The 47,123-nt window shown below is 68.5% G+C and carries 44 protein-coding genes; 18 read left to right on the top strand and 26 right to left on the bottom strand.

Features of this window, described 5'->3' with window-relative positions; genetic code table 11:
* Nucleotides 1-575 (bottom strand): hypothetical protein (locus AC1DQJ_RS19790; RefSeq protein ID WP_477606494.1); only part of this gene is annotated, 575 nt, incomplete at its 3' end.
* A 172-nt stretch (nucleotides 576-747) separates the two neighbouring features.
* Here AC1DQJ_RS19790 and AC1DQJ_RS19785 point away from each other — a divergent pair.
* A complete protein-coding gene (locus AC1DQJ_RS19785) occupies nucleotides 748-1,908 on the top strand; it encodes a YihY/virulence factor BrkB family protein (RefSeq protein WP_477606492.1) in 1,161 nt (386 codons plus the stop codon).
* A 1-nt stretch (nucleotide 1,909) separates the two neighbouring features.
* Here the strand turns inward: AC1DQJ_RS19785 and prfA are convergent, their stop codons facing one another.
* The 8 genes from prfA to ptsP all read right to left on the bottom strand — a co-directional run bounded on the left by prfA (nucleotide 1,910) and on the right by ptsP (nucleotide 9,994).
* On the bottom strand, nucleotides 1,910-2,986 hold the full coding sequence (prfA, locus tag AC1DQJ_RS19780; protein WP_477606490.1) for a peptide chain release factor 1: 1,077 nt from the start codon (nucleotides 2,984-2,986) through the stop codon (nucleotides 1,910-1,912).
* Between the two features lie 122 nt (nucleotides 2,987-3,108).
* Nucleotides 3,109-3,402 (bottom strand): hypothetical protein, encoded by a 294-nt coding sequence (locus AC1DQJ_RS19775; protein ID WP_477606488.1) that lies wholly within the window; start codon nucleotides 3,400-3,402, stop codon nucleotides 3,109-3,111.
* 107 nt (nucleotides 3,403-3,509) lie between these two features.
* Complete coding sequence (locus AC1DQJ_RS19770; protein WP_477606486.1) at nucleotides 3,510-3,983, bottom strand: hypothetical protein; 474 nt, start codon at nucleotides 3,981-3,983, stop codon at nucleotides 3,510-3,512.
* Nucleotides 3,980-4,456: a hypothetical protein gene (locus tag AC1DQJ_RS19765; protein ID WP_477606484.1), complete on the bottom strand. Its 477-nt coding sequence runs from the start codon at nucleotides 4,454-4,456 to the stop codon at nucleotides 3,980-3,982. Before AC1DQJ_RS19765 ends, AC1DQJ_RS19770 begins: the two co-directional genes overlap by 4 nt.
* A 70-nt stretch (nucleotides 4,457-4,526) precedes the next feature.
* Entirely contained in the window at nucleotides 4,527-5,669 is a 1,143-nt protein-coding gene (ispG, locus tag AC1DQJ_RS19760; RefSeq protein ID WP_477606482.1) for a flavodoxin-dependent (E)-4-hydroxy-3-methylbut-2-enyl-diphosphate synthase, read from the bottom strand.
* 58 nt (nucleotides 5,670-5,727) lie between these two features.
* Complete coding sequence (locus tag AC1DQJ_RS19755) at nucleotides 5,728-6,510, bottom strand: LOG family protein (protein ID WP_477606480.1); 783 nt, start codon at nucleotides 6,508-6,510, stop codon at nucleotides 5,728-5,730.
* A 58-nt stretch (nucleotides 6,511-6,568) separates the two neighbouring features.
* Nucleotides 6,569-7,567 carry a helix-turn-helix domain-containing protein gene (locus AC1DQJ_RS19750; RefSeq protein WP_477606478.1) on the bottom strand — a complete coding sequence of 333 codons (999 nt, stop codon included), beginning with the start codon at nucleotides 7,565-7,567 and terminating at the stop codon, nucleotides 6,569-6,571.
* A 168-nt stretch (nucleotides 7,568-7,735) separates the two neighbouring features.
* Nucleotides 7,736-9,994, bottom strand: a complete 2,259-nt coding sequence (gene ptsP / locus AC1DQJ_RS19745; RefSeq protein ID WP_477606476.1) for a phosphoenolpyruvate--protein phosphotransferase — start codon at nucleotides 9,992-9,994, stop codon at nucleotides 7,736-7,738.
* A gap of 193 nt (nucleotides 9,995-10,187) precedes the next feature.
* On the opposite strand from ptsP, the gene AC1DQJ_RS19740 reads away from it, so the two are divergent.
* Complete coding sequence (locus tag AC1DQJ_RS19740) at nucleotides 10,188-11,909, top strand: alpha/beta hydrolase (RefSeq protein WP_477606474.1); 1,722 nt, start codon at nucleotides 10,188-10,190, stop codon at nucleotides 11,907-11,909.
* Here the strand turns inward: AC1DQJ_RS19740 and AC1DQJ_RS19735 are convergent.
* Both AC1DQJ_RS19735 and AC1DQJ_RS19730 read right to left on the bottom strand, forming a co-directional pair.
* A complete protein-coding gene (locus tag AC1DQJ_RS19735) occupies nucleotides 11,839-12,453 on the bottom strand; it encodes an N-acetyltransferase family protein (RefSeq protein WP_477606472.1) in 615 nt (204 codons plus the stop codon). The genes AC1DQJ_RS19740 and AC1DQJ_RS19735 overlap by 71 nt on opposite strands.
* On the bottom strand, nucleotides 12,426-13,067 hold the full coding sequence (locus AC1DQJ_RS19730; RefSeq protein ID WP_477606470.1) for a helix-turn-helix transcriptional regulator: 642 nt from the start codon (nucleotides 13,065-13,067) through the stop codon (nucleotides 12,426-12,428). The genes AC1DQJ_RS19735 and AC1DQJ_RS19730 overlap by 28 nt, the downstream gene beginning before the upstream one ends.
* A gap of 72 nt (nucleotides 13,068-13,139) precedes the next feature.
* On the opposite strand from AC1DQJ_RS19730, the gene AC1DQJ_RS19725 reads away from it, so the two are divergent.
* The gene (locus AC1DQJ_RS19725) at nucleotides 13,140-14,540 is read left to right on the top strand and encodes an MFS transporter (protein ID WP_477606468.1); all 1,401 of its coding nucleotides are present in this window, start codon (nucleotides 13,140-13,142) and stop codon (nucleotides 14,538-14,540) included.
* Here AC1DQJ_RS19725 and AC1DQJ_RS19720 read toward each other — a convergent pair.
* A complete protein-coding gene (locus tag AC1DQJ_RS19720; protein WP_477606496.1) occupies nucleotides 14,537-15,787 on the bottom strand; it encodes an aspartate kinase in 1,251 nt (416 codons plus the stop codon). The two genes, AC1DQJ_RS19725 and AC1DQJ_RS19720, sit on opposite strands and share 4 nt — an antisense overlap.
* A gap of 175 nt (nucleotides 15,788-15,962) precedes the next feature.
* Here AC1DQJ_RS19720 and ubiG point away from each other — a divergent pair, with 175 nt between their 5' ends.
* The 9 genes from ubiG to AC1DQJ_RS19675 all read left to right on the top strand — a co-directional run bounded on the left by ubiG (nucleotide 15,963) and on the right by AC1DQJ_RS19675 (nucleotide 24,294).
* Complete coding sequence (gene ubiG, locus AC1DQJ_RS19715; protein ID WP_477606466.1) at nucleotides 15,963-16,715, top strand: bifunctional 2-polyprenyl-6-hydroxyphenol methylase/3-demethylubiquinol 3-O-methyltransferase UbiG; 753 nt, start codon at nucleotides 15,963-15,965, stop codon at nucleotides 16,713-16,715.
* Between the two features lie 25 nt (nucleotides 16,716-16,740).
* Nucleotides 16,741-17,544, top strand: coding sequence for an FkbM family methyltransferase (locus AC1DQJ_RS19710; RefSeq protein ID WP_477606464.1), 804 nt, complete (start codon nucleotides 16,741-16,743; stop codon nucleotides 17,542-17,544).
* 1 nt (nucleotide 17,545) lies between these two features.
* The gene (locus AC1DQJ_RS19705) at nucleotides 17,546-17,962 is read left to right on the top strand and encodes a thiol-disulfide oxidoreductase DCC family protein (protein WP_477606462.1); all 417 of its coding nucleotides are present in this window, start codon (nucleotides 17,546-17,548) and stop codon (nucleotides 17,960-17,962) included.
* The gene (locus AC1DQJ_RS19700; RefSeq protein ID WP_477606460.1) at nucleotides 17,959-19,578 is read left to right on the top strand and encodes a DUF4166 domain-containing protein; all 1,620 of its coding nucleotides are present in this window, start codon (nucleotides 17,959-17,961) and stop codon (nucleotides 19,576-19,578) included. The genes AC1DQJ_RS19705 and AC1DQJ_RS19700 overlap by 4 nt, the downstream gene beginning before the upstream one ends.
* A 59-nt stretch (nucleotides 19,579-19,637) precedes the next feature.
* The gene (locus AC1DQJ_RS19695; RefSeq protein ID WP_477606458.1) at nucleotides 19,638-21,251 is read left to right on the top strand and encodes a long-chain fatty acid--CoA ligase; all 1,614 of its coding nucleotides are present in this window, start codon (nucleotides 19,638-19,640) and stop codon (nucleotides 21,249-21,251) included.
* Nucleotides 21,252-21,353: 102 nt separating this feature from the next.
* Entirely contained in the window at nucleotides 21,354-22,271 is a 918-nt protein-coding gene (locus tag AC1DQJ_RS19690; protein WP_477606456.1) for an alpha/beta fold hydrolase, read from the top strand.
* Nucleotides 22,272-22,334: 63 nt separating this feature from the next.
* Nucleotides 22,335-22,730: a hypothetical protein gene (locus AC1DQJ_RS19685; protein ID WP_477606454.1), complete on the top strand. Its 396-nt coding sequence runs from the start codon at nucleotides 22,335-22,337 to the stop codon at nucleotides 22,728-22,730.
* A gap of 129 nt (nucleotides 22,731-22,859) precedes the next feature.
* The gene (locus AC1DQJ_RS19680; RefSeq protein ID WP_477606452.1) at nucleotides 22,860-23,942 is read left to right on the top strand and encodes a Zn-dependent alcohol dehydrogenase; all 1,083 of its coding nucleotides are present in this window, start codon (nucleotides 22,860-22,862) and stop codon (nucleotides 23,940-23,942) included.
* 157 nt (nucleotides 23,943-24,099) lie between these two features.
* Complete coding sequence (locus AC1DQJ_RS19675) at nucleotides 24,100-24,294, top strand: hypothetical protein (protein WP_477606450.1); 195 nt, start codon at nucleotides 24,100-24,102, stop codon at nucleotides 24,292-24,294.
* Nucleotides 24,295-24,403: 109 nt separating this feature from the next.
* Here the strand turns inward: AC1DQJ_RS19675 and AC1DQJ_RS19670 are convergent, their stop codons facing one another.
* From AC1DQJ_RS19670 to arsC, 3 genes are all read right to left on the bottom strand, one after another.
* Entirely contained in the window at nucleotides 24,404-25,633 is a 1,230-nt protein-coding gene (locus tag AC1DQJ_RS19670) for a TetR/AcrR family transcriptional regulator (protein ID WP_477606448.1), read from the bottom strand.
* A 127-nt stretch (nucleotides 25,634-25,760) separates the two neighbouring features.
* The gene (locus tag AC1DQJ_RS19665; RefSeq protein ID WP_477606446.1) at nucleotides 25,761-27,119 is read right to left on the bottom strand and encodes a peptidoglycan DD-metalloendopeptidase family protein; all 1,359 of its coding nucleotides are present in this window, start codon (nucleotides 27,117-27,119) and stop codon (nucleotides 25,761-25,763) included.
* A gap of 143 nt (nucleotides 27,120-27,262) precedes the next feature.
* Complete coding sequence (gene arsC, locus AC1DQJ_RS19660; RefSeq protein ID WP_477606444.1) at nucleotides 27,263-27,631, bottom strand: arsenate reductase (glutaredoxin); 369 nt, start codon at nucleotides 27,629-27,631, stop codon at nucleotides 27,263-27,265.
* A 193-nt stretch (nucleotides 27,632-27,824) separates the two neighbouring features.
* Between arsC and AC1DQJ_RS19655 the strand changes: the two genes are divergently transcribed.
* Complete coding sequence (locus tag AC1DQJ_RS19655) at nucleotides 27,825-28,427, top strand: YceI family protein (RefSeq protein ID WP_477606442.1); 603 nt, start codon at nucleotides 27,825-27,827, stop codon at nucleotides 28,425-28,427.
* 3 nt (nucleotides 28,428-28,430) lie between these two features.
* Here AC1DQJ_RS19655 and AC1DQJ_RS19650 read toward each other — a convergent pair whose 3' ends face one another.
* Together AC1DQJ_RS19650 and ctrA are read right to left on the bottom strand one after the other, a co-directional pair.
* Nucleotides 28,431-30,815, bottom strand: coding sequence for a M20/M25/M40 family metallo-hydrolase (locus tag AC1DQJ_RS19650; protein ID WP_477606440.1), 2,385 nt, complete (start codon nucleotides 30,813-30,815; stop codon nucleotides 28,431-28,433).
* A gap of 282 nt (nucleotides 30,816-31,097) precedes the next feature.
* Complete coding sequence (ctrA, locus tag AC1DQJ_RS19645; protein ID WP_477606438.1) at nucleotides 31,098-31,793, bottom strand: response regulator transcription factor CtrA; 696 nt, start codon at nucleotides 31,791-31,793, stop codon at nucleotides 31,098-31,100.
* 319 nt (nucleotides 31,794-32,112) lie between these two features.
* Here ctrA and AC1DQJ_RS19640 point away from each other — a divergent pair, with 319 nt between their 5' ends.
* From AC1DQJ_RS19640 to AC1DQJ_RS19625, 4 genes are all read left to right on the top strand, one after another.
* A complete protein-coding gene (locus tag AC1DQJ_RS19640) occupies nucleotides 32,113-33,255 on the top strand; it encodes an SDR family oxidoreductase (protein WP_477606436.1) in 1,143 nt (380 codons plus the stop codon).
* A gap of 82 nt (nucleotides 33,256-33,337) precedes the next feature.
* Nucleotides 33,338-34,675, top strand: coding sequence for a flagellar protein export ATPase FliI (gene fliI, locus AC1DQJ_RS19635; protein WP_477606434.1), 1,338 nt, complete (start codon nucleotides 33,338-33,340; stop codon nucleotides 34,673-34,675).
* Nucleotides 34,672-35,088, top strand: a complete 417-nt coding sequence (locus tag AC1DQJ_RS19630; protein WP_477606432.1) for a flagellar export protein FliJ — start codon at nucleotides 34,672-34,674, stop codon at nucleotides 35,086-35,088. The genes fliI and AC1DQJ_RS19630 overlap by 4 nt, the downstream gene beginning before the upstream one ends.
* Complete coding sequence (locus AC1DQJ_RS19625) at nucleotides 35,085-36,134, top strand: endo-1,4-beta-xylanase (protein ID WP_477606430.1); 1,050 nt, start codon at nucleotides 35,085-35,087, stop codon at nucleotides 36,132-36,134. The genes AC1DQJ_RS19630 and AC1DQJ_RS19625 overlap by 4 nt, the downstream gene beginning before the upstream one ends.
* Here AC1DQJ_RS19625 and AC1DQJ_RS19620 read toward each other — a convergent pair.
* Nucleotides 36,131-36,517 (bottom strand): DUF4282 domain-containing protein, encoded by a 387-nt coding sequence (locus AC1DQJ_RS19620; RefSeq protein WP_477606428.1) that lies wholly within the window; start codon nucleotides 36,515-36,517, stop codon nucleotides 36,131-36,133. The two genes, AC1DQJ_RS19625 and AC1DQJ_RS19620, sit on opposite strands and share 4 nt — an antisense overlap.
* Nucleotides 36,518-36,612: 95 nt before the next feature.
* On the bottom strand, nucleotides 36,613-36,960 hold the full coding sequence (locus tag AC1DQJ_RS19615) for a hypothetical protein (protein WP_477606426.1): 348 nt from the start codon (nucleotides 36,958-36,960) through the stop codon (nucleotides 36,613-36,615).
* Nucleotides 36,961-37,108: 148 nt separating this feature from the next.
* Here AC1DQJ_RS19615 and AC1DQJ_RS19610 point away from each other — a divergent pair, with 148 nt between their 5' ends.
* Nucleotides 37,109-37,615 (top strand): GNAT family N-acetyltransferase, encoded by a 507-nt coding sequence (locus AC1DQJ_RS19610; RefSeq protein WP_477606424.1) that lies wholly within the window; start codon nucleotides 37,109-37,111, stop codon nucleotides 37,613-37,615.
* Here AC1DQJ_RS19610 and flhA read toward each other — a convergent pair.
* The 7 genes from flhA to AC1DQJ_RS19575 all read right to left on the bottom strand — a co-directional run.
* Nucleotides 37,612-39,708 (bottom strand): flagellar biosynthesis protein FlhA, encoded by a 2,097-nt coding sequence (gene flhA / locus AC1DQJ_RS19605; protein ID WP_477606422.1) that lies wholly within the window; start codon nucleotides 39,706-39,708, stop codon nucleotides 37,612-37,614. The genes AC1DQJ_RS19610 and flhA overlap by 4 nt on opposite strands.
* 79 nt (nucleotides 39,709-39,787) lie before the next feature.
* Complete coding sequence (gene flbD / locus AC1DQJ_RS19600) at nucleotides 39,788-41,155, bottom strand: sigma-54-dependent transcriptional regulator FlbD (RefSeq protein ID WP_477606420.1); 1,368 nt, start codon at nucleotides 41,153-41,155, stop codon at nucleotides 39,788-39,790.
* Between the two features lie 29 nt (nucleotides 41,156-41,184).
* The gene (gene fliN / locus AC1DQJ_RS19595) at nucleotides 41,185-41,523 is read right to left on the bottom strand and encodes a flagellar motor switch protein FliN (RefSeq protein ID WP_477606418.1); all 339 of its coding nucleotides are present in this window, start codon (nucleotides 41,521-41,523) and stop codon (nucleotides 41,185-41,187) included.
* Nucleotides 41,524-41,528: 5 nt separating this feature from the next.
* Nucleotides 41,529-42,179, bottom strand: a complete 651-nt coding sequence (locus AC1DQJ_RS19590; RefSeq protein WP_477606416.1) for a FliH/SctL family protein — start codon at nucleotides 42,177-42,179, stop codon at nucleotides 41,529-41,531.
* Nucleotides 42,179-43,204: a flagellar motor switch protein FliG gene (gene fliG, locus AC1DQJ_RS19585; RefSeq protein WP_477606414.1), complete on the bottom strand. Its 1,026-nt coding sequence runs from the start codon at nucleotides 43,202-43,204 to the stop codon at nucleotides 42,179-42,181. The genes AC1DQJ_RS19590 and fliG overlap by 1 nt, the downstream gene beginning before the upstream one ends.
* Nucleotides 43,201-44,853 carry a flagellar basal-body MS-ring/collar protein FliF gene (gene fliF, locus AC1DQJ_RS19580; RefSeq protein WP_477606412.1) on the bottom strand — a complete coding sequence of 551 codons (1,653 nt, stop codon included), beginning with the start codon at nucleotides 44,851-44,853 and terminating at the stop codon, nucleotides 43,201-43,203. The genes fliG and fliF overlap by 4 nt, the downstream gene beginning before the upstream one ends.
* Nucleotides 44,854-45,004: 151 nt before the next feature.
* Nucleotides 45,005-47,123 (bottom strand): serine hydrolase domain-containing protein (locus tag AC1DQJ_RS19575; RefSeq protein WP_477606410.1); only part of this gene is annotated, 2,119 nt, incomplete at its 5' end.

Here is a 47,123-nt window from a genome sequence, read left to right as displayed (position 1 = left end):
GCCGCGTCGCGCGCCAGCATCCGGAAGTCCTGCGTGTACTTGCCCTCGGAATTGCCGGTGCCGCGCTTGTCGTAGACGAAGACGCCGACTCCGTTGGCCGGCCAGGCGCGCTGCTCGAAGTAGCGATCGCGGCCGGAATAGTCCTCCGAGCCATGGACCAGAATCGAGATCGGGACCGCGCCGGCGCCCTGCGGCAGCACCAGCCGCCCGGCCAGTTTCACGCCGTCGCCCTGGAAGGTGGTGTCGACCACCTGGAACTTGAGCTTCTGGCCCGTCTGGCGGCCGAAAGAGATCTTGGCCTCGTCGCAGGTTCCGAATGCGACCGGGACCTGATCGGGCTGCTCGCTCCAGCCGCGGCGGCTGACCCAGCCCCCGGCGGCGTCCGGCTTCAGTTCGCCGGTGCGCCCGTCCATTAGCCGCCAGCGTAGCGCGTCCTTGGTCGGCGCCACGTCGACAAGCGCGCCGTCAGCCAGCCGATAGGCGCCGACGTGGCAGGCGCCGGCAGGCTCGGCGGCTTGAGCGCCGGCCGCCTGGGCAACGGTCATCGCTGCGGCGATTGCGATCCAGGTTTTCATGCGGTCTGCTCCTATCCGGGCAATCAGGGCCTCGACCGTGCTGGGAGTCCAATGACGGATCGGTAAGGCTTGTCGGGAACGGGTGGCAAGCAGGGGTGTTTCTGGCGCTCGGCTGTCGGAAGACGGGGAATAAATGGCGCAAAACGACGACAGGAGCCTGAGGAGCCGCGCCGTGTCGTTGTTCTGGCGAGCGGCCCCGTGGGTCGGCCTCGTCGCCATGACCGAACTCTGGCGGCGCGGTCGCGGCGGGGCTCCCGGCGGGCTCAGCGTCGACGCCATCGCCCATCCCGAGGCCTTCGACCAGGCCGAGCCGGGCAGGGGGCGCGTCGCCCCCGGTCCGCATCGCATCCCACCGCTCGGCTGGAAGGATATCGCCTGGCGGACCTATCAGGAGATCGGACGCGACCGCCTGCCGTCGGTGGCCGGCGGTGTGACTTTCTTCACCCTGCTGGCCCTGTTCCCGGCCATCGGCGTGTTCGTGTCGCTCTATGGGATCTTCGCCGATCTCGACGCCGTCCGGCGCCAGCTCGACGACCTGTCGGTGGTGTTTCCGGATGAGGTGATCAGCATCGTCGGCGACCAGATGCTGCTGCTGGCCAGCCGCCCGCCCGCGACGCTCTCGCTGGCGTTCCTGATCAGCTTGGCGCTATCGGTCTGGTCGGCCAACGCCGGCATGAAGGCGCTCTTCGAGGGGCTGAACATCGCCTATGACGAGGACGAGAAGCGCAACTTCGTCAAACGCACGGCCCTGACCTACGGCTTCACCTTCGCGGCGCTGGTCTTCCTGGTGCTGATGACCGCCATCCTGGTGGCCGCGCCGCTGGGCTTCGACCGCCTAGGTCTGCAGCAGCTTGCGGCGATCTGGATCCCGCTGCGCTGGCTCAGCTTGCTGCTGCTGGCGGTCTTCGCTTTCACCATCGTCTATCGCTATGCGCCGTGCCGGGCGCGGCCGCGCTGGCAGTGGGTGGTGGTCGGGGCGACGGCGGCGGCGGTGTTCTGGCTGGGCGGCTCGCTGGGTTTTTCCTGGTACCTCAACAACATCGCCCATTTCGACGTGACCTACGGTTCGCTGGGCGCGGTCGTGGCCTTCATGTCCTGGATCTGGTTCTCGGTGATGGTCGTGCTGCTGGGCGCCGAACTCAATGCCGAGATCGAGCACCAGACAGCGCTCGACACCACGACGGGTCCGCCGCAGCCCATGGGCGAGCGCGGCGCGGCCATGGCCGACAGCGTCGGCCTAGCCTTCCATCTCAATATCTCGCGGATCACCGAGAAGGCCGTCGCCGACAGCCGCCGCCAGGCCGACAAGGTGCGCCGGGCGTTCAGGCGCTAGGCTAGTTGAACTCGTCTTCCAGCGCCGCGAGGCGGGCGGCCTGGTCCTCGGCGATCAGTGGATTGATCACGTCGTCGAGCGACTCGCCCTCCATGACCTTGGCCAGGTTGTAGAGGGTCAGGTTGATCCGGTGGTCGGTGACCCGGCCCTGCGGGAAGTTGTAGGTGCGGATGCGCTCGGAGCGGTCGCCGGAGCCGACCTGGCTCTTGCGCGCGTCGGCGCGAGCGCTGTCCAACGCCTCGCGCTGCTGATCGTACAGCCTGGCCTGCAGCACCTTCATCGCGCGGGCCCGGTTCTGGTGCTGCGATTTCTCCGATGAGGTCACCACGATGCCGGTCGGCAGGTGGGTGATGCGCACGGCGGAGTCGGTCTTGTTGACGTGCTGGCCGCCGGCCCCTGACGAGCGGTAGGTGTCGATGCGCAGGTCCGCGTCGCGGATTTCGATCTCGACGTCCTCGACCTCGGGCAGCACCGCAACGGTGGCGGCCGAGGTGTGGATGCGGCCGCCGGCCTCCGTCTCCGGCACCCGCTGCACGCGGTGCACGCCGCTCTCGAACTTCAGGCGGCCGAACACGCCGTCGCCGGTGATCGAGGCGATGATTTCCTTGTAGCCGCCCATTTCGCCCTCGGAGACGCTGTCGATCTCCACCCGCCAGCCCTTGGTCTGGGCGTAGCGCTGGTACATGCGGAACAGGTCGCCGGCGAACAGCGCCGCCTCGTCGCCGCCGGTGCCGGCGCGCAGTTCGAGGATAGCCGAGGCGTTCTCGTCCTTGTCCTTGGGGGCCAGCAACAGGGCGACGTCGCGCTCCAGGCCGGGCAGGCGTTCATTCAGCGCGGCCAGCTCGTCCTGCGCCAGGGCCGCCATGTCGGCATCGCCCGCCTTGGCCATTTCTTCCAGCTCGGGCAGCTCCTCGCGGGCCCGGGCGACGGCGGTCACCGCGTCGGCCACCGGCTTGAGCTCGGCGTGCTCCTTGGACAGGCGGACGATCTCGACGCCGTCGGTCGCCGCGCCCATGCGCGCTTCGATCTCGCGGAAGCGGTCGAGGACCTGATCGAGTCTGGCCTGGGGAAGTCGCACGAGTGTCCAGTCGCCGTTGAAAAGGGAAGGGACGCCTCTTAGCGCCCTCGCCACCCGCCTCCAACGAAAAAGGCCCCCTCCTTGCGGAGAGGGCCCTTCCGATCCGTGTGAACGGATAGGTCTTAGACGCGGACGCCCGTGAGCGGGGCCGAGCCGAAGGCGCCGAGCTTCACGTTGCCGCTCATGCTGTCGCCGGCCACGGTCGCGCTGAACTCCAGCGTCATCGGCATCGGTTGGGTGATGGCGGTCGACCAGGTCAGGGTGTCGCCCGCGACCTTGCCTTCGATGGTTTGCTCACCCATGCGGCCCTTGGTCGAGCCGGTGAAGGTGTCGCCGCTGGTCGTGATGGAGGCCTCGACCTCCTGCGCGCCCATGGGCGAGTTGATCGTGATCTTCCAGTTGCCGTCCGCGGACATATGTCCCTCCCTGGGTTTAGGCGGGCACCTAACCAAGGCTACGGGTTGAGCGCAAGAGGTGACGCGGGCGTCATCTTTGACAAAACTCAAATCCGAAAAGCGCGGCGTCACGCCGCAGGCTGGGGCCGCAGAGCTTCGAACTCGAAACCGACCGCCCTGAGCGCCCGGCCAAGGCCAAGCATTCGGTCGTAGAACTCGTTCGCCGCGTCCATCATGTCCGGCGAGGTGAAGACCGCGGACGGCGCGATCAGGCCGCCCTGGACGCGCTCGACGATCCCCAACTGCAGGAAGGCGTCGACATAGCGGGCGATGATCTCGGCAGGCGCGCCGATCGCCTTCTGCAGGGCGGCGTCGGTGATCGGCATGCTGCCCTTGTCCGGGCCGATGCGGTGGAGCCCGGCATAGCGCTCGTCGCCGAGCAGGTTCTCGCCGTTGGCGCTCCAGATCGTCGTGAAGACCAGCAGGGCGAACATGTCGCCGCCGTGCAGGCGGGCGAAGGAGTGCAGCGCGTTGAGGATCTCGAAGGTGCCGGTGCGCAGCACCGCCCGTCGGTTGTCGGCCTCGGAACTGAACACGCTCATGACCGCTCCGCCGCAGCCTGATCGCCGAACGAGAAACCGGCGGCCCGCATGGACTGCACCATGGTCACCACATGGCTGTAGAGCTCGTTGGCCCCGTTGAGCATGTCCGGCTGGGTGAAGACCGCCGTCGGAACCACCAGGCCCCCGGACCGCTCCTCGGCGTAGCCGCGCTTCAACAGCCGTTCGACATAGGTCTGCAGGATCTCGTCCGGCATCGGCACGGTGCGGCGCAGGTCGTCCATCGCGGCGGGCTTGCGCTGGGCGTCCGGTGGAATGTTCTTGAGCTCGCCGTAGCGCGGATGGCCGATCAGGTGCTGGGTGTTCAGCACCCAGAGCGCCGTGAAGACCAGATACTCGATGACGTCGTCGTCATGGACCCGCGCCATGGAGGACGAGATCCGCGTCATCTCGTAGGCGACGATGCGGACGACAGCCCGGCGGTTATCGGTCGCTGCGGGGGAAATACTGGTCACGACACACACACCTCGGCACTCACATCCGAAGTGAGCCTAACCCGCTGTTAGCGAACAATAAGTGAAGCGATTACTCCGCCGCTTCCAGTGCGGCCGCCTCGGCCTTGGCCAGCTCGGCGGCCTTGGCTTCGACCAGTTCGACGATGTGGTCGACCATCCGCTCGTTGTCCATCTTGTGGTCCGGCTTGCCGGCCAGATAGACCATGCCCGCGCCCTTGCCGCCGCCGGTGAAGCCGACGTCGGTCATCAGCGCCTCGCCCGGGCCGTTCACCACGCAGCCGATGATCGACAGGCTCATCGGCATGGCGATGTGGGCCAGTCGCTGCTCCAGCGCCTCGACCGTCTGGATGACGTTGAATCCCTGCCGCGCGCAGGACGGGCAGGCGATGATGTTGACGCCCCGGTGGCGCAGACCCAGCGACTTCAGGATGTCGAAGCCGACCTTGATCTCCTCGACAGGGTCGGCGGCCAGGCTGACGCGGATGGTGTCGCCAATGCCGGCCCAGAGCAGCGAGCCCATGCCGATCGACGACTTCACGGTGCCGGTTCGCATGGCGCCGGCTTCGGTGATGCCGACATGCAGCGGGCAGTCGATGGCCTCGGCCAGTTGCTGATAGGCCGCGACGGTCATGAAGACGTCCGACGCCTTCACGCTGATCTTGAACTCGTGAAAATCGTTGTCCTGCAGGATGCGGGCGTGATCGAGGGCGCTCTCGACCATGGCCGCCGGGCACGGCTCGCCGTACTTCTCCAGCAGGTGCGGCTCCAGCGATCCGGCGTTGACCCCGATCCGCATCGAGCAGCCGTGGTCGCGGGCGGCCTGGATGACTTCCTTCACCCGCGCGGCCGAGCCGATGTTGCCCGGATTGATCCGCAGGCAGGCGGCGCCGGCCTGGGCCGCCTCGATGCCGCGCTTGTAGTGGAAGTGGATGTCGGCCACGAGCGGGACCTTCGACTCGCGGGCGATGGTCTTGAAGGCCTTGGTGGAGTCCTCGTCGGGGCAGGACACCCGCACGATGTCGGCGCCGGCCTCCTCGAGCTGACGGATCTGCCCGATCGTCGCCGCCGCGTCCGCCGTCAGCGTGTTGGTCATCGACTGCACGGTGATCGGCGCGTCGCCGCCCACCTCGACATTGCCGACGCGGATCTTGCGCGAGACGCGGCGGTCGATGGCGCGCCAGGGACGGACGTGGGTGTGGTCTTGAACGCTCATGGCCTGCGAAAATAAGGGTTCTTCCGGCAAAACGCGAGGCCGCTGCGCGCCGCAGGGCCTAGCGGGCGGGCGGCGGCTGCTCAATAACCTCGCCGGGCTTGAGCCCGCAGGCGAGAAGCGAGGCCCAGACCTGCTCGGCGGTCTCGGCGAAGCGGAACAGGTCGAGGTCGCTGGCCTTGATCATGCCCTCGGAGATCAGCACGTCGAAATTGATGGCTGCGCGCCAATAGGCTTCGTCGAACAGCACCACCGGCATTTTCGGGGCCTTGTCGGTCTGGCGCAGGGTCAGGATCTCGAACAGTTCGTCGAAGGTGCCAAAGCCCCCCGGGAACACCACCAGGGCGTTGGCGCGCATGGCCAGGTGCATCTTGCGCATGGCGAAGTAGTGGAAGCGGAAGGTCAGTTCCGGCGTCGAATAGGCGTTGGGCTCCTGCTCGAACGGCAAGGTGATGTTGAAGCCCACTGACGGGGCCCCGGCCTCGGATGCGCCGCGGTTGGCCGCCTCCATGATTCCCGGGCCGCCGCCGGTGGCGATGACGTTGTCGCGCGGCTGGCCGTGCAGGGCGCCGCCGCGTTCGGAGGCGATCTTGCCGAACTCGCGGGCGGCCTCGTACCAGCCGGCGTGGCGTCCCGGGCCGTTCGGCGCGATGCGGGCGCTGCCGAACACCACGATGGTCGAGCGCACGCCCCAGGCGCGCAGGGCCTCCTCGGCCTTGGCGTATTCCAGCAGGAAGCGCACGCCGCGCATCGAGTCGCCGAGCAGGAAGTCTTCGTCCAGCGCCGCCAGCCGGTAGGAGGGCGAGTCGATCTGAGCCCTGTTGCCGAGTTTGTCGCCAGCCACCATGCCTTGGCCTCCGTGAACGCCGAGGGGCCAACTACGCCGATCCCGGGCGCCTAGGCTAGCCGGCGAGTTTGACCGCGGTGGTCGCGGGTTCCGGCATCAGGCCCTTGCTCTGGCCGCCCAGGAACACCTGGAAGGCCGCTGGGTCGGTGACCTCAATGTTGATGCCCTTGAGGTTGGGCACGCGATAGGCCTCGCCGGCCGAAAGCTGGCGGGCGAAATACGTCGCCCCGCCGTCGCCGCGCACGATCAGCGAAGCGCCCTTGCGGGCCTGCAGGGTGACGATGGAGCCGGTCGACTCGGCGCCGTAGACCGTGCCCTTGGCGACGAAGATCGGCGGCAGCGGCTGGGCCGGCGCCGCTTCGACCTGCGGGTTGGCGGCGGCCGCCTTCCTGGCCGCCGCGACGGCGTCGGACGAGCCGCCGGCGGCGGTCGCCTCGGCCAGGCCGGGCGTTTCGTAGGGCGTCGGCGTGGTGGATTCGACCGGGGCCGGCAGCGGCGCGCCCAGGGCGACCGGCCCGGCGGGCGCGGCGCTCAGCTCGGCCTTGGCGATCGCGGCCGGAGGCGCGGTGTGCGGCGGCGGCGCGTCCTGGCTCATGGCCCGTTGCGCGACGTTCCAGAGGATGATGGCGGCGACCACCAGCATGCCGCCGGCGACGATCAGCGTCAGGCGCGGATCCTTGCTGTCGCTGACCCCGATCGGGGCGCGAAGCGAGCTGTCATGCACCGGCTCGTCGCGCCGAAAGCGCTCGACGGCGGCGTCGCCGTCCAGGCCCAGCGAAATGGCGTAGGCGCGGATGTAGCCGATGGTGAAGGGGCGCGAGGGCAGTTCGTCCAGCCGCATCTCTTCGATCGCCGCCAGATAGCTGCGGCGAATGCGGGTGGAGTCAGCCAGGACTTGCAGGTTCAGGCCGCGGAATTCGCGCGCAGCTTTCAGCGCAGCGCCAATATCGGGACCAGCTTCCAAGGTGGGCGTGATTGCGTCGCGGCCGCTCGTTTGGCGATCGCCATCCATCCGCAAATCCAGATTGGTAACCCCGCCAGTATCGAGCGGCATGGCTACTTGGCGCCTCTTGCTAGCGTTACGATCTAAAGGCGAATTCCCGCCTGATCGCGATTACAGTAAAGATGTTAATATTCCATTGTGGGGTATCATTCGAGGCATTGTGATTCAATGCGCTATTCAGACGCGGGCCCGAATGGTCAAGCCTGTTTCGGCTGAAGTCTAGATCGCCAAATACAATTTGCGGGCGAGGGTCTCGATCTCGTTGCGGACCGAGCCGGCCGAGGTGCGCAGCAACGCCGTGACGCCGCGGCGGGCGGCCTCGCGATCGCAGGACAGCACCATCTGCTTGACTGGCCCGATGCCGGCCGGAGGCATGGACAGCCGGTCGAAGCCCAGCGCCACCAGGGCGAAGGCTTCCAGCGGCCGTCCGGCCATCTCGCCGCAGACCGAAACCGGCGTGCCGGTCTCCTCGCAGCCCTTCTGGATCATCTCCAGCGCGCGCAGGGCGGGCGGAGAGAGGAAGTCGTAGCGGTCGGCGACCCGCGGGTTGCCGCGGTCGGCGGCGAACAAATACTGCATCAGGTCATTGGTGCCGACGCTGACGAAGTCGGTCATCGGCAGCAGCGCGTCCAGGTGCCAGACCACGGCCGGCGCCTCGATCATCGCTCCGACGTCCAGGCGCGAGGGGGCCGGGCGGCCCCGGCGCTGGGCCCAGGCGACCTCGTGGTCGACCATGGCGCGGGCGGCGCGGAACTCGTCGACGCTGGCGACCAGCGGGAACATGATGCGCAGCGGACGGCCGCGCGACGCCGCGATCAGCGCGCGCAGTTGCAGGCGCAGCAGCGCCGGGCGGTCCAGGCCCATGCGGATGGCGCGCCAGCCGAGGGCTGGGTTCTCTTCACGCTCCGCCTCCAGATAGGGCAGCACCTTGTCGCCGCCGAGGTCGAGGGTGCGGAAGGTCACCGGCCGGTCGCCTGCGGCGTCCATCACCCGGCTGTAGAGCGCCGTCTGGGCGTTCAGCCGCGGCATCTCCTCGGCGACCATGAACTGGAATTCGGTGCGGAACAGGCCGATGCCTTCGGCGCCGGTCTCTTCCAGGATGTCGAGATCGACGTCGAGCCCTGCGTTCATCAGCAGGGTGACCTTGGCGCCGTCGCGGGTGAAGGCTGGCGTGTCGCGCAGCTTGGCGAACTCGGCGCGGCGTTGCTTGCGCACCTCCAGGCGGGCCTGCAGGGCCTTCACAACGTCGGGGCGGGGCCGCAGATAGGCCTCGCCGGTCTCGGCGTCGACGATCACCGGGTCGCCTTCGGAGACCTTGTCGCGCAGCCCGGCCAGCCGTCCGACGCAGGGAATGTCCAGGGCGCGGGCGACGATGGCGGCGTGGCTGGCCGAAGAGCCTTCCTCCAGCAGCAGTCCGGCCAGCTTGGTGCGGTCGTATTCCAGCAGGTCGGCCGGCCCGAGGTTGCGGGCGATCAGGATGGCGTTCTCGGGCAGGTCGCGCGCGGTGTGGCCGTCGCCGGAGAGGTGGCGCAGCAGCCGGTCGGCGAGGTCCTCGAAGTCGTGCAGGCGTTCGCGCAGATAGGGATCGCGCGCCTGGCCCAGCCGGGCGCGGTGTTCGGAGCGCACGCGTTCGACCGCGGCCTCGGCGGTCAGGCCGTTGCGAACCGCGTCCTCCAGACTGCGGTTCCAGCCGCGGTCGTGGGCGAACATCTTGTAGGTCTCAAGCACCTCGTACGAGGCGTCGACCAGCCCGTGCTCGCCGCCCAGCATGTCGTCGATCTGGGCCTGCAGGCCCAACACCGCGGTTTTCAGCCGGGCCGCTTCGGCGACCACGTCCTCGGCCAGCAGTTGCGAGGGGGCGACCGGCGGTTCGTGCAGGACGGCGACGCCCAGCGCCAGGCCGTCGGCGAACTTGGAGCCGATCAGACGCTCGGGGCGGTGCGGGGCGATCTCGACGCCCTTCAGCTCGCCTTCCAGCTCGCTGCCGGCCACCATCTCGGCCAGCACCATGGCGACGATCTGCAGGTCCTCGACCTCGTCGTCGGTATAGACCCGCTCGGTGCGGTTCTGGACGACCAGCACGCCGATGGCGCGGCCCCCGCGCAGCAGCGGCACGCCCATGAAGGCGTGGAACGGGTCTTCGCCGGTCTCGGGCCGGTAGGAGAAGGCCGGGTGGTTGGGGGCGTCCGACAGGTTCAGCGGCCGGCCCAGGCGCATGATCTCGCCGACCAGGCCCTCGCCGGGCTTCATGCGGGTGACGTGGACGGCGCCGGGGTCGAGGCCCTCGGTGGCGAAGAGTTCCATGTCGCCGCTGGCGCGCCGCATGTAGAGCGAGCAGACCTCGGCCACCATCGAGCGGGCGATGATGCGCACGACCATGTCCAGGCGCGACTGGGCCGGCCCGCCGGAGGCGAGCGCTTCGCGAATCTGCCGTAGCAGGCTGCGTTGTCCCCGAACCGCGACGCCCGGCATGGCCATCGGACAGCTTCTCTCCCTGGTCTCTTTCTTCGCTCCTAGCAGCTTTGAACGTCAGAACGGAGACGAAAAGGGCCAGGGGCGAGTTTGTCGAACCTGACTGCATATTCGTCATACAGCAGAGCCCCTGGCGCCGCCCTGGCGGGGGCCGCATAGTCCACTCCAAAGAACATGGTTCGGCCCTGGGGAGGCGTCGATGGGCAAGGGATGGCTGGGTTTCCTGGTCGGCTGGGTGGTGATTCTCGTCGGCGGGCTGCTGGCGCACCAGGTGCAGACCGCCGGCGGGGTCAGGGTCGAGGACGTCCGCTTCGCCGGCGACAAGGGCACGACGATGGCGGCGCTGGTCTACACGCCGCCGGGCGCCAGCGCGGCCGATCCGGCCCCCGGGGTGCTGGTCAGCCATGGCTACATCAACACCCGCGAGATGCAGTCGGCCTTCGCCATCGAGCTGGCGCGGCGCGGCTTCGTGGTCGTGGCCATGGACCAGCCCGGTCACGGCTATTCGACTGGGATCGTCGGCTCCAACGACTTCGGCGGCGCCGCCGCGTTGCGCTACATCCGCAGCCTGCCGCAGGTCGACAAGGCCAATATCGGACTGGAGGGGCACAGCCTCGGCGGCGGCCCGGTGGTCGGGGCGGCCGCTTCCGATCCGCAAGGCTACCGCTCGGCGGTCCTGGTCGGCTCGACGCCGGCCATCGGCGCGGTGTTCGGATCGGCGGCCAGGGCCGAGCTTCGCAACCTCGCCGTGGTGTTCGGCGGCTATGACGAGTTCGCCCCGCTGATGTGGCAGGTCGAGCGCGGCTTCGACGTCCCGACCTCCAAGGCCATGCAGGCGCTGTTCGGGACCACGGGGCCGATCAGGCCGGGCCAGGTCTATGGCGACCTCGCCGCCGGGACCGCCCGGGTGCTCTACGTGCCGCCCGTCACCCATCCCTGGGAGCATTTCTCGGTCGGCGGCGTCGCCCCGGTGGTGGACTGGTTCCAGCAGACCCTCGACGGCGCGGCCAGCCCCCTGCCGGCGACCGACCAGATCTGGATCTGGAAGGAGGTCGGGACGCTGGCGGCCTTCGCCGGCTGCATCATCCTCATCCTGGCGAGCTTCAACCTGCTGCTGTCCGCGCCATGGCTGCGGACGCTGGCCCAGCCGCCGCAGGGCGGCGTCGAGCGGCGCGACGGGCGCTGGTGGCTGTCTTTTGCGATCACGGCGGCGCTGCCGGCGGCGACCTTCTTTCCGCTGATGAAGCTGGGGATGCTGTTCTTCCCGATGCAGCTGTTTCCGCAGTGGATCACCAACCAGCTGCTGGTCTGGGCGCTCATCGGCGCTGTGCTGACCCTGATCCTCGGCGTCGTCCTCAAGTCGTCCAGGCCGGCTGTGCGCGCCGACTGGCCCCGCGGGATCGCCGTTGCCCTGCTGAGCGTCGGCGTCGGCTACCTGTCGCTGCATCTGGTCGACCGGCTGTTCCACGTCGACTATCGCTTCTGGGTGCTCGGCCTGAAGCCGCTCGACGCGCTGCATGCCGGCTACGCCCTGGCCTACCTGCCGCTCTGGACCGCCTTCTTCGTCGTCGCCCTGCGGGCGCTGCACGCCAATCTCGCGGTGAAGGGCGACAGCCGCCTGGCCCAGTACGCCGGCGGCGTGCTGGCCATGGGCCTGGGCTTTGCGGTGCTGCTGGCGATCCAGTACGGGGCGCTGTTCACGACCGGCCGCCTGGCGATGGCCGAGCCGCTGAACACCATCATCGCCATCCAGTTCGTCCCGCTGCTGGCGGTGGTCGGGCTGATCGCCGTGTTCACCTGGCGGCGAACTGGCAGCTACCTGCCCGGGGCGCTGATCTGCGCGCTGCTCGTCACCTGGTACGTGGTGGCGGGAACGGCGACGCATTGGTCGCCGCAGTTCCAGTTGCCGATGCCGGGCTAACCGGGCTCACCCGCTTGGCCATCAGCAGGTCGGGCTTGCCCGGGCCGTTGGCGTCGGGCAGCACGCCGACCGGTTCGTAGCCCAGGCGGCGATAGAAGAAGAAGGGGTGGCCGGTCGTCGGCCTGATCGCCGCCAGCTTGGCCAGGGTGTCGGGGAACAGGTCCGCCCCGAACAGGCTGGTGCCGCCGACCTCGTCGTCCGTGCCCAGATAGACGGTCAGCTTGCCCATGGCGGCGACCCGCGACTCCAGCGCCGCGGTCAGGGCTGATCCGACGCCCTTGCCTTGATGGGCGGGATCGACGGCCAGCGGATGCAGCTCGGCGGCGTGGCTATAGGTGTCGATGCCGCCGATGAGGCCCAGCACGACGTCGCCATCCAGGGCCGCCAGCGCGAAGCGCTCGGGCACGGTCAGGAAAGTTTCAACCTCGGCTTCGGCGTCGCCTTCCTCCTCGTAGGCCGGAATGTGGGCGAACGCCTCGCGCAGGATCCGCGCGCACTGGGCGCGTTGGTCGGCCGTCAGATATTCGAAGGCGACGATATGCATGGGGTGACAAGGTAGGCGCAGCGGCGCGCGCCCGCCAGGATGTGGTCCACCCGTTCGACCTGGGCCGGGGCCAGCATGGTCCTGAAGAGGTCCAGCTCCGAGCGGCAGAAGCCTTGGCAGGCGCTGGCCGCCGCGCAGATCGGGCAGTGGTTCTCGACTAGGAGGTAGGTCCCGCCAGCGGTGTGGGTCCACTCGGCCATGTAGCCTTCGCTGATCCGGATCTGGGTCAGCCGGTCGATGCGCTCCTCCAGCGACGCCGAGCCGTCCAGGGCGTGCGAATAGGCGGTCTGGGTCGAGGCTTCCCGGCGTTTGACCAGCCGCTCCAGGCCCTCGGCGCCGAACTCGCTGCGCACAGCGTCGAGCAGTTCGACGGTCAGTTGGGCGTGGGTGTTGGGGAACCGCTCGTCGCCCTTGGCGGTCAACGACCACGAGCGGCGCGGCCGGCCGACCCCCATCCGCTCGGTGACGTGCTCGACCAGGCTCTCGCTGGCCAGCTTTTCCATTTGCAGGCGCGCGGCCTGGCGGGTCACACCCATGGCCTCGGCGATCGCCCTGGTCTGGGCGGGCCCCTTGCTCTTCAGCAGCAGCAGGATCTGGTCGGAGGTCGAGCGCATTTGACAACAGGAAGATTGCAAAACCTGCGGTCCGGGTCTAGTGCGGAATATGTAAAGTAGGATGTTGTCAAAATGACCGCAGCGGCGCGCGCCGATGGCAGTTGGACCGACGTGGTCGGCGAGGGCAGGCTGCCGCGCTTCATCCTCATCTGCCTGGGCGTCTGGATCAGCGCCGCGGACTCGATGGTCACCGCGACGATCATGCCCAGCGTCGGCGCGGACCTGGGCGGCTACGCCTATTTCGGTTGGGCGACGGCCGGCTTCCTGCTCGGCTCGGTGCTGGCGGGCGCGAGTTCGGGGCTGTTGGCCCTGCGGTTCGGCCTGCGCCGGGCGACCGCGGCCGCGGCACTGCTCTACGCCATCGGTTGCGCCTTGAGCGCCTGGGGTCCCGACATCGCCAGCTTCCTGATCGGCCGGGTGCTGCAGGGCATGGGCGGCGGCTGGGTCGTCGGGTTCTGCTCGGTCGCCATTGGCCTGATGTTCCCCGACCGCCTGCTGCCCAGAGTCTACGCCTCGGTCACCGCGATCTGGGGCGTGGCCAGCCTGCTGGGACCGATGATCGGCGGGATCTTCGCCGACCTGAACGCCTGGCGCTGGGTGTTCTGGCTGTTCGCGGTCCAGGGGCTGGGCGTGGCCTGGGCCGCCTTCGCCATGCTGCCGCGCGGCGACCAAGGGGACGAGGGCGCAAGGGTCGCCTGGCCGCAGCTCGGGCTGATCGCGGCGGGGGTTGTGGCCATCGGGCTGGCCGACATCGCCCACGACTTCGTCCGCTCGGCGCTTTTGACAAGCCTGGGCGTGTCATTGCTTTTGGCCATGGTCTGGCTGGACGCCCGCGCCAGCGTCAGGTTGTTGCCGCGCGGGGCTGGAAACCTGACGACAATTCCCGGTTCCGGCTTCGCGACGATGTTCCTGCTGACCGTCGCCTCGATGGGCTTCTCGATCTACGGCCCGGCCATCCTGCAGAAACTCGCCGGCCTCTCGGCGCTCGGCGCCGGCTACGTGGTCGCGGTCGAAGCGGCGGCCTGGACGGTCGCCGGATTGATGGTGGCGCACCTGACCGGCGCCTGGCCGGTGCGGATGATACGCCTGGGCGCGGTGGTCGCCACCCTGGGCGTAGCCCTTAGCGCGCTTGTGTTTCCGCCGGCCTCGGTGGTCGGCGTGGTGATCGCCGGGGCCCTGCTGGGCTGCGGCTTCGGGCTGTCCTGGGCGTTCATGAGCCAGCGGCTACTGGCCTCGCTCCCGGCCGAGGAGCGGGCGATCGGGGCTGCGGCTATGACCACCGTGCGCCTGACCGGTTCCGCGGTCGGCGCGGCCAGCGCCGCAGCCGTCGCCAACCTGGTCGGCTTCTCGCAAGGCCTTACGGCGCAAAGCGCCCAGGCCGCAGGGCTCTGGGTCTTCGCCTCGATCGTACCGGTGGCTATGCTCGGAATCTGGTGCGCCTGGCGGCTGACCGCCAAGCGCCCCGCCGGCTAGAGCTGGTCGAGGCCGAAGCCGGCGTGCAGGGCGCGCACGGCCAACTCGGTATAGGCCGCGTCGATCAGCACGCTGATCTTGATCTCGCTGGTCGAGATGACCTGGATGTTCACGCCTTTGTCGGCCAGCGACTGGAACATGGTCTTGGCGACGCCGGTGTGGCTGCGCATGCCGACGCCGATCACCGAGACCTTGGCGACGTCCTCGTTCACCTGCACGTCGTCGAAGCCAATCTTCGGCTGGGCGGCGCGGACGATCTCGACGGCGCGCTGGGCGTCGCGCTTGCCGACCGTGAACTCCATGTTCGCCGTGTCGGCGGTGCGCGCATGGCTCTGGACGATCATGTCGACATTGACGTTGGCGTCGGCCAGGGCGCCGAAGATCTCGGACGACACGCCCGGATGATCGGGCAGGCCGAATAGGCTGATCTTGGCTTCGTCACGGCTATAGGCGACGCCGCTCACGATCCGCTTTTCCATGATCTCTTCCTCGTCGCACACGATGGTGCCTTGGCCGGGCGCTTCGCCGGGCTCGACAAAACTGGACAACACCCGCACCGGCACGTTCTGGGCCATGGCGAGTTCGACGGAACGGGTCTGCAGGACCTTGGCGCCCAGCGAGGCCATCTCGAGCATCTCCTCGTAGGAGATCTTGCCGAGCTTGCGGGCCTTGCTCTCGATGCGGGGGTCGGTCGTGTAGACGCCGTCGACGTCGGTGTAGATATCGCAGCGGATCGCCTTCACCGCCGCAGCGATGGCCACGGCGCTGGTGTCGGAGCCGCCGCGGCCGAGCGTGGCGATGCGGCCGTCGCGAGTGACGCCCTGGAAGCCGGCGATCACCGCCACTTGGCCGGCGTCTAGGGCGGCGGCGAGCTTGTCGGGTTGAATGTCGTCGATGCGGGCGCGGCCGTGCGCGTCGTCGGCGATAATCGGGATCTGCCAGCCCAGCCACGACTTGGCGGGCAGGCCCATGTTGCGCAGGGTCATGGCCAGCAGGCCGGCGGTCACCTGTTCACCCGAGGCGACCACGGTGTCGTACTCGTCGTCCGACGAGGCCAAGCCCTGGGCGGCCGGGCCGGCGCCGTCTGTCCAGGCGACCAGCTCGTTCGTCTTGCCGGCCATGGCCGAGACCACGACGGCGACCTTGTGTCCGGCGGCCACTTCGGCGGCCACAAGCCGGCCGACACGCCGGATACGCTCAAGGTCGGCCACCGAGGTGCCGCCGAATTTCATCACTAGCCGAGACAGCGCAGGAGCTCCGCTTGATAGGGAAGGCTGCGCCTAATAGCGGGGTGGGCCGCGAGGGGCAATGTCTGCCTTTGGCGGGGCGAAAACGACGCGCCCCGCGCAAGATGGCGCCCAGGACGAGCGCCCCCAATCATAGGGGCTGGCGTCCCGGCGCGCGTGGGGGGAAAAGGGTTTCATGTCGCACGCGTCCACCTCCTCGATCGACCCGAAAGAGGTCGAACAGTTCTCGCGCATCGCCGCCGAATGGTGGGATCCGAAGGGCAAGTTCGCCCCCCTCCACAAGTTCAATCCGGTGCGCCTGGCGTTCATCCGCGAACAGGCGCTGCTGCGCTTCGGGCGAGACGCCAAGGGGCTGCGGCCGTTCGAGGGCCTGCGGCTTCTGGACATCGGCTGCGGCGGCGGCCTGCTCAGCGAGCCGATGACCCGGCTGGGATTCCAGGTGACGGCCGTCGACGCTTCGGAGCGCAACATCGGCACGGCCAGCGCCCATGCGGCCGAGCAGGGCCTCTCCATCGACTATCGGGCCACCACAGCCGAGGACCTGCTGGCCGCGGGCGAAAAGTCCTTCGACGTGATCCTCAATATGGAGGTGATCGAGCACGTGGCCGATCCGGGCGAGTACCTGCGCAACTGCGCGCGGCTGCTGGCCCCCGGCGGGCTGATGATCGTTGCGACCCTCAACCGCACCCTGAAGGCGTTCGCCCTGGCCAAGGTCGGCGCCGAATACGTCTTGCGCTGGGTGCCGGCCGGGACCCACGACTGGACCAAGTTCCTCAAGCCGGAAGAACTGCGCGGCTTTCTGGACGGCGAGCCGGTGGCGGTCCAGGGGCCTTTCGGAGTCGCCTACGATCCGCTCAGCGGCCGCTGGTCACGCTCTTCCGACTGCGACATCAACTACATGGTGACGGTTACGCGAGACGCAGCGTAAAGAGGCGGCCCTATAAGGAAGCGCCATGTCCTCTCTACGGGTGCTCGGTCACGCCTTCCGCGCTTGGCGCCGGAACAGGATGTGGGCCAAGCACGAGCCTGAAACGCCCTATCTCGCCGACTTGCTGAGCGGATCGCCGGTCTGCCTGCATGTGGGCGCGAGCGATGGACGTCACTCCTATGTCATGACCCAGGTCGCGCCGGCGGCGCAGATCCACGCCTTCGAACCGTCTTCGTTCACCTTCCAGGTCTTGAAGACCTGCCTGGCCTGGCATCGGATTTCGGCCCAGGTCACGCCGGTTCAGGCGGCCATCGCCAACATCCGCGGCGACCTGCTGTTGGTCACCCCGATCAAGTCCACCGGGCGCCTGGCGCGCGGCTACGCCTTCGTGTCCATCGAACCGCCCGAAGGGCCGCTGCGCCCGGACTTCAATGACGCTGGCCAGGAAATTGAGCCGATCGACGTCATTACGCTCGACGCCTACTGCGAAGGCCAGGGCCTGGGCCGCATCGACTTCATCCGGATGGACGTGGAGGGCGCGGAGCTCTGGGCGCTGCATGGCGCCCAAGGGATCATCGATCGCGACCGCCCGCATGTGTTGATCGAAATCCATCCGATGATGCTGGAAGCCCGCTTCGGCGGCACGGCCGAGGCCGTGGTCGAGATCTTCCAGTCGCGCGGCTATCGGATGTTCGCCCTGAACGGCGACCGTCTGGAGGAGCGCACCTGCGTCGAGGCCGACGTGCCCTGGAAGGACTACTTCTTCGTCCACCCAGCCCGGGCCGGTGAATTGCCCGACGGGGTGTTCAAGGCGCGGATGGCGGCCTGATATGGCTCCTGATGCAGACGGCGTCTGGGTTTTCGACGGCGTCTGCAATTTCTGCTCGGGCTCGGTGCAACTGGCCTTGGCCCTGGACCGGGCCGGAGCACTGAGGTTCACGCCGATGCAGTCGCCCTATGGCCGTGACTTGGCGATCCAGGCGGGCATCGATCCCGACCTTCCGAACAGCTTCATCTTCATGGACCGCGGCCAGGCCCTCCAGGGCTCGGATGCGGTGATCGCCTTGTTGCGGCGGCTTCCGGCCCCGTGGCGCTGGCTGGCTGCCGTGCGCGTTGTACCCAAGGCCTGGCGCGACGCCGGCTATGACTGGATCGCTCGCAACCGGTATCGGCTCATGGGCAAACGCCGCGAATGCATGGTTCCCACGCCTGAGGTCCGGGCGCGCTTCATCCTGGAGCGGCCATGAGCGCCCGCGTCATCCTGGTCGGCGCGACCGGCGCGTTCGGCGAGCGGTTGGCGCGGATGCTCGCGACCTGGCCGCAGGTCGAACTGGTTCTCGCCGCACGTGGCGTCGCGCGGGCCGAAGCCTTGGCGCGCGAGCTTGGCTGCCAGGCGATAGGCTTCGACCGCGACCATCCTGAAAACCTTCGAAGCCTCAGGCCCTGGGCGGTGATCGACGCGGCGGGCCCGTTTCAGCAGGGGAATTTCGGCTTGGCGCACGCCGCGTTGACGGCCGGCGCGCACTACATCGACATCGCCGACGGACGAGCCTTCGTCGCGGCGTTCGCCGATGCGCTGAACGCGCAGGCGCGGGCGGCGGGCGTGCTGGCGGTGACCGGGGCGAGCTCGACGCCGGCCCTCTCCAACGCCGTGCTGGACGTGATGACGCAGGGTTGGGCGGCGATCGACATCGTCAGAGTGGCGATCTCGCCGGGCGCGCGGGCGCCGCGCGGCCTTTCGGTGGTGCGCGCGATCCTCTCCTACGCGGGTCGCGAAGTCGCGGTCTTCAGCGCCGCCAGGTGGAACTGGGAGGCGGGATGGAGCGGCCTGACCCGTATGCAGTTTCCCGGCCTCGGCCATCGGCTGGTCAGTCTCTGCGACACGCCCGACCTGGACATCCTGGCTGGCCGGGTGCGCCGCGAGGCGCGGTTCATGGCGGGTTTGGAGTTGGCGCCCCTACATGTGGGTCTGTGGCTGCTGGCCTGGCTGCCGCGCGCCTGGCTGGTGAGGTCGCTGGAGCCGGCGGCCAAGCCGCTGCTGGCGATCGCCGATTTCTTCGCGCCGTTGGGCTCTGACCGCGGCGGCATGGTCGTCGAGGCGCAGGGTGAGGGGAGGGACGGCGGTCCTCGCGTGGCGCGCTGGTCGCTGGCGGCCGAGCGCAACGCCGGTCCGAGCGTGCCGGTGGCGGCCGCGGCGGCTGTGCTGCGTGGGCTGCTGGAAGGCCGCATTGCACAGCGAGGCGCGCAGGCCTGCGTCGGGCTGGTCACCGTGGACCAGATTTTGGCGGAGCTGGCTCCCCTGCCGATCACGACGAGTCTGGAGTCAGGCGAGGGCCCGCCGACCTTGCTGCGCGGCCTGCTCGGCGATGACGTCGAGCGGTTGCCGCCGCAGGTGACGGCCGTCCACGATCGGGTGGCGGTAAGAACTTTCCAGGGGCGAGGCCGGGCGCGGGGCTCGGTGAACCGAAGGGCTCGCCTGCTACGCGCGCTTGTCGGTTTGCCCGAGCCCGGGCGCTATCCGAAACTGTCAGTGACAATCGCCCCGGAGCCAGGAGGCGAGCGCTGGCTGCGCGACTTCGGCCCGCGTCGCTTCAGATCGTACCTGGCGAGCGTACGGACCCCCGGCCAGTTCGAGGAGCGGATAGGCGCTTTGCGGTTCCGCTTCGCGCCTCAAATGCGGCCTGACGGCTTCAGCTGGCGGTTCCTGTCATGGTCGCTGCTGGGGCTGCCGCTCCCGAAGGCGTTGGCGCCGACCATCCGAGCCAAGACTTTTGCGCGCGACGGGGGCTACCGGTTCAGCGTGCTGACCGCGCATCGGTGGCTGGGGGTGGCGTTCGCCTATTGCGGACGGCTGGACGGCTAGCCTCCCGCACGACGTCGGCCTAGGCTCTCCTGAACAACAAAAAGGGGAGGAGCCTGGCGATGCTGGCCCTAATGATGGACCGAGCACTGAGCCTGCCCTCGATCCTCGAGTATGCGGCCGCCTATCACGGTGATCGGGAGATCGTGACCCGCACGGTCGAGGGCCCGATCCATCGCTACGACTACGCCGCGGCGCTGGCCCGGGCCAAGCGGATGGCCAACGCCCTTATCGACCTGGGCGTGAAGCCGGGCGACCGGGTGGCGACCCTGGCCTGGAGCACCCATCGCCACTTCGAGCTCTACTACGCGGTCTCCGGCATCGGCGCGATCCTCCACACCATCAATCCGCGGCTGCATCCCGACCAGATCGCCTGGGTCGCGGGGCACGCCGAGGACTCGGTGCTGCTATTCGACGTCAGTTTCGGGGAGCTGGTGGGCGAACTGGCGCCCAAGCTCTCCACCGTGAAGACCTATGTCGCCATGACCGCCCGCGCGCATGTGCCGCCGCAGTCGCCGCCCGGGACGTTGGTCTACGAGGAGCTGATCGAGGGCCATTCGCCAGACTTCACCTGGCCGGAGCTGGACGAGCGGACGGCCTCGGGCCTCTGCTACACCTCAGGCACCACAGGCAATCCGAAGGGCGTGCTCTACGGTCATCGCTCGACGGTGCTGCACGCCATGGCACTGGTGCAGCCGGACGCCTTCGACCTGTCGGCCCGCGATACGGTGCTGCCCTGCGCCCAGATGTATCACGCCAACGCCTGGTGCACGCCCTACGCCGCCCCGCTGGTCGGGGCCAAGCTGGTGCTGCCGGGCCGACAGCTGGATGGGCCGTCGATCTGCGAGCTGGCGGTGGCCGAGCAGGCCAGCTTCCTACTCGGGGTGCCGACCATCTGGGTCGGGGTGCTCGATCACCTGGACCAGACCGGGCAGAAGCTGACCTCTGTGCGCAATGTCGCCATCGGCGGTTCGGCTCCGACCGCCTCACTGATGCGGCGGGTGGAGAGCCAGCTGGGCGCGACCGTCCGCCAGATCTGGGGCATGACCGAGACCAGCCCGATGGGCGTGATCAACACCCCGCTGGCCAAGCATGGGCACGAGAACGAGGACGCGGCCTACGCCCGAAAACTGAAGCAGGGCCGGGGCCTGTGGGGCGTCGAGCTGCGGATCATGGGCGACGACGGCGTGGTCCAGCCGCGCGATGGGACCAGCGTCGGCGCGCTGCAGGTGAGGGGGCCATGGGTCTCGTCGGCCTATTTCAAGAACGAGGGCGCACAGGTCTTCCTGGCGGATGGCTGGTTCGACACTGGCGACATCGGCACGATCGACCCTGAAGGCTATCTGCGGCTGACCGACCGCGCCAAGGACGTGATCAAGTCGGGCGGCGAGTGGATCTCGACCCTCGACCTGGAGGACGCCGTCTCCTCGCACCCCTCGGTCGCGCTGGCAGCGGCGATCGGTATGCCCCACCCGAAGTGGGACGAGCGGCCGCTGTTGCTGGTCGTGCTTCGGCCGGGCCACAGCGCCGATCCCGAGGAGCTGAAGGCCCACGTCGCTGCGCGGGTGGCCAAATGGTGGACCCCGGACGAGGTGCGGATTGTCGCCGAACTGCCGATCGGCCCGACCGGCAAGGTGCTCAAGCGCGAACTGCGAAACCAATTCGCTACCGTCTGACCTATTGCGCAGCTAATAGGCCGGCCGGCGAACCGGTCTTGATCTCTCGCGTTCAATCCACACGTCAGGAATCCGAAAGCCTCGTTGGCTGGGAGTGGAGTTTTGAAGCGCAAGAGACCCAAGGGCGTGCTGTCCATGGCGTGGGCCTGTATCGAATGCGCCGCGACAGGCCGCACCGAACACGTCCCGACGTCCGACGACTATCCCGACACCGTGGTGCGGCGCCTGCAGTTCGAAGCAGGCGGCGGGCTCGGCTGGAAGCTGTCGGCCATCGCCACCCCGCGGACCCGAGCCGCCCCCTGGAAGATCGTGGTGGTCACTGGTGCGCCCTCATGGGCCGAGTATTGGGCGCCGGCCCTTGCGGCGCTGCCGCCGGACCGCGAGATGGTGGTGGTCGATCGCCCCGGCTACGCCGGCTCGGAGCCGGTGGAGTACGTGGGCGACATCCGGATACAGGCCCGCGCGCTGGCGCCTCTGCTGGAAGCCAGGCCCGGCCAGAAGGTGTTGCTGGTCGGTCAATCCTATGGCGCGGCCATCGCCACGCTGATGGCCCAGCAGAACCCGCGCAAGGTCGGTGGGCTTGTGCTGCTGTCGGGCTATTTCGGCGAGTCCGGCCCGACCGCCCGTTGGCTGGTCCGCTTGGGATCGAGGCTGCTGAAGATCATTCCCCGCGACCTGCGCCACGCGGTGATCGAGGTTTCCAACCAGCCTGGCCAACTTGAGCACCTACACGCGGCGCTGCGTGGAATGAAGGTTCCGGTCCATGTGGTCCACGGCGATCGCGACGACTTCGCTCCGATCGAGATCGCCGAGCGGCTGGTGGCGGAGACCCGCACCCGGACGCCGATCCGCTTCGAACGGGTGGCGGGCGCCAACCATTTCCTCAACGACGGGCCGGTCGAGCCGCTGCTGGCGGCGCTGGAAGCCTGCATTCCGCCGCGCAGGCCACTGCTGCCCTTCAAACTGCCCGCCCTGAGTTGGTCGCGGCTGCAATTCGGGCGAACCGCCGCTCAGGCGTGAGCGGACGGAACCGCCCGGCGGGCCGCGCAGTTGGGTCCGGGGCGGGGAGAAATGGAGGGCGCAATGCTCCTCAAGATCATCACCGCAGCCGCCGCCACCGTTGTGCTGGGCGGGGCCGCCGCCGCGCAGCAGCAGTCGTACGACGGTCTGCCGCCCCTGAACTCGGGGGCTCCCAAGGCTCAGCTGCCGCCCCTGCAAGGGGCGCCTGTCGCAACGACGGGCGCGGCGACCAACACCGGGATCGGCGCCACCGAAGGCATGGGCGACGACTCCGTCAAGGACGCCCTGGGGCGCGAGATCGACAAGATGGGCAAGACCAGCGCGCCGGCGACCCTGCAACCGCTCGGCGTGGCGGGCGACCTGGGCAAGGACGCCAGCACGCTGGCGCCGAACCAGATCCTGCCGGGATCGGGTCTGACCACCTATTCAGGCCAGTCGGCGAACTGGATCCCGAAGTAGAGCCAGCTTCAAAAACGGCCTTGGCCGCGGACATCTGAACAGCGATAAGGTGGGCGTGACGAAAGCCGCGGCCGCACCGCGACTTCGACAACCGCCCGCTTGGGCGTCGCTTTGGGGAGATCGCGACAAATGAAAGCCGCCGTGCTGCGCGAAGTGGGCAAACCGCTTCTGATCGAAGACGTCCAGATCAACAAGCCGGGCCCGCACGAGGTGCTGATCCGCACCAAGGCCGCCGGACTCTGCCACTCCGACCTGCACTTCATGCAGGGCTCCTATCCGACCGCCCTGCCGGCGGTGCTGGGTCACGAGAGCGCGGGTGTCGTCGAGCAGGTCGGCTCGGAAGTGCGCACGGTGAAGGTGGGCGACCACGTCATCACCTGCCTGTCGGCCTATTGCGGCCACTGCGAGTTCTGCCTGACCGGCCACCTGTCGCTGTGCGTGTCGCCCGACACCAAGCGCGAGGCCGACGAGGAACCGCGCCTGAAGGCCACCACTGGCCCGATGCAGCAGTACCTGAACCTGTCGTCGTTCGCCGAGCAGATGCTGGTCCACGAGCACGCGTGCGTCGCGATCCGCAAGGACATGCCGCTGGACCGCGCGGCGCTGATCGGCTGTTCGGTGATGACCGGCGTCGGCGCTGCGATCCATACCTCGAGCGTGCGTCCGGGCGAGACCGTCGCGGTTATCGGCTGCGGCGGCGTCGGCCTGGCGGCGATCAACGGTGCGGCGATCGCCGGCGCCGGCCGGATCATTGCGATCGACATGGTCGCGTCCAAGGGCAACCTCGCCCATCAGTTCGGGGCCACCGACTTCATCGACGCCTCCAAGACCGACGCGGTCAAGGAAGTGCTGGAGATGACCAAAGGCGGCGTCCATCACTCGTTTGAGGCCATCGGCCTGTCGAAGACCGCCGAGCAGGCGTTCGGCATGCTGCGGCGCGGCGGCACCGCCAACGTCATCGGCATGATCCCGATCGGCCAGTCGATCACCCTGCCGGGCTTCGCCTTCCTCGGCGAAAAGAAGCTGCAGGGCTCGATGATGGGTTCGAACCGCTTCCCGGTCGACATGCCGCGCCTGGTGGACATGTACATGAACGGCAAGCTGAAGCTGGACGAGATGATCTCGCAGCGGATCAAGCTGGAGCAGGTCAACGAAGGCTTCGACGAAATGAAGAAGGGCGAACTGGCCCGCTCGGTCATCGTCTTCGACTGATCCGATCGTCAGGCGCCAAGTCTCGTTAAGCCCTCCCTCCGGGGAGGGCTTTTTCGTGGGCGGCTCAACTATTTGTAAGGCGCGCGGCGAGCCGCTGCGAGATCGCGGGCCGAGGGTCCTCCTCAGGCGGAACTCACCGCCATCTGGAGCACACCCCATGAAGTCTTCCGTCCTCCTCGCCGGTTCGCTGGTCGCGACCCTGGCCATGGCCGGCGTAGCCTCGGCAGCGACCGTCGCCGCGTCCGCCCCCGCGCCGGCCACCCAGACCACCAAGTCCAGCGCGCAGCACGCCAAGAAGCATCACGGCAAGAAGGCCGCCGCCGCCCCTGCGGCCGCGCCCGCCACCAAGTAGTCGCCGCGCACAAGGCAAGCACACCCCAAGCGCAGGCGGCCTCAGCTCTCCAGGCCGCCAGCGCAGCGCGCTTTCTACAGCTCCGGGCGATCCCTCGCCCGGGGCTTTTCTATTTGACGAAAAAGCCCAACAGGGCCGGGCGCAGGTATTCCTCCACCACGCCGGTGGTGGAGGCTGGGGCCCTCTTCGGGTCGAGTGGGAGGCAGGCGTTGAACGCCACCATCAGCGCGTGGGCCGCCAGCAGCGGGTCCACCGGCCTGATCGAACCGTCAGCGACGCCGTCCGAGATGATCCCCGCAAACGAGTGGGCGATCTGCTGGAAGCGGATGAACATCTGGCGGCGCATGGCGTGCGGCACAGCGGCCATGGCGTGATGGCGCAGGATCGCCCCACCGCCGCTGGCGGCCTGATGCATGCCTAGCGAGGCCGCCGCCAGCCACAGCCGGGTCCAGCCCGGCTCGGCCTTGGCCGCGTCGCGCTTGGCCTGGTCGATGAGGTCGAAGGTGCGGCCGAAGCAGGCGACCGCCAGCTCATCCTTGTCGGCGTTGTGGTGATAGAAGGAACCCTTGGTGACCTTCAGCTCGGCCGAGATCTTGTCGACAGAGGCGCCGCGATAGCCTTCGCGGTTGATCAGCTTGGTCGCTGCGATCAGGAAGCGGTCGCGGGTGACTTCATCGTTCTCGGCGCTCGGCGCGCCCAGGTCGAGCAGCGGCTGGTCCGGCCAGGCCTGGCCGGCGGCGGGGAGCCCGCCGACCATAATGTCCGCCAGCCGCTCGGCGACGCGCGGATAGTCCTGCGGCTCGTAGGACGGCAGCCAGGTGTCCGACCAGGTCAGCTGGTTGACGACCAGGCGGGCCATCCCCTGGCGGCGCGGCGCGCCGACCCACGGGGTGTCGTCCGACTTCAGCAGGCGGCCGATGCGAACATAGAGGGTCTCGAAGCTCTCGATCACCGGCTGCTTCTGGTCGCCTTCGATCAGATAGACTTCGCTGAACGGAGCGAGCGGAATCTCTTCGCCGAGCGCGATGCGGCGGCGAGTCTCGAAATAGGCCGCGACGAAGGTCCGTAGGCGCTCGGCCGGCGTGCTGCACGCCTCGGCGCGGTCCAGCATCTCGGCGAACCGGCGGATGGTGTCGTGCAGAACCGCGGCCGCCAGGTCTTCCTTGCGCTTGAAGTAGTAGGTCAGGCTGACCGGATGCAAGTCCATCCGCTTGGCCACCGCCGCCAGGGTGAAACCGCTCATCCCCTGGTCTGCGAACACCTTGGTCGCCGCGGCCATGATGGCGTCGCGCTTGGCTGCGTAGCGGGCGCGTGGCTTGGATTGGACGGCTGCGGTCAAGCGACTCTCTCCGGGTTCCAAGCGCGACATTAGTGCGCGTCAGGCCAGGTTGGAAGCTTGGCGCGTGCGCCAAAAGCCTTCCCTGGGGGAAGCCTATGCGCGAAAAGCCGTGTGGTGAAAGCGGCTTTTAGCGGCGCAGCGGGGTCGGATTTTCGGTTTCCGCAAGGGCCAGTCGCTCGGGCGCCTTGTCGGCGCCTTGCCCGGCGACCAGGGCGTCGATGCGGGCCTTTTGGGCCCGGAAGGAGGCCAGTTCGCCACCGGCCAGGACCGTGCCTTGCGGCACCTTCGCGCCGACCGGGTTCACACGCTTGCCGTGCTGCCAGATCTCGTAGTGCAGGTGCGGGCCGGTGGAGGCGCCGGTGGAGCCGACATAGGCGATGACCTGGCCCTGGCTGATCCGCTGACCGGCGCGGACGCCTTTACCGAAACGTGAGAGATGAGCGTACCCAGTTTCGAAGCCGCCGGAGTGGCGGATGCGCACCCAGTTGCCATAGCCGCCCCAGCGCCGGGCCTCGACGACCACGCCATCGCCTGCGGCGACCACCGGCGTGCCGCTGCCGGCCCCGAAGTCGATGCCCTGGTGCATGCGGTTGTAGCCGAGGATGGGGTGACGGCGCATGCCGAAGCGGCTGGTCATGCGCGCATTGTCGACGGGCGTGCGGAGCAGGAAGCCTTTGATATTCTTGCCGTTTTCGTCGAAGTACTGGGTGTCGCCGTTGGGGCGTGCGAAGCGGTAGAACTGCACGCCCTTGATCGAGGCGTATTCCAGTTCGCCGGTCTCGATGGTGCGGCCGCTCTCGGTGACCTTGCGGTCGAAGACCATGGTGAAGTCGTCGCCGGGCTTCAGGTCGCGGTCGAAATCGACCTTGTGCGAGAACAGCTTGACCATGCTGGAAACGATGGTGGGGTTGGCCCCCATGCGCGAGGCGCTCTCGTAGAGCGAGCCGGAGATCTCGCCGCGGGCGACCATCTCCTCGTCGCGGATCTTCTCTTCCATTTCGCGCAAGCGCAGGGCGCCGTCGAAGGTGCGCGACAGGGTGATCGATTGGGCCGGGCCGGTGCGCAGCGACAGGCCGATCAGCCGGGCCTGGCCACGCTCGCCGCGCGGCTTGGCGATGGCGGCGTCGAAGGCCATGCCGGCCTTGATGTGAACGGTGTCCATGGCCGCGGCCAGGGTCTCGACGGCTCGGCGGGCCTCGTCGCGCGGCACGCCGGCGCGCTCGACGGCGGACTCCAGGGTTTCTCCGGGCAGAACCTTCACCGGCACGCTTTCGGGGCGCGTGAAGCCGGGCTGAGCCTCGGACTGGGTGAAGGCGGCATGTTGCAGGGCGGCGATGGCTGAGGGATCGAGCGGCGCCTTGGCGGGACCGGCGGCCTGGTCGGTGGTCAGCTTCCAGCCCAGGGCCAGTGCGGCGACGCCGGCCAGGCCGATGGCCAGGCGCGGCGTGAGGCGGAACGTCGGACGTCGCGGATCGAACTCTTGCATCGTGCCCCCCGTACTCGCGATGCCCACGGACTGGTCCGGCCCGCCCGTGGAGAAAAGCGGAACTTAACTGGCGAACGGCTTAGCCGTTGTCTACCGATATGGTTAATCGCTGGTAAGCTTTGCCGGCGATTTGTTCTGACTGCTTAGATCAGACCCAAGACCAGTTCGGCAGGACGGCACAGCGCCGCACCCTTCGACGTCGAGACGATAGGTCGATTCACCAGGATCGGATCGAGGATCATCGCCGCGATGATCGCCTCGTCGGAGGCGCCTGGATCGGTGAGGCCGAGCTCGACGGCGCGGGTGCCGCGCTCGCGCAGGATCTCGCGGGCGCTGACGCCCATCCTGGCGGTGAGGGCGGTCAGTTGCTCGCGGCTCCAGCCCTCTTTCAGGTACTCGACGACCTGGGGCTCGAGGCCCTTTTCGCGCAGCAAGGCCAGCGTATTGCGGGACGTGCCGCAGGCCGGATTGTGGTAGATGACGACGTCCGCAGCCTGGTTCTGATCGCTCATGCGGTGTCCTCCGAAATCCGAACTGAAGTGCGCGCAAACTTGGCAAGCGGGCAATAGCGCGTTCGGCGGCCAAATGACCATACCCGCGGCGCAACAAGGAAATAGTGAGGCTTGCCTTGACGGGGGGCGGGTGCGGCTCGATCTATGGGCGACTGGGCCCCTGACTACTACTCTCCTTGGAGAACTACAGACCATGAAGAAGCTTCTTGCCGCCGCGAGCCTGGCGGCGGTCATGATCGCCACGCCTGTCCTGGCCCAACAGCCGGGGGCTCCGGACGTCTCGCGCATCGCCGCGGCGACCTACAAGGTCGACGCCAACCACACCCAGGCCGTCTGGTCGGTCAACCACATGGGCTTCTCGATCCTATACGGGATGTTCGGAAGCATGAGCGGCACGCTGGAGTTGGATCCGGCCAAGCCGTCCGCCGCCAAGGTCGCCATCGAGATCCCGCTGTCGGGCCTGACCACCACCTCGGCCGGTTTCACCAAGCACCTGTCGAGCAAGGACTTCTTCGACGTCGAGAAGTTCCCGGCCGGCAAGTTCGTGTCGACCTCGGTCGTTGTCGACGGTCAGAAGGCCAAGATCACCGGCGACCTGACCCTGCGCGGCGTGACCAAGCCGGTCGTGCTGGACGCCACCCTGACCGGCGCTGGCGCCAACCCGATGAGCAAGGCCCAGACGGTCGGCTTCCATGCGACCACTAAGCTGAAGCGCAGCGACTTCGGCCTCGGCTACGCCTCGCCGGTGGTGAGCGACGACGTGAACCTCGAAATCACCGCCGCCTTCGAGAAGTAGGCCCTACCAGGTGAATCTCTGGGCGCCGCCGACGATGGTGGCGCCAGAGGCGCCGAAGATCATCAGGTCGGCGGGGCGGGCAGGCAACGGCTTGGCCTCCGCCGGCCACTGGTCGATCAGCGCCGCATAGTGGGCCTCGACCGCGCCCGGCGCGGCTGCGCGGAAGCTCACCGTCACGGGCTGGCCCGAAGGCGCCTCCCAGAAGATCCGCGTCGCGTCCTTGCCGGGCGCCAGCTTGACCGGGCGTCCGTTGATGCTGGCGCCGGTCAGGCCAGACTCCGATTTCAGCGCAATGATCAGGGTGCGCGCGCCCGGCGGCGGCGTCAGGCGCAGTCCGTGCGCGCCGTCAGGCTGGGCGATCAGCTCGGATTTGACCGGCGTAGCGGTGATCGGGGCGGCCTTGGCGGCCCAGACATCGCTGCGACGCAGGGCCGGCAGCCGCAGTTGCTCGATCTGACCTCCGTCGGCGCTCAGGACGGCCCTTGTCCAGGCGGGCGGGGCGGGCGCATCGCTGATGCGCAGGGCGCGGCCGCCGGCCGGTTCGACGTAGTAGGCGATATGTGTCGCCTGCGGGTGGCGGGCGCTCCAAGGCGGATCGAAGCGGACGACGCCGACGGCGATCACGCCCAGCAGCACGACGGCCATGGCGGCCAGCCGCGCGCCCTTTTGATCGACGGGCGGTTGGGCCAGCGGCCAGATAGCCAGGCTCGCCAGCAGGACGAAGACGCCGAGCATCTCAGGTTGGTCGAGCCCCTCGAACACCCCATGGGCGAAGCCCAGCAGCCAGGCGACGGCGACTGTTCCGGCCAGGGTCAGGACGATCAGACCTGGCAGGTTGCGGCGAGCGGCCAGACCGGTCAGCGCCGCCGCCAGCGCGGCGAGCGCCAATGGCCAGGCGACCAGGAAGGCGGTGGGCGGGGCTAGGGCCTGCAGCGCGGTCGCGATGATTGCCCCAAGGATTAGCACGCCGGCCCAGCTGCCGGCGACGCCGGCGGGGCGGCCGAAGCTTGCGATGGCCAGCAGCGCCGCTAGGGCGCCCAGCACGGCGCCGATCATGTCGAAAGCGCCGAAGGCCGACGAGGCGAGGCCGACGCCGAGCGCCAGCAGGGCGCCGGCCAGGCGGGTGCGTCCGCGACCGCTGGCCGCCGCCGCCATCGCCAGGACCCCGACGCCCAGCAGGGCCAGAGCGACTTCCCAACGCTGGACCTGAGCCAGCAGGTAGCGCTGCTGCAGGAAACCGAAGCCGGCCCCGGTGGCATGCCGGGCGAGGCGGAACAGAGCGGCGGCCAGCAGCGCCCCGTAGAGGGCGCCGCCGGAGCCCTTCAGCAAGTCGGTCCATTGCAGGGCCTCGGCGCGGCGCGCGCGCACGAGCCCAATGCCGATCAGCAGGCTGGTCAGCGCCAGCAACAGCCAGCCGACCATCGGCGGATAGGCGATCACTGGCCCGCCCAGGCCGCTGGCGTAGACCAGGTTGGGAGTCTTGGCCGGCACGGCGGTTGCGAACGCCGCTTCGCTTGTGGCGGCCAGGGCCTGCTCGCCAAGGTGCTGCAGCGAACCCTTGTCCAGGTTAGCCGGAGTGGAGGTCGGGGAGTGATAGTCGAACTGGCTGCCGATGAAGGCGTAGTTCAGGCCGGGGACCCCCTTGGCCTTGGACACCGAGAAGTCGGTGTCGTTGGGCATGTGCTCGTAGAGGAAGACGGTCAGTGAGGAGGCCGTGGGGGATGCGGTGACCTTGCGAAACAACTCGACGGTCTCGCCGTTGCCGGCTCCGGTCTGGAACATCTGAGCGCGGCCGCCGCCGCCGCGCGCCTCCATGTTGAGTAGAAAGCCGACACGGCCGGCCAGCGGGTGCTGGTCGAAGAAGGCCTGGGCGCCGAGCAGGCCGCTCTCTTCGCCGTCGGTGAGCAGCACGATCACGTCGCGGGCCGGTTGGCCCTTGGTCTTCAGCGCGCGGATGATCTCCAACGCGGCAGAGGTCCCGGCGGCGTCGTCAGCGGCGCCGGGCGAGCCGGGGACGCTGTCATAGTGGGCCATCAGCGCGACGGCGGGCGCCGTCCGGTCCTTGCCGGGCAGGACGCCGATGATGTTCTCGACCATGCCGCCGGCGATCCAGTTGTCGCGCTGGCGCAGGACTTCGGCGCGCTGCACTTGCGGGGAGAGGCCGAGGGCGGTCATGCGGCCGACCAGATAGTCGCGGGCCGCGGCGTTGGCCGGGCTGCCGATCGGATGCGGGGCCTTGGCGATGACTTCGACGTCCGCCATGGCGCGGCCCGAGGAGAACTCGCCGGCTGGGGCGTTGGCGGGGCGGGGGTCAGGTGTGCGCTCGGCCGTCCACGCCCAGGCGAAGGCCGCGATCAGACATACGATCAGCGCGATGTTTCTTCCCACTTCGCCGCCTCCCCGCGAGCATTTGGCGCGAGCCTAGACCCTTTCCGGTTCCGGTGGCATCACCTGAACCGGGCAAAAAGGGTCTATCTTCAAAAGTGTAGAGCGTGACGGTCGCTTCAACCGGCTTCCACTTGAAGCTGTCACGCTCCAAATGCTCTTTGCCTTCGCTAGGAAATACCGTGGCGTCGCAGGTTGAGTTCTACGCGACGACCTGCGCGCCAACGAAAACGCCCGCCGGAGGAGCGGCGGGCGTTCGCAGGTCTGAAAAAAGCGGTCGGGCGCTTAGGCGGCCACGGCGCTTTCGTGCGGGTCGCGCAGCACGTAGCCGCGGCCCCAGACGGTTTCGATGTGGTGCTTGCCGTCGGCGGCGGCCGCCAGCTTCTTGCGCAGCTTGCAGATGAAGACGTCGATGATCTTCAGCTCAGGCTCGTCCATGCCGCCGTAGAGGTGGTTCAGGAACATTTCCTTGGTGAGCGTGGTGCCCTTGCGGAGCGAGAGCAGCTCCAGCATCTGGTATTCCTTGCCCGTCAGGTGGACGCGGGCGCCGTTCACTTCGACGGTCTTGGCGTCGAGGTTGACGGTGATGTCGCCGGTCTTGATGACCGATTGGGCGTGACCCTTGGAGCGGCGGACCACCGCGTGGATCCGGGCCACCAGTTCGTCCTTGTGGAACGGCTTGGTCATGTAGTCGTCGCCGCCGGCGCCGAAGGTCTTAACCTTGGTGTCGATCTCGGCGGTGCCCGACAGGATCATGATCGGGGTGTTGATCTTCGCGACCCGCAGCGTGCGCAGCACGTCCATGCCGCTCATGTCAGGCAGGTTCAGGTCCAGCAGGATGAGGTCGTAGTCGTAGATCTTACCCAGATCGACGCCTTCCTCGCCCAAGTCCGTCGTATAGACATTGAACCCCTCGGACTTGAGCATCAGCTCGATGCTCTGCGCCGTGGCGCTATCGTCCTCAATCAACAGTACGCGCATCAGTTCCTCCTCGAACGGTAGCGCTAAAAACCTACGTCTCCGGGCAATCCGCCCCGATCCTCGCGGTTAACTTGCCAGCGAGTTAATTTATGACCGGTTAATGGTGAAGCGCCTCTGAGCGAATCGTTAACTCGGTTCGGGATTCGCCGACAAGAGTCGGCCAGGGCGGTGAGTCACTAGCCTGTTGAATCTTTTGTGATTGGACTTGGTGGGCGAACAGAACTTGCCGCTGATCGAGAAATTTTAACCCACAGGCCAAGGTGGGAACGGGAGTGGCCGCGGGTCGTTTCGACCTGACACCTCAGCCTGAAGGACCACCATGGCCGTGAAACTGAAGCCGCTCGCCGACCAGGTCATCGTCATCACGGGGGCCTCTTCCGGCATTGGCCTGGCGACGGCGCGCAAGGCCGCAAAGGCAGGCGCGGCCGTGGTGCTCGTGGCGCGCAACGCCGACGCTCTGCGGGCGATCAGCGAGGACATCAACGCCGCCGGTGGACGGGCGCACGCGGTGGCCGCCGATGTCGGCGACGCCGCCGAAGTCGAGAAGATCGCCCGGGCCGCCATCGCCCGCTTCGAGCGGTTCGACACCTGGGTGAACGACGCCGGGGTCGGGCTGTTCGGCGAGCTGACGGAAACGACCGCCGCCGACCATGAGCGTCTGTTCCGGACTAACTACTTCGGCGTCGTCAACGGATCTCTGGAGGCGGTGAAGCACTTCAGGCAACGCGGCGGGTCCGGCGCGGTGATCAATGTCGGTGCGGCCCTGTCGGACGCGGCTGCGCCGCTGATGGGCGCGTACTCGGCGTCAAAGCACGCGGTGAAGGGCTTCACCGAGGCGCTGCGGGTCGAGCTGCTGCGCGACAAGCTCCCGGTGTCGGTCACCCTGATCAAGCCGTCGAGCCTCTCGACGCCCTTCGCCGATCACGCCCGCAACCTGATGGACAAGGCGGCCAGGGTGCCGCCGCCGCGCTACTCGCCGGAGCTGGTCGCCGACGCCATCCTGCACGCGGCCAGTCATCCGGTGCGCGATCTGGCGGTCGGGGCTGGGGCGCGGCCGTTCACGATCGGCTCGAACGCGCTGCCTGGCGTGGCCGACAAGGCGATGGCGCGGCTCATGCCGCCGCTGGTGCGCCGGCGCGGCGCCAAGCCTCTGCGCGACAGCCTCCACGAGGCGGGCATGGGCGGCCTGACCGAGAGCGAGCACCTGCGCGGTCGCAAGTTCAGCCTCTACACCGAGGCTCAGAAGCGTCCGGGCCTGACGATCGGGCTGGGCGCCTTGGCAGTGGTGGGCGTGGCGGCTTTCCTTGGTCGCGGGACCCTGGCGCGCAATGCGCGACCCGTCCTCACAAGGGCCATTCGGCCGCTGCTGCTGCGCGCGGCGCTGCAACGGCCGCTGGCCGCGGCGAAGCTGGCCGCAAAGCATCCGCAACGGGCGACGAAACTGGCCGCCGCGCTGCGCTGAGAGGCCAAATCTTCACCGGGGATTAACGGCGCGAGGGGGACTCTGCGGCACGGTCGAATCTGACCGCTGGGGTTCTCCGGACTTGCGCAGTCTTGTCGCCGCCGTCGAGCGCATCGATCCGCTCACCGTTTCGGGCCGTGTCGCCGCCGTGAACGGCCTCCTGATCGAGGCGCGGGGCGGGCTGACGCGCCTGGCTGTCGGCGCGCGCGCCGAGATCGAGCGCCGGGCCGACAAGCCGCTGGCGGCCGAGGTGGTCGGCTTCCGCGAGACCCGCGCCCTGCTGATGCCGTTCGGCCCCGTCGAGGGTGTGGCCCCGGGCGCGGAGATCCGCATCGAGCCGCAGGGATCGGCCGTGCGTCCGACCACGGCGTGGCTGGGCCGCATCGTCGACGCGTTCGGCGAGCCGATTGACGGCAAGGGGCCGCTGCCGCAGGGGATGGCGGCGTATCCGCTGAGAGCCCCGCCGCCGGCCGCCCATGCGCGCGGACGGGTCGGCGAGCGCCTGGACCTGGGCGTGCGCTCGATGAACGTCTTCACCACCTGCTGCCGCGGCCAGCGCCTGGGCGTGTTCGCCGGGTCGGGCGTCGGCAAGTCGGTGCTGCTGTCGATGCTGGCCAAGCAGTCGGACTGCGACGCGGTCGTGGTCGGGCTGATCGGCGAACGCGGCCGCGAGGTCCGCGAGTTCATTGAAGAGACCTTGGGCGAAGAAGGCCTGAAGCGCGCCATCGTCGTGGTCGCCACGTCCGACGAGCCGGCGCTGAAGCGCCGCCAGGCGGCCTACATGACCCTGGCCATCGCCGAGTTCCTGCGCGACCAGGACCTGGAAGTCCTGTGCATGATGGACTCGGTCACCCGTTTCGCCATGGCGCAACGCGAGATCGGCCTGGCCGCCGGCGAGCCGCCGACCACCAAGGGCTATACCCCGACCGTCTTCACCGAGCTGCCCAAGCTGCTGGAGCGAGCCGGACCGGGACCGATCCGGCCGGACGGCACGACCGCGGGCCCGATCACCGGCATCTTCACCGTCCTGGTCGATGGCGACGATCACAACGAGCCGATCGCCGACGCGGTGCGCGGGATCCTGGACGGTCACATCGTCATGGAGCGGAGCATCGCCGAGCGCGGACGCTTCCCGGCGATCAACGTGCTGAAATCGATCAGCCGGACCATGCCGGGCTGCCACCTGCCGCACGAGCGCGAGATCGTGAAGTCGGCGCGCCAGTCGCTGTCGGCCTACGCCAACATGGAAGAACTGATCCGCATCGGCGCCTATCGCGCCGGGGCCGACCCGCAGGTCGACCGCGCGATCGCACTCAATCCGGCCCTGGAAGCTTTCCTGGGTCAGGACAAGGACGAGGCCACTGGCCTGGAGCAGAGCTTCGACATGCTCGCGCGCATTCTGAACGGTGAGGCTGCATGAGCTGGGCGAAGTCGCTAATCAAGCTGTCGACCTACGAGGTCGAGATCCTGCAGAAGCGTCTGGCGGAGATCGCCGATCGGCGGATGCAGTGCGAGATGAAGCTCGCCTTCCTGGAGGCTGAGGGCGAGGCGGAGGCCGAACGCGCCCGCCACGACGCCGAGGCCGGCTGGTATCAGGCCGGGTTCTGGGAAGGGCTGCGCGCTCGCAAGGCGATGGTGCAGGCCGACATCAACAATATCTCGATCGAGGAGGCCGGTGCGCGCGACGCCTTGGCCATGGCCTTCGAAGAACAGAAGAAATACGAGCAGGTCGCCGAGACCATCCGACTGACCCAGGTGAAGGAAGCCGCGCGCCTGGAAACCGCGGCGCTCGACGAGCTGGGCCTGCGCCGCGCGGCCGCCGGCGGGCGGTGAGGCTCTCACGGCGGGCCCTGCTGGGCTCGACGCTGGCGTTGGCGGCCTGCGACCGCAAGGCCGGGGCCCAGGCCTCGCCGATCGACCTGCCGCCGCTCAAGTCCGTCGCCAGCTTCCCGGTCGGGACCTGCGTGCAGGCCGCGCAACTGGACGATCCCGCCTTCGCCGCCCTGGCCGCGGCCCAGGTCTCCCAGCTCACCGCCGAGTGGGAGATGAAGATGGAGTACATCGTCCAGGACGATGGCTCGCTGCGCTTTGAGGCGCCCGACCGCATCGCCGCCTTCGCGCGCGCCCATGGGATGCGGTTCTTTGGCCATACGCTGGTCTGGTACGCCCAGAGCCCGCCCGCCTTCGAGCGCCTGGACACCGGGCGGATCGCCTTCGACGGCGCCTATCGCAACTACATCGCCGCGGTGGTCGGCCGCTACCGCGGCCAGGCGGTCGGTTGGGACGTGGTCAACGAGGCGGTGGCCGAGGACGGCGAGGGCTGGCGAGACAGCCTTTGGTCGCAGCGGCTGGGCAAGCTGGAGCACATGGTGCTGGCCTTCCAGCACGCCCGCCAGGCCGACCCGAACGCGGTGCTGTTCCTGAACGACTACAATCTGGAGAACCTGCCCAGGAAGCGGGCGACGTTTTTGAAGCTGGCCGAGGCGCTGCTGAAGGCCGGCGCGCCGCTAGGCGGACTGGGAACCCAGACCCATGTCGCCGCCGACCTCGCGCCGGGCGAGCTGAAGCGCGCCATCGCCGATCTGGCGAGCCTGGGCCTGCCGATCCACCTGTCGGAAATGGATGTGTCGTTGAGCCGGGCTGGCGGTCTGATCAAGGATCGGAGCCGGCTGCAGCAGGGCCAGGGCCGGGTCTATGCGGAAGGCGCCGAGGCGTTCTCGGCGCTGCCGCCGCAGCAACGCTTCGCCTTCACCCACTGGGGGCTGCGCGACGGGGATTCCTGGCTGAAGCGCGAGGATGCGCGCGATGCGCCCTTGCTGTTCGACGACGCCGGCCGGCCCAAGTCCGCCGCTGGCGCCTGGATCAATGGGTTGGGTTAGTTCAGCGGCCCGGAGCGCGGTCCTGGCGTCGGCGCCTGTTCGGCGTCGGCCGCCTGGCGCAGGGCGTGCAGGTCGTCACTGAGGCGGAACAGGGCGACGTAGAGCTCGCAGAACGAGCGCCACAGCAGCACCAGCCCGCCGACCACGAGCAGGCCCGCCACCAGCACCGGAATCGCCAGGATCACGCCGATCCAGCTTTCTTCGCGCAGGGCGACGCCGACCGCGGCGCCGACGGTGCCGAACGCGATCAGTGCGATGACCCCGAGGCCCGCCCAGTAGATCAGATGGATGACCTGGTTGGTCATCAGCCGCTCGAAGGTCAGCAGATCCCAGAAGATCGTGCCGCCCGGGCCGCGCCGGGAGTTGGAAGCAGGTGGCCGCATTCGATATCCAACGCTCAGCGGCCGACAATGACCGCGCCAGGGGCAAATCGCTATCAGCCGGGGCGCGCGCCTGCAACGCTCCTGACGCTGGGCTGCTAGGTTCGGGCGAGCAGCTTGCCGATCGCCCCGCCGATCAGGCCTGCGATCGCCGACCCGGCCGAGCCGTAGCCGAGCACCTCGGCGGGCACGTCGCCCAGCATGACCGAGACCGCGATGCCGAGCAGGGCGCAGAGGCCGCCGGCGATCAGCCCGCCGCCCAGGGCGCCGCTCCAGCCGCTCGCGGCCCGGCGCGCGTAGATCAGACCCGCGACCAGCGAGATCAGCATGCCGCCGATGGCGAAGAGGTTGTTCTTGATGAACGGGACGTAGTGGCCGGCGATCACCATGACGAGCTGAAGTACGAGCCCAATCACGATGGCGTAGGCGAGCGCTCTGGTGTTCATGGCGTCTTCCCTGAATTTGGCCGTCTGACGCGGCGCGTGGTCAAGCTTGGTCGTGGAACGTCAATTTGATCAAGCGTTTGAAGGGCGTCTTCAGAACTTCACGCCGCTCGGATGACAACATTCGCCGAATGCGTGCTAGCCTTTGATCATGGGTACGACGACACAAGCCGCCGATTGGAGACTTGAGCCGATCTCGGGCGCCGACCGCGACGTGGTGGAGGTGATCAGCCTGCCTCCCGAGCAGGAGGCGTTCGCCGGGAGCCTCGACGAGGTGTTCGGACGCCTCAACGAACCCGACGCCGTGGGCCTGGAGCAGGGCTTCGCGGTGGTCGAGCCGAGCGGCGAGGTGGTCGGCTTCTTCGTGCTGCGCGAGGGGCTGCGCCGACCCGCCTGGGCGCCGCCCGGAACAGTCACCCTGCACAATTTCCGCGTCCGCCCCGGCTTCCAGGGCAAGGGCGTGGGCCGCCGCTGCATCAGCCTGCTGGAGGATTGGTTCGCCCGCGAGCGGCCAGTGCAGCCCAAGCTGATGTTGGCGGTGAACTCGCTGAACGAGGCGGCGATCGCCGCCTATCAGCGGATCGGCTTCATCGACACCGGCGGTCGCTTCGAGGAAGAGCCGGCGCCCAAGCTGATCTTCGCCAAGCCGCTGACCTAGATCTGGCCGACGGTCTTCAGGCGCGCCTTCGGGTGAATTTCGTTCTGGCTGAGCACCGGGGTCTGGCCGCGGAAGCGCTCGATGATCGAACGGACATAGGGCCGAACCTGCGGGCTGGTCAGCAGCACGGCGCTGTCGCCGGCCAGGGCGGCGCGTTCGAAGCTCTCGCGGACCGCGCGGATGAAGTCCTGCAGGCGCGAGGGGGCCAAGGCCAACTGCTTCTCCTCGCCCGGGCCGACCAGGGCCTCGGCGAAGGCGTTCTCCCACTCGCCGGACATGGTGATGATCGGCAGGGCGCCGTCGTCGCCGCGGTAGGCGAACGAGAGCTGACGGGCCAGCCGGCCGCGGACCTGTTCGACCAGGAGGGTGATCGACTGGGTGTGCGGCGCGGCCTCGCCGATGCCCTCCAGGATCGCCGGCAGGTCGCGGATAGAGACCCGCTCGCGCAGCAGGGCCTGCAGCACGCGCTGGACGGTGGTCGCCGAGACCACGCTGGGGATCAGGTCGTCGACCAGCTTCTTCTGCTCGGCCGGCAGTTCCTTCAGGAGTTTCTGGACCTCGGCGTAGGAGAGCAGGTCAGGCATGTTCTCCTTGAGGATCTCGGTCAGGTGGGTGGTCAGCACGGTGGCCGGGTCGACGATGGTGTAGCCGCGGAAGGTGGCTTCCTCGCGCAGGGAGTCGTCGATCCAGGTGGCCGGCAGGCCGAAGGCCGGCTCGCGCATGTGCTCGCCGGGCAGGTCGACCTGGCCGCCGGACGGGTCCATCGCCATCAGCGAGCCGAGCCGCACTTCGCCGCCGCCGCCTTCCATCTCCTTGATGCGGATCATGTAGCCCTGCGAGGGCAGGCGCATGTTGTCGAGGATGCGGACCGACGGCATGACGAAGCCGAAGTCCTGGGCCAGGGTCCGGCGCAGAGCCTTGATCTGGTCGGTCAGGCGGCGGCCTTCGAGGTCGTTGATCAGCGGCAGCAGGCCATAGCCCAGCTCGATCTTGATCTCGTCGATGGCCAGCGACTGGCTGATCGGCTCTTCCTGCTCCTGGGCTGGCGCGGCGTTGGCGGGGACGATCTCGACCGGCGGCGGGAGCAGGGCCTCCTGCGAGCGCCGCCAGGCCAGATAGCCTGAGCCCGCGGCCAGGGCGGCGAACGGGATGATCGGCATCCCCGGGATCAGGGCGATGACCCCGGCCGAGGCCGAGACCATGCCCAGGCTGATCGGGTTCATGGCCAGCTGGGCGACCAGGGCCTTGTCGGCGGAGCCGTCGACGCCGGCCTTCGACACCAGGAAGCCGGCGGCGATCGAGATGATCAGGGCCGGGATCTGGCTGACCAGGCCGTCGCCGATGGTCATGATCGTGTAGGACGAGGCGGCCTGGGCCAGCGGCACCTTGTGCTGCACGACGCCGATCAGGATGCCGCCGATGATGTTGATGGCGACGATGATCAGGCCGGCGACCGCGTCGCCGCGCACGAACTTGCTGGCGCCGTCCATGGCCCCGAAGAAGGTGCTTTCCTGCTCGAGTTCCTTACGGCGCTTCTTGGCCTCGTTCTCTTCGATCAGGCCGGCCGAGAGGTCGGCGTCGATGGCCATCTGCTTGCCCGGCATCGAGTCCAGGGTGAAGCGGGCGGCGACTTCGGCGATCCGGCCCGAACCCTTGGTGATGACCACGAAGTTCACGATCACCAGGATGGCGAAGACGATGACGCCGATGACGTAGTTGCCGCCCATCATCAGCTTGCCGAAGCCTTCGATGATCTTGCCGGCCCCGTGCGCGCCTTCGTGGCCGTGGCCGAGGATCAGGCGGGTCGAGGCGACGTTCAGGCCCAGGCGGTAGAGCGTGGTGACCAGCAGGACGGTCGGGAAGGCGGTGAACTCCAGCGGCTTCTTGATCAGCAGCGAGGTCATCAGGATCAGCACCGAGGTGGTGATCGAGATCGCTAGCAACACGTCCAGCAGGAAGGCCGGGATCGGCAGGATCAGCAGGATAACGATGCCGATGACGCCGAGCGCCAGGGCGACCTCGCCCTTCATCACCCAGCCCAGCATTTCGCGGGGCGTCGGCCGGTTCGAGGATGAAAGCGAGGCGTCCGTCATCTTCGGTCTCCTCCTCGCCCCCTTCAGGGGAAAGGCTGGGTGTTGAGCTCCCCGCCTTCACGGGGATAGGTGGCCCAGGTCAGGCCGCGCTGGCGCCCATCTGCGGGGCAGGCACAGAGATGCCGGATTCGGAGTATTCCTTCAGCTTGTTACGCAGGGTGCGGATCGAAATGCCGAGGATGTTGGCGGCATGGGTCCGATTGCCCAGGCAGTGCTGCAGGGTGTCGATGATCAGGCGCTGCTCCATGTCGGCGACGGTCTGGCCGACGAAGGTGCGGGTGACGGCCTCGGCGACGTCAGCGGCGGTCTGCGAGATGCGTGCGGCCGGGTCCGGCGCGGCTAGCGGCTGGCCGTCCGGCAGGCGGATGGCGCCTTCCTCGATCTCCGGTCCGCTGGCCAGCAGCACCGCGCGGTGCATGGCGTTCTCCAGCTCGCGCACGTTGCCTGGCCAGCGATGGGCGGCCAGGCGGCGCTTGGCCTCGGCCGACAACGGCCGCTCGGGCATGCCGTTGGCCTTGGCATATTTGCGGATGAAGAACTCGGCCAGGACGACCACGTCGCCGGGACGCTCGCGCAGCGGCGGCAGCCGCAGGTTCACGACGTTCAGGCGATAGAGCAGGTCTTCGCGGAATGTGCCGTCCTTCACCGCCTGGGCCAGGTCTCGGTTGGAGGTGGCGAGGATGCGGATGTCCACCTTCACCGGCTTGGCGCCGCCGACCCGGTCGATCTCGCGCTCCTGGATGGCGCGCAGCAGCTTGGCCTGCAGGCGGGCGTCCATCTCGGAGATTTCGTCCAGCAACAGGGTGCCGCCATTGGCTTCCTCGAACTTGCCGATGCGCCGGGCCACGGCGCCGGTGAAGGCGCCCTTCTCGTGGCCGAACAGTTCGCTCTCGAGCAGGTTCTCCGGGATCGCCGCGCAGTTGACCGAGATGAACGGGCGATTGGCGCGGCGCGATTTCTGGTGGACGTAGCGGGCGATGACTTCCTTACCCGAACCGCTCTCGCCGGTGATCAGGATCGAGGCTTCGGACGGGGCGACCTGATCGGCCAGGCTGATCACCGAGTGCATGCCCGGGTCGCGGACCACCATCGGCTTCTCGTCGTCGGAGACGGCGGCCAGGACCGCGGCGATCATCTCGGCGTCCGGCGGAAGCGGGATGAACTCCTTGGCGCCGGCGCGAATGGCGTCGCCGGCCTTCTGGGCGTCGGGATCGACGCCGCAGGCCACGACCGGCACCCGAATCCGCTCGGCCTCGTTGGCGGCGATCAGGCCGGCGATGTCGAGGTCGTAGTCGACCAGCAGCAGGTCGGCGCCCTGACCGGCGCGCAGCGCGTGGGTGGCCGCCTCGATGGTTTCGACGTGACTGACCTTGGCGCCCGCCGTCATCGCCATCTTCACGGCGTTGGAGAGCTGTCCGTTCAGTTTTCCGACGACCAAAAGCCGCATAGCACTATCTCCTGGAGAGCCTCAGGGCCTTAGCCCTGCGCGTCGCCGTCCTTGATGATTTCGGTCATGGTCACGCCCAGGCGGTCATCGACGATGACGACCTCGCCGCGGGCGACCAGGCGGTTGTTCACATAGATGTCGATGGCCTCGCCGACCTTGCGGTCCAGGTCGAGCACGCTGCCCGACTGAAGCTGCAGCAGCTGGGCGACTGACATGGTGGCGCGGCCGAGCACCGCCGAGATCGAGACCGGCACGTCGAAGACCGGCGCCAGATCGGTGGCGGTCTTGTCCTCCATCTCCATTCCCATCTCGGCCAGGGGCATGTCCGAGGGGCCAAATTCGTCGAGCTTGAGGTCGTTGTCGGCCATGGCGCTCAGCCTTCGCTTCCGGGAATGAGGGGTTCGGCGTGCAGCCCTTCGGCGGCCAAGGCCGCATGGAGGGCGGCGGCCACGCGGGCGGCGGCGGCGGCAGGATCGAAGGCCGCCGATCCATCGCCGAAATCGAGAGTGAAGGCGGCGGGGCCGATGCCGGCCGCGGCGCGCACCTGGATGGCGCCGGGATAGCCGATGGCCTGGGCGGTCTCTTCCAGGGCGGCCTGGACGCCCTCGGCGAGGTCGGCCTGAACGGAGACGATCACCCTGGGCGAGGCCTCGATCTCACGGGCCAGGTTTTCCAGGGCGGCCTGGATAGGGGCGTGCGGGAACTTGGCCAGGGCCGCGTCGGCGATGGCGCGGGCGCAGGCCAGGGCCAGCTCGGCCGAGCCTTCGCGGTGATCGTGGGCGACGCCGGCCAGTTTCGGCAGCGCCTGGCCGACCACGGCGGCGATCTGCGACAGGGCCTGGGTCTGCAGGGCGGCCATCGACCCCAGGGCCTGGCGCTCGCCCTCGGCGAAAGCCTGGGCGCGCAGGACCTCGACCTCGTCGGCCGGGAACAGGCGCTTGGGGCGCTGGGCCGCGTAGGCGACGTCGCCAGCGTTGTCGAACACCGTGTCGAAGCCGAATTTCTGATGCGTGGGACCGGTCATCAGTAGATCAGCTCATCGTCGCCGCCGGCGCCGGCCAGCATAATCTCGCCCTTGGCGGCCAGGTCCTTGGCGACCTGGACCATGGCCATCTGGGCCTGGTCGACGTCGCGCAGGCGCACCGGGCCCATGCTCTCCATGTCCTCGCGCATGATCTTGGCGGCGCGCTCGGACATGTTGGAGAAGAACATCTCGCGCAGGCTGTCCGAGGCGCCCTTGAGCGCCAGGGCCAGCTGGTCCTTCTCGACATTGCGCAGCAGGGTCTGCACCCCGCCCGGGTCGAGCTTGTTGAGGTCTTCGAACACGAACATCAGCGCGCGGATGCGCTCAGCGCTTTCGCGGTTGCGCTCTTCCAGGGCGGCGATGAAGCGCGCCTCGGTCTGGCGATCGAAAGCGTTGAAGATGTCTGCCATCATCTCGTGGCTGTCGCGCTTGGAGGTGCGCGCCAGGTTGGACATGAACTCGGTCCGCAGGGTCTGCTCGATCTTGTCGAGGATCTCGCGCTGCACCGGCTCCATGCGGAGCATGCGGGTCACACATTCCAGCGCGAAGTCTTCCGGCAGAGCCGCCAGCACGCGGGCGGCGTGGTCGGACTTCACCTTGGACAGCACGACGGCGACGGTCTGCGGGTATTCGTTCTTCAGGTAGTTGGCGAGCACCGCCTCGTTCACGTTGCCCAGCTTGTCCCACATGGTCCGGCCTGCCGGACCCCGGATCTCCTCCATGAGGGAGTCGACCTTGTCGGGGGGCAGGAAGGCCTGCAGCAGGCGTTGGGTCTGCTCGAACGAACCCATGATCGCGCCGGCCCCGGACATGCCGGAGATGAAGTCGACCAGCAGCTGCTCGACGGCGGCCGAGGACACGGTGCCGAGGCTGGCCATGGCCTGGGAGATCTCCTTGATCTCCTCCTCGTCCAGATGCTCCCAGATGGTCTTGTGCTCTTCGCCGAGCGCGAGCAGCACCACCGCGGCCCGCTCTGGGCCGCTCAGCTTGGCTGGATCGTTGATGGTCTTGAGGCGGGCGTTCATGACGTCTCGTGCAGCCAGCTACGCAGGAGCGAGACCGACTCCTCGGGATGGGTTTCGACGAACTCCGACACCCGCTTCACGGACGAGGCCTTCACCTGGCCTTCGATGCGGGCGATGTCGATGCGCTGGTCCAGCTCGTTGCCCGGGCCGGGCAGGGCCAGCGGCTGGCCGGTGGCGGGGTCGACCGTGACCTGCATCGGCTGACCGTCAGGAGTGGTGACCAGGCGGGTCACGCCCGGCGCGCCGGCCGAGGTCAGGGCGGGCAGGCCGCGGCCTGCATTGTTCGGCTTCAGCATCGGGCGAACCACGAAGAAGATCAGCAGGACCGCCACCAGGCCGAGGATGCCGAGTTCGACGGCGCGCATGATGTCGTTCTTGTCGAAGCCCATCAGCGGGTTGGCGGTCTCGACCCCGCCTTCGGCGTCGGCCGAGGGGAAGCGGACGTTGACCACGGTCACCTGGTCGCCGCGGTCGCCGTTGAAGCCGACTGCGGTGCGCACCAGTTGCTCGATGCGCTGCATTTCCTCGGCCGAGCGCGGCGTGTAGGCGCCGGGCTTGCCGTCGGCTCCGGCCGCGGTGGCGCCGTCGACGGCCACGGCCACCGAAAGGCGCTTCATCTCGCCGGGCTCCTGCACCTCGGTGCGGACGGTCTTGGAGATCTCGTAGTTGGTGGTGGATTCGGTGCGGCCGCTGGCCGACTGGTTCAGGGTCTCGCCGTTGGCCCCAACGCCGCCCGGGATGTTGGCGCTGGACGACACCGCGCCGTTGGCGTCGGGCTGGCTCTCGCGCGCATTCTCTTCGTTTGTGGTCTCCGAGCGGACGACCTGGCCGTCGGGGTCGAAGGTCTCCTGCTGGACCGTGACGCGGGCCAGGTTGAGGTCGGCGGTGACGTTGACCCGCGCCTTGCCAGGGCCGACCACGCCTTCGACCAGCTTGGTGACGGTCTTGGCGATGCGCTGCTCGACCTCGTTGCGGCGACCGTCCGCGGCCTGGCCGCCGAAGCCGTCTTCGCCGGTCGACAGGGTCTTGGCGTGCTGGTCGACGACGGTGACGCGGCCCGGCTTCATGTTGGGAACGGCGCTGGAGACCAGGTTCTGGATGGCCTGGACCTGATCGCCGGACGGCGCGCGGCCGCCGACATGGATGGTGACGGCGGCCGAAGGCTGCTCGGATTCCTCTTCGAACAGCTGGCGTTTGGGCAGGACCAGATGGACCCGGGCCGACTCCACGCCGTCCAGGCTCTGGATCGTGCGGGCCAGTTCGCCTTCAAGCGCGCGCTGGCGGTTCAGCTGCTGGACGAAGTCGGTCTGGCCCAGGGCGTTGGCTTCGTCGAAGATCTCGTACCCGACCGAGCCGGAGGTCGGCAGGCCCTTGCTGGACAGCATCAGACGAGTGGACGCGACCTGGTCGCGGGCGACCATGATGGTCGAGCCGTCGCCCTTCACCTCGTACTTGACACCCGCCTGATCGAGGGCGGTGGTGATCGAGCCGGCTTCCTTGAGATCCAGGTTGGAATAGAGGAGCGCCTTGGGCTCGCCCAGATTCATGGTCAGCGCGATCATCGCCGCGGCGACGCCGACGCCGATCCCGAGGATGGCCGCCAGTCGTCCGATTCCGAACCTTTGCAGGGCGGCGACGAAGTTGTTCAAACCGGGCGTCCTTCCCAGGGTACGCGGGACGGACGCTCACTCGCCCGCCGCTAGGCAGGATTTACCCAGTGCTTGGTAAACGACGCGTTTACATTTGCGGCGTTAGCGCCTCATTTCGCAGAGGAATCTGCATCGGTATGGTTGAAAAACATCAACCACTCCAAGGGCTAAGCGCGCCCCAGAGCGCGAGCACGATCGAGAAGGCGCCGTAGAGCAGAGCCGTAAACGAATAGGCGGCCTTGCGCAGGGCGGTCCACGAATCAACCCGACGCCCGCCGCGCCAGATGGCCGGCATCAGGATCAAGCCGCCGAGCGTCAGGGCCGCCGCCACCAGCACGCAGGCCGAGGCGACGATCAGCGACGCGCCGGGCCAGCCGTACATGACGTTGGCCAGGTCCGAGGCTCGGCCGGCCCAGATGGCGAACAGGCCGAGCGCGGAGAGCCAGAGGATCGCCTGGGTGGTCTGCAGCAGGCTGGCCTGGCGCTGGACCGCCGTCTCGCGGAACTCGCGGCGATTGCGCAGGAACAGCCCCGCCAGGGTGGCGGCGGCCGCCAGGCCCGACAGCACGGCCAGGACGATCAGGGTGGTCGGGCGCTTCCAGAAGCCGGACCGCTGGTACATCTGGTCGCCGAGCGCGCCGCGGAAGGCGTAGGCGCGGCCGTTGTCCATGGCGAAGGCGACGTGGTCCGCGCCGGTCGCCGAGACGAACCGGCCCTGGGCGAGATCGCCGTCGGGGACGAACAGGCGACTCTGGCGGCCCTTGGTGACGAGCAGGCGGCCGTCGGGGGTCACATTGACGTCGGCCCCGTTGATGATCAGGCCGACCATGCCTTCCAGACCGCGATAGGCGCGGCGGGTGCCGACATAGTAGCCCTCGAAATCGCGGGCGCGCTGGACGAGCTCGGGCGAACCCGGGCGAGGGAAGGCCTGCGGCGGGGCGTAGAACTGCTGGACGATGTCGCCGGCCAGGCTCATGGCCAGGTCGCCGCCGGTTTCGGTGTTGGTGCTGATGAAGACGCCGAGGTTGAGGTCCGGACTCACCACCATGTTCGACAGGAACGACAGCGTGCCGCCAGCGTGGCCAAAGCCCGTGCGGCCGCCGGGCAGGCCGTACTCCATGAAGCCGTGGCGCCAGCCGTTGACGCCCGCTGGGGTCCGGCGGATCTGGGTGCGGAAGGCCTGAGCGGCGCGCGGGCCGTAGATCACCGCGCCGTCCAGCGCACCGCCGTTCAGCAGCAGCTGCATGTAGCGCGCCATGTCGGCGGCGGTCGAAGAGGCCGAGCCGGCCGGGGCGACTTGGCTGATGAACTCGAACGGGCGCTCGCGGAAGCCGCCGGGCGTCCAGCGATAGCCATCGGCGATGTTGTCCGCCAGCCGCTGCGGGATCGGGGCGGGCAGGCCGGCCTTCGGCGGGTGCGGCTCGCGGAAGCTGGTGCTGTTCATGCCGGCGGGCAGGAGGATGCTCTCCTCGATCAGCCGCTCGAAGGGCTTGCCCGAGACGTAGGACACCGCCTGGCCGGCCAGCGCCGCGCCGTAGTTGGAATAGGCCGGCGAGAGGCCGGGATCGCGCACCCGCCGCGGCCGTTCCTGGCGCAGATATTCGGCCATCGGCCGCACGCGATCAAAGTTGCGCTCGAACAGGTGGCCGAGGGCGCGGTCTTCGAAGCCCGGCGAATGGTCCATCAGGTTGATGACCCGGACGGGCGTGCGGAAGCCCTGGTCGCGGACCTGCAGGCGCTCGGGCAGGTAGAGATTGATCGGGGCGTCCTGACGAATGCGGCCGGCCTCGATCTCCTTCATCAGGGCGATCCAGGTGAAGGTCTTGGAGATCGAGCCGATGCGGAACAGGGTCTTGTCCGGGTCGACCCGGCGCTGAGGCGAGAGGCTGGCGAAGCCGTAGCCCTTCTTCAGGACAACCTGGCCATTCTGCACAACCGAGACCGTGACGCCGGCGATGTGATCCTTGGCCATGGCGCTGCGCACGACGCCGTCGACATAGGCTTCCAGTTCAGCGGCGGGCATCGTCTCGCCGGGCGCCAGGCGAGCGCCGGCGGGCGTCGCCGGTAGGGCGGCGCCCGCGATCAGGGTGGAGGCGGCCGGCGCTGCTGCGGCGGGCTTGGCGGGCGAGGAGGCGCTGGCGGCCGACGCGCTCGGCCGGGCGACTGCACGGGCCTGGGCCTGGGCCCTCCGCTGGAAGGTGGTGTAGGGGACGGGGCCGCGCGGATTGGCGGCGGCCGGCGCGGGCGTTGCGGCCGGAGCAGGCGTCGGC

Source organism: Phenylobacterium sp. P4_E10 (genome assembly GCF_056401675.1).
Note: the sequence above shows the minus strand (reverse complement) of the source record. Positions and strands in the feature narration are given on the sequence as shown.

What these genes read in the sequence shown, in the direction of transcription:
- AC1DQJ_RS19775 (WP_477606488.1), bottom strand. Translation starts at nt 3,402, where the DNA reads ATGTCCGCGGACGGCAACTGGAAGATCACGATCAACTCGCCCATGGGC.
- AC1DQJ_RS19770 (WP_477606486.1), bottom strand. Translation starts at nt 3,983, where the DNA reads ATGAGCGTGTTCAGTTCCGAGGCCGACAACCGACGGGCGGTGCTGCGC.
- ispG (WP_477606482.1), bottom strand. Translation starts at nt 5,669, where the DNA reads ATGAGCGTTCAAGACCACACCCACGTCCGTCCCTGGCGCGCCATCGAC.
- AC1DQJ_RS19750 (WP_477606478.1), bottom strand. Translation starts at nt 7,567, where the DNA reads ATGCCGCTCGATACTGGCGGGGTTACCAATCTGGATTTGCGGATGGAT.
- ptsP (WP_477606476.1), bottom strand. Translation starts at nt 9,994, where the DNA reads ATGGCCATGCCGGGCGTCGCGGTTCGGGGACAACGCAGCCTGCTACGG.
- AC1DQJ_RS19740 (WP_477606474.1), top strand. Translation starts at nt 10,188, where the DNA reads ATGGGCAAGGGATGGCTGGGTTTCCTGGTCGGCTGGGTGGTGATTCTC.
- AC1DQJ_RS19735 (WP_477606472.1), bottom strand. Translation starts at nt 12,453, where the DNA reads ATGCATATCGTCGCCTTCGAATATCTGACGGCCGACCAACGCGCCCAG.
- AC1DQJ_RS19730 (WP_477606470.1), bottom strand. Translation starts at nt 13,067, where the DNA reads ATGCGCTCGACCTCCGACCAGATCCTGCTGCTGCTGAAGAGCAAGGGG.
- AC1DQJ_RS19725 (WP_477606468.1), top strand. Translation starts at nt 13,140, where the DNA reads ATGACCGCAGCGGCGCGCGCCGATGGCAGTTGGACCGACGTGGTCGGC.
- ubiG (WP_477606466.1), top strand. Translation starts at nt 15,963, where the DNA reads ATGTCGCACGCGTCCACCTCCTCGATCGACCCGAAAGAGGTCGAACAG.
- AC1DQJ_RS19710 (WP_477606464.1), top strand. Translation starts at nt 16,741, where the DNA reads ATGTCCTCTCTACGGGTGCTCGGTCACGCCTTCCGCGCTTGGCGCCGG.
- AC1DQJ_RS19705 (WP_477606462.1), top strand. Translation starts at nt 17,546, where the DNA reads ATGGCTCCTGATGCAGACGGCGTCTGGGTTTTCGACGGCGTCTGCAAT.
- AC1DQJ_RS19700 (WP_477606460.1), top strand. Translation starts at nt 17,959, where the DNA reads ATGAGCGCCCGCGTCATCCTGGTCGGCGCGACCGGCGCGTTCGGCGAG.
- AC1DQJ_RS19695 (WP_477606458.1), top strand. Translation starts at nt 19,638, where the DNA reads ATGCTGGCCCTAATGATGGACCGAGCACTGAGCCTGCCCTCGATCCTC.
- AC1DQJ_RS19685 (WP_477606454.1), top strand. Translation starts at nt 22,335, where the DNA reads ATGCTCCTCAAGATCATCACCGCAGCCGCCGCCACCGTTGTGCTGGGC.
- AC1DQJ_RS19680 (WP_477606452.1), top strand. Translation starts at nt 22,860, where the DNA reads ATGAAAGCCGCCGTGCTGCGCGAAGTGGGCAAACCGCTTCTGATCGAA.
- AC1DQJ_RS19675 (WP_477606450.1), top strand. Translation starts at nt 24,100, where the DNA reads ATGAAGTCTTCCGTCCTCCTCGCCGGTTCGCTGGTCGCGACCCTGGCC.
- AC1DQJ_RS19665 (WP_477606446.1), bottom strand. Translation starts at nt 27,119, where the DNA reads ATGCAAGAGTTCGATCCGCGACGTCCGACGTTCCGCCTCACGCCGCGC.
- arsC (WP_477606444.1), bottom strand. Translation starts at nt 27,631, where the DNA reads ATGAGCGATCAGAACCAGGCTGCGGACGTCGTCATCTACCACAATCCG.
- AC1DQJ_RS19655 (WP_477606442.1), top strand. Translation starts at nt 27,825, where the DNA reads ATGAAGAAGCTTCTTGCCGCCGCGAGCCTGGCGGCGGTCATGATCGCC.
- ctrA (WP_477606438.1), bottom strand. Translation starts at nt 31,793, where the DNA reads ATGCGCGTACTGTTGATTGAGGACGATAGCGCCACGGCGCAGAGCATC.
- AC1DQJ_RS19640 (WP_477606436.1), top strand. Translation starts at nt 32,113, where the DNA reads ATGGCCGTGAAACTGAAGCCGCTCGCCGACCAGGTCATCGTCATCACG.
- AC1DQJ_RS19630 (WP_477606432.1), top strand. Translation starts at nt 34,672, where the DNA reads ATGAGCTGGGCGAAGTCGCTAATCAAGCTGTCGACCTACGAGGTCGAG.
- AC1DQJ_RS19620 (WP_477606428.1), bottom strand. Translation starts at nt 36,517, where the DNA reads ATGCGGCCACCTGCTTCCAACTCCCGGCGCGGCCCGGGCGGCACGATC.
- AC1DQJ_RS19615 (WP_477606426.1), bottom strand. Translation starts at nt 36,960, where the DNA reads ATGAACACCAGAGCGCTCGCCTACGCCATCGTGATTGGGCTCGTACTT.
- AC1DQJ_RS19610 (WP_477606424.1), top strand. Translation starts at nt 37,109, where the DNA reads ATGGGTACGACGACACAAGCCGCCGATTGGAGACTTGAGCCGATCTCG.
- flhA (WP_477606422.1), bottom strand. Translation starts at nt 39,708, where the DNA reads ATGACGGACGCCTCGCTTTCATCCTCGAACCGGCCGACGCCCCGCGAA.
- flbD (WP_477606420.1), bottom strand. Translation starts at nt 41,155, where the DNA reads ATGCGGCTTTTGGTCGTCGGAAAACTGAACGGACAGCTCTCCAACGCC.
- fliN (WP_477606418.1), bottom strand. Translation starts at nt 41,523, where the DNA reads ATGGCCGACAACGACCTCAAGCTCGACGAATTTGGCCCCTCGGACATG.
- AC1DQJ_RS19590 (WP_477606416.1), bottom strand. Translation starts at nt 42,179, where the DNA reads ATGACCGGTCCCACGCATCAGAAATTCGGCTTCGACACGGTGTTCGAC.
- fliG (WP_477606414.1), bottom strand. Translation starts at nt 43,204, where the DNA reads ATGAACGCCCGCCTCAAGACCATCAACGATCCAGCCAAGCTGAGCGGC.